Source organism: Kitasatospora sp. NPDC098652, assembly GCF_044760155.1.
Taxonomy (GTDB): domain Bacteria; phylum Actinomycetota; class Actinomycetes; order Streptomycetales; family Streptomycetaceae; genus Kitasatospora.
The window spans coordinates 172,946-229,792 of record NZ_JBIWAQ010000011.1 but is presented as its reverse complement, the minus strand read 5'-3'; the positions used below and the strand labels follow the sequence as shown (position 1 = coordinate 229,792).

Genomic DNA, 56,847 nt, shown 5'->3' with positions numbered 1-56,847 from the left:
ACGGCAGGCCGATCAGGAGGTCGACGTCCGGCGGGGTGGCGGCCAGGGCCAGCTCGGTCTGCCGCGCGACGTAGCCGCCGTACAGCGGCTCGGTCGGCATCGAGGTGTCGTAGGTCATCACCGCGACCTGGTCGACCCGGCGGGCGGTCTCCCGGAAGTACGCCCGGTCCCACCACTTGCCGTGGTCGGTGAGCAGGATGCCGGCCGTGTGCAGGCCGGGGACGGGGTCGATCTGGGGGGCCGCCACCGACAGCTTCGCGCCGCGGGCGGCCGTCACCGGGTGGACCAGGTCGAGCAGGGCGAGCCAGCCGGCCGATCCGGGGCGGATCGGCTCCATGTCGAAGTGCACGCCGTCGAAGCCCTGGTCCAGCACCTGGGCCGCGGCCGCGGCGACCCGGCCCCGGGTGGGCGCGTCGTCGAGGTCCATCGCGTCCCGCTCGGGCTTGACCTCGTCGCCCAACCAGCCCTGCAGCCGCACCCCCGGCAGCGCCCGGTGGGCGGCCTCGGTGAACCAGCGGGCCGCCGGGTGGACGGCGGGCGGCAGCGATCCGTCGTGCTCCAGCGGCCCGGTGTGGACGTACAGGTCGCGCACGCCGGTTCCGGCCAGCTGCCGGGCCAGCGCGGCGACGTCGGCGTCGGTCTTGCGGCCGTCCACCCAGGCGTGGCCGAGCCAGACGGCGTCCCGGCCCCGGGTGCGGGCCTCGGCGGCCGGTTCACCCGAGTAGTGCAGCCGGATCGCGATGAACAGCGAGCCCAGCGCGGCGACCGGTACGGCCGCCGCCAGCCCCAGCGCCACCAGGGCGCGCCCCCACCACGGCAGGCCTCTCCAGCGGCGCAGCGGCGCCCCCAGGGCCCGCCCGATCCGCCGTGCGACGTTCCCGAATCGGATCACGCGACTGTTCCCCCCTCGCGGTCGAGCGCTCAGGATACGGAATGCACCCGCAGGCCGGGCCGTGGGCCGGATACCCTGGCCACGTGCGGGCCCGAGCAAGCGGGCTCGCAAAGCCGACAGCCGTCGCACCAGGGAGACGCCCCATGGCCACTGCAGCCAACCCGTCCATCACTCAGCAGAGCCGCGCGAACGCGCTGCGTGAAGCGCTCGCCACCCGGGTGGTGGTGGCCGACGGTGCGATGGGCACCATGCTCCAGGCGCAGGACCCGACGCTGGAGGACTTCCAGAACCTCGAGGGCTGCAACGAGGTCCTCAACGTCACCCGGCCGGACATCGTCCGCTCCGTCCACGAGGCCTACTTCGCGGTGGGCGTGGACTGCGTGGAGACCAACACCTTCGGTGCCAACTTCTCCGCCCTGGGCGAGTACGACATCGCCGAGCGGATCTTCGAGCTGTCCGAGGCCGGTGCCCGGATCGCCCGCGAGGTGGCCGACGCCCACGCCGCCGACGGCCGCACCCGCTGGGTGCTCGGCTCGATCGGCCCCGGCACCAAGCTGCCGACCCTCGGCCACGCCCCGTACGAGACGCTGCGGGACGGCTTCCAGCGGAACGCGGCCGGTCTGATCGCGGGCGGCGCCGACGCGCTGCTGGTGGAGACCAGCCAGGACCTGCTGCAGACCAAGGCCGCGATCCTCGGCTCCAAGCGCGCGCTGGCCGAGGCCGGGCTGGACCTCCCGGTGCTGGTGCAGGTGACGGTGGAGACCACCGGCACCATGCTGCTCGGCTCCGAGATCGGTGCCGCGCTCACCGCGCTGGAGCCGCTGGGCGTCGACTACATCGGCCTCAACTGCGCCACCGGCCCGGCCGAGATGAGCGAGCACCTGCGCTACCTGGCCAAGAACGCGAGGATCGGCCTGTCCTGCATGCCGAACGCGGGCCTGCCGGTGCTGGGCAAGGACGGCGCCCACTACCCGCTCTCCCCGGCCGAACTGGCCGACGCCCACGACGTGTTCACCCGGGAGTACGGCCTCTCGCTGGTCGGCGGCTGCTGCGGCACCACCCCCGAGCACCTGCGCCAGGTGGTCGAGCGGGTGCAGGGCCGTCCGATCGCGCCGCGCGAGCCGAAGCCGGAGCCGGCGGCCTCCTCGCTCTACCAGGCGGTGCCGTTCCGTCAGGACACCTCGTACCTGGCGATCGGCGAGCGCACCAACGCCAACGGCTCGAAGAAGTTCCGCGAGTCGATGCTGGCCGGCGACTGGCAGGCCTGTGTGGAGATCGCCCGGGATCAGATCCGGGACGGCTCCCACCTGCTGGACCTGTGCGTCGACTACGTCGGCCGCGACGGCGTCGCCGACATGAAGGAGATCGCGGGCCGGCTGGCCACCGCCTCCACCCTGCCGATCGTGCTGGACTCCACCGAGCCGCCGGTGCTGCAGGCCGGTCTGGAGGCGCTCGGCGGCCGCGCGGTGCTCAACTCGGTCAACTACGAGGACGGCAACGCCCCCGACTCGCGCTTCGGGAGGATCGCCTCGCTGGCCCGCGAGCACGGCGCCGGTCTGATCGCGCTGACCATCGACGAGCAGGGCCAGGCCCGCACCGCCGAGACGAAGGTCGAGATCGCCGAGCGGCTGATCGCCGAACTCACCACCGACTACGGCATCGACGAGGGCTCGATCCTGGTCGACTGCCTCACCTTCACCCTGGCCACCGGTCAGGAGGAGTCCCGCCGGGACGGCATCGAGACCATCGAGGCGATCCGCGAGCTCAAGCGCCGCCACCCGAAGGTGCAGACCACCCTCGGCCTGTCGAACATCTCCTTCGGCCTCAACCCGGCCGCCCGGGTGGTGCTCAACTCGGTCTTCCTGCACGAGTGCGTGGAGGCCGGCCTGGACTCGGCGATCGTGCACGCCTCCAAGATCCTGCCGATCTCCCGGATCCCCGAGGACCAGCGCGAGGCCGCCCTGGACCTGGTGTACGACCGCCGCCGGGACGGCTACGACCCGCTGCAGCGCCTGCTGGAGCTGTTCGAGGGCGTCTCCACCGCCTCGGTGAAGGCCTCCAAGGCACAGGAGCTGGCCGCGCTCCCGCTGGAGGAGCGACTGCAGCGCCGGATCATCGACGGCGAGCGCAACGGCCTGGAGGCCGACCTGGACGAGGCACTGGGCGTGCGCCCGGCGCTGGAGATCATCAACGACACCCTGCTGGCCGGCATGAAGGTGGTCGGCGAGCTGTTCGGCTCCGGCCAGATGCAGCTGCCGTTCGTGCTCCAGTCCGCCGAGGTGATGAAGACCGCGGTGGCCCACCTGGAGCCGCACATGGAGAAGTCCGACAGCGAGGGCAAGGGCACCATCGTGCTGGCCACCGTCAAGGGCGACGTCCACGACATCGGCAAGAACCTGGTCGACATCATCCTGTCCAACAACGGCTACAACGTGGTCAACCTGGGCATCAAGCAGCCGGTCTCGGCGATCCTGGACGCCGCGCAGGAGCACAAGGCGGACGTGATCGGGATGTCCGGCCTGCTGGTGAAGTCCACCGTGATCATGAAGGAGAACCTGGAGGAGCTGAACCAGCGCAAGCTGGCCGCGAGCTTCCCGGTGATCCTCGGCGGCGCCGCCCTGACCCGCGCCTACGTGGAGCAGGACCTGCACGAGATCTACGAGGGCGAGGTCCGCTACGCCCGGGACGCCTTCGAGGGCCTGCGGCTGATGGACGCGCTGATCGCGGTCAAGCGCGGCGTGCCCGGCGCGGCCCTGCCGGAGCTCAAGCAGCGCCGGCACGCCAAGGTCGAGGTGGCGGAGCCGGAGCCCGAGGTCAACCTCGGCCAGATCCGCTCCGACGTCGCGCTGGACAACGCGCTGCCCGTCCCGCCGTTCTGGGGCGACCGGATCGTCAAGGGCATCCCCTTCGCCGACTACGCCTCCTGGCTGGACGAGGACGCGCTGTTCAAGGGTCAGTGGGGCCTCAAGGCCGCGCGCAGCGGCGACGGCCCGTCCTACGAGGAGCTGGTGGAGACGGAGGGCCGGCCGCGGCTGCGGGCCTGGCTGGACCGGCTGCAGACCGAGGGCTGGCTGGAGGCGGCCGTGGTCTACGGCTACTACCCGGCCAACTCCAAGGGCGACGACCTGATCGTCTTCCACGAGGACGGCACCGAGCGGACCCGCTTCACCTTCCCCCGCCAGCGGCGCGGCCGCCGGCTCTGCCTGGCGGACTTCTTCCGCCCGGAGGAGTCCGGCGAGCGGGACGTGGTCGGGCTCCAGGTGGTCACCATGGGCAACCGGATCTCGGAGGCGGCCAACGAGCTGTTCGCCGGGAACTCCTACCGCGACTACCTGGAACTGCACGGCCTCTCGGTCCAGCTGGCCGAGGCGCTGGCCGAGTTCTGGCACGCCCGGGTCCGCTTCGAGCTGGGCTTCTCCGGCGAGGACCCGCAGGACGTCAAGGACATGTTCGCCCTCAAGTACCGGGGCGCCCGCTTCTCGCTCGGCTACGGGGCCTGCCCCGAGCTGGAGGACCGCGCCAAGATCGCCGAGCTGCTCAAGCCCGAGCGGATCGGCGTGGTGCTCTCCGAGGAGTTCCAGCTCCACCCGGAGCAGTCCACCGACGCCATCGTGATCCACCACCCCGAGGCGAAGTACTTCAACGCACGGTAACCCGTACGTCCTTCTCCGTTCGCTCTTTCCGGGCGAAGCGGGCGTATCCTGGATGATCCTGAACGGGCCGGTCCGCTGACCAGCGGGCCGGCCCGTGCCATCCCCGGGACCGTCCTGGGCGCAGCCGGAAGGACTTGCCATGACGACCAGCTCCACCGCCGCCCCGGCGCTCGACCTCGGGCCCGAGCCCGGCCTCCAGGCGGTGCTGCTGGACATGGACGGCACGCTGGTGGACACCGAGGACTTCTGGTGGCAGGCCGAGGTGTCGCTCTTCGCCGAGCTGGGCCACCGGCTGGACGAGCAGGACCGGGCGCACGTCGTCGGCGGACCGATGACCAGGGTGATGGAGTACCTGGTCGCCCGCACCGGGGTGGACATCGCCCCGAGCGACCTGGGGGTGCTGGTCAACCAGCGCTTCGTCGACCTGCTGGGGGGCGGGGTGCCGCTGATGCCGGGGGCCGAGCGGCTGCTCAACACCCTTGCCGCGCACGGCGTTCCGGCCGCGCTGGTGTCCGCCTCGCACCGGCACGTGATCGACATCGTGCTGCGCTCGCTGGGCGCCGACCGGTTCGCCTTCACCATCGGCGGGGACGAGCTGCCGCGCACCAAGCCGTTCCCCGACCCGTACCTGGAGGCGGCCCGCCGGCTGGGTGCGGAGCCGGCCCGCTGCGTGGTCGTCGAGGACACTCCGACCGGGGTGCGGGCGGGCGAGGCGGCGGGCTGTCCGGTGATCGCGGTGCCCTCGGTGGCGCCGATCGAGCCGGCCCCCGGGCGGCTGGTGCTGCCGTCGCTGGAGCAGGTCGATCTCGAACTGCTGCGGTCGCTGGTCGCCTCGCGGGTCCAGGGCGCGGCCACCCACTGGATGTGATTGTCATCTCATTGCGCGCCGACCCTACCGGCCGGTAGGCGGCGGGGCGGGGCCGGCGCCGGCGGTTCGGTGGGGAGAAAACGGGCAATGGCTGACAACTCGTCGGGCGCGCCGTGATGCCCCCAACGACCGTGTCCCAAACGTCATCTGCACGGGTATCGGTCGTGCGTGTTCGATATGGCACGCTACTCGGGTTCGCGACACCCCGAAGGACGCTCCCGTGAAGACTTCAGCTGAACGCCTGGCAGCACTCGGCTGCGCCGGTCTGGTCGCCGTGACGGTGGCCGGTTGCGGATCGGTCACCGACGCCGTCAAGGGGGACAGCGGCGGCAAGTCCATCACCATGGGGACCGCCCAGCTCACCGGCGTGCTGGACCCCGCGGTGGTCTACGACTCCGGTTCCTGGCTGGTGCTGCGCAACACCTTCCAGTCGCTGCTGACCTTCCCGGCCGCCGCCAGCACGCCCTCCCCGGACGCCGCGCAGTCCTGCGACTTCTCCGGCGGCGAGGCCACCGAGTACCACTGCACCCTGCGGCCCGGCCTGAAGTTCTCCAACGGCCACCCGCTGACCGCCGAGGACGTGGTGTTCTCGATCCAGCGGACCAAGAAGATCAACGACCCGAACGGCCCGGCCGGCCTGCTCGCCTCGATCAAGAGCGTGGAGGCCAAGGGCGACCGCGAGGTGGTCTTCCACCTGGCGACCCCCGACGCCACCCTGCCGGCCAAGCTGGCCTCCCCGGCCGGCGCCATCGTCGACCACCAGGTCTACCCGGCCGACAAGGCGCTCGCCAACGACAAGGTGGTCGGCTCCGGCCCGTACCGCTTCGACTCGGTCGAGGGCATGGCCGGCGGCAAGCAGCTGGGCAAGGTCGTGCTGGTCCCCAACGACAAGTACAGCGGCGACGCCAAGCTGCGGAACAGCAAGTTCACCGTCCGGTACTTCGACAAGCCCGCCGACCTCAAGGCGGCGCTGGACAAGGGCGACGTCGACGTCACCGACAACAGCCTGGAGCCCAACACCGCGGCCCAGATCCGCTCGGACCAGCAGGGCGGCAAGACCGACCTCCAGGTGGTCGAGGGCGACAGCAACGACACCCGCTCGCTGGCCTTCAACACCAAGGACCCGGTGCTCTCCAACGTCGGCGTCCGCCAGGCCGCCGCCGCGCTGCTCGACCGCAAGGCGCTCGCCCGCGACGTCTTCGCCCGCACCGTCCAGCCGCTGTACGCGATGGTCCCGGCCGGCGTCACCGGCCACACCACCGCCTTCTTCGACCGCTGGGGCGACCAGGACGTGGCCAAGGCCAAGAAGGCCCTGACCGACGCCAAGGTCCAGACCCCGGTCAAGCTCACCCTCACCTGGTCCCGCTCGCGGGCCGGCGGCGGCGAGGCCGAGACGATCAAGAAGCAGCTGGAGACCGGCGGCCTCTTCCAGGTGACGGTCCAGCAGGAGGCGGACTGGGACGCCTACAAGAAGGGCTGGACCGAGGGCAAGTACCAGGCGTACATCATCGGTTGGTTCGCCGACTACCCCGACCCGGACAACTACCTCGCCCCGCTGCTGCTCGACGGCGGCGTCTTCCACACCGGCTGGGACGACCCGAGGATCAGCCAGAAGCTGATCCCGGACGGCCTCAAGCAGGCCGACCGCAGCGCCGCCTCGGCGGGCTACGCGCAGGTCCAGCAGATCGTCGCGGACACCGTCCCGCTGGTCCCGCTGTACCAGAACAAGTCCTTCTACGCGGCCCGCCCGGACATCACCGGCGTCGAGTCCACCGTCGACACCACCGGCTTCTTCCGCTTCTGGGAGATCGGCCGCAGCGGCAAGTAGCGCGCGACGCACGGCGGCCCGCCCGCTCCCCCCGGTGTCCCGGGGCGGAGCGGGCGGGCCGCCGTCGCGTTCCCCGGGCTACAGCGCGCCCGGCCGCACCAGACCGCTCTCGTAGGCGTACACCGCCGCCTGCACCCGGTCGCGCAGCTGGAGCTTGGTCAGCACGTGGCCGACGTGGGTCTTCACCGTCGTCTCGCTGACGAACAGCTCGGCCGCGATCTCCGCGTTCGACAGCCCGCGCGCCACCAGCTTCAACACCTCCAACTCCCGCTCGGTCAGCGCGCTCAGCGCCTGCGGCGGGGCCTCCTCGCCCGAGGGCAGCTTGGTGGCGTACATGTCCAGCAGCCGGCGGGTGATGCTCGGCGCCAGCATCGCCGCGCCGTCCGCGACCACCCGGATCGCCTGCACCAGCTCCTCCGCCGGGACGTCCTTGAGCAGGAAGCCGCTGGCGCCCGCGCGCAGCGCCTCCACCACGTACTCGTCCAGGTCGAAGGTGGTCAGCACCAGCACCTTGGCCGGGCCGTCCCGACCCGGACCGGCGATCCGGCGGGTCGCCTCGACGCCGTCCATCCGCGGCATCCGGATGTCCATCAGCACCACGTCGGGCTGCAGCGCCCGGACCTGGTCCAGCGCCTGCTGACCGTCACCGGCCTCGCCGACCACCACGAGGTCGGACTCGGCCTCCAGGATCATCCGGAAACCGGTGCGCAGCAGCGGCTGGTCGTCGACCAGCAGCACTCGGATCGTCACTAGGACTCCTTGCTCATCGGATCCCCCGTGGGATCGCTCTCATCCGACGTACGGGCCAGCGGCAGCGGGTACGGCGGCGGGGTGCCGCCGAACTCCGGGCAGCTGGCCTGGTGGTCGCACCAGTCGCAGAGCCGGTTGCGGGTCGCCGGGAAGTCCCCGGTGGCCACCGCCTGGGCGATCCGCTCCCACAGCGCCTGCAGCTTGCGCTCCACCGCGAGCAGGTCGGCCTCGTCCGGGTCGTAGCTGACCACGTCCCCGCCGCCGCCGAGGTAGACCAGCTGGAGCCGCTTGGGGATCACGCCCTTCCAGCGCCACACCACCAGTGCGTAGAACTTCATCTGGAACATCGCCTTGCCCTCGAAGTCCCGCGAGGGCGCCCGGCCGGTCTTGTAGTCCACCAGCCGGACCTCGCCGGTGGGGGCGACGTCCACCCGGTCGATGTAGCCGCGCAGCAGCAGCCCCGACTCCAGGGCCGTCTCCACGTACAGCTCGCGCTCCACCGGGTGCAGCCGGGTCGGGTCCTCCAGCCGGAACCACTGGCCGACCAGCTTCTCGGCGTCCGCCAGCCAGCGGGTCAGCGCCGCGCCGTCCGGGTCGTCCGGGAATAGCGAGCCCAGTTCCGGGCGCTCGCCCAGCAGCCGCTCCCACTGCGGACGCAGCAGGCCCAGCGCCCGCTCCGGCGTCCGCTCGGCCGCCGGGCTGTCGAACAGCCGCTCCAGCACCGCGTGCACCAGCGTGCCCCGGGTCGCCGCCGGGCTCGGCGGCTCGGGCAGCCGGTCGATCACCCGCAGCCGGTACAGCAGGGGACAGGTGAGGAAGTCCCCGGCACGGGACGGGGAGAGCCCGGTCGGGGGCGCCGCCGGTCGCGCCGGGGCCCCGGCGGCGCTGCTGGTGTCGGTCTGCTGCATGGCTACGACCCTATTGCCCTTTGCTGTCATCCCGCTGCCACCGGGCTGCCGCGGTGCCCCCTCCCGGCAGTCGGCCGGGCCCCGGCCCGGTCCGGGGCCGGTCCAGTGGGTATGAACCCTGGCAGAGGGGCGCGCGCCGCCGAGTGGCCGCGATCACGTAGCGTGGGCGCACCGGGGCACGACGGCGGACGACCGAAGGGATCACGGTGAGCGACACCAGGGGGCAGCAGACCTCCGACCAGCCACCGCAGGACGGCGGACGCCCGAAGGGGCGCCCGCCGGAGCACGGCGGCGGCCTCCTGATGGGGCGCCCCTTCGGCGTGCCCGTCTACGTCACCCCGTCCTGGTTCGTCATCGCCGCGCTGATCACCTGGGTGTTCGGCGGGCAGCTCGGCGACGTGCTGCCCGAACTCGGCAGCGGTGAGCGCTACCTGCTCGCGTTCTTCTTCGCGGTCGCCTTCTACGCCTCCGTCCTGGTGCACGAGCTCGCCCACACCCTGGTCGCGCTGCGCTACCGGCTCGGGGTGCGGCGGATCCAGCTGCAGTTCTTCGGCGGCGTCTCCGAGATCGAGAACGAGGCCGAGAGCCCCTGGCGCGAGTTCTGGCTGGCCTTCGTCGGCCCGCTGCTGTCGCTGGTGCTGGGCGGGGTCTTCTACCTGGCGCTGCGCGCCGTCGACCTGTCCAGCGTGCCCGGGGTGCTGCTGACCGGCCTGATGGTCTCCAACCTGGTGGTCGCCGCCTTCAACCTGCTGCCCGGCCTGCCGCTGGACGGCGGCCGGATGCTGCGCGCGGTGGTCTGGGCGATCACCGGCCGGGCGATGACCGGCACCGTGGCGGCCGCCTGGATCGGCCGCGGGCTGGCGGTCGCGGTGCTGTTCGGCCTGCCGCTGGTCAGCGCCTCCCGCGGCGCCGAGCGCACCACCACCGACACCCTGGTGGACGCGGTGCTGGCCGCCGTACTGGCCGCGATCATCTGGAACGGCGCCACCGGGAGCCTGCGCAACGCCCGGCTCAAGGAGGCGCTGCCCGCCCTGCGGCTGCGCGACCTCGCCCGCCGCACCGTCGAGGTCACCGCCGACACCCCGCTCGGCGAGGCGATGCGCCGGGCCCGCGAGGCCGAGGCCGGCGCGGTCGTGGTGGTGGACGGCCGGGGCGAGCCGATCGCCATCGTCCGGGAGTCCGCGGTACGGGCCGTACCGGAGCACCGCCGCCCCTGGGTGGTCGTCGGCCCGCTCGCCCGCGACCTCGAACCCGGGCTGCGGCTGGACGCCGACCTCGGCGGCGAGGACCTGCTGCGGGCCGTCCAGGCCACCCCGGCGGGGGAGTACCTGGTGGTCGAGGCGGACGGCCGGATCTACGGCGTGGCCGCGCTCAGCGACATCGAACAGCGCCTCACGGCGGCCGTCTCCGGCCGCTGAGCAGGACCTGGTGAGGCGGGACGCCCCGCTTCCCTTAGGATTGGCCGCATGTCCGAACCGACCGGTGCCGCCCGCCGACGCGGGCCCTTCCAGGTCGGGGACCAGGTCCAGCTGACCGACCCCAAGGGTCGCCACTACACGTTCACGCTCCAGGCCGGGAACCAGTTCCACACCCACAAGGGTGCGTTCCCGCACGACGAGCTGATCGGCGCTCCCGAAGGCACGGTCGTGCGCACCACGGGGAACGTCCCGTACCTCGCGCTGCGCCCCCTGCTCCCCGACTACGTCCTGTCCATGCCCCGCGGCGCCGCCGTGATCTACCCCAAGGACGCGGGGCAGATCCTGGCGATGGCCGACATCTTCGCCGGTGCCCGGGTGATCGAGGCGGGTGTCGGCTCGGGCGCGCTCAGCACGTACCTGCTGCGCGCCGTCGGTGAGCAGGGCATGCTGGCCTCCTACGAGCGCCGGCAGGACTTCGCGGACATCGCCCAGGGCAACGTGGAGCGCTACTTCGGCGGCCCGCACCCGGCGTGGAAGCTGACCGTCGGCGACCTCCAGGACAACCTGGTCGAGACCGACGTCGACCGCGTCATCCTCGACATGCTGGCCCCCTGGGAGTGCCTGGACGTCGCTTCCAAGGCGCTCGTCCCCGGCGGCCTGATCTGCTGCTACGTGGCCACCACGACGCAGATGTCCAAGACCGTCGAGGCGCTGCGCGACCACGGCACCTTCACCGAGCCGCAGGCCTGGGAGACCATGGTCCGCACCTGGCACCTGGAGGGCCTGGCCGTCCGTCCGGACCACCGGATGATCGGCCACACCGGCTTCCTGCTCACCGCCCGCCGCCTGGCGGACGGTGTCGAGCCGCCGCTGCGCCGCCGCCGCCCGGCCAAGGGCGCCTACGGCGAGGACTACGACAACGGGGCGCCCGAGCCGTCCCTCCAGGAGCGCGCCGCGGCCCGCAGGGCGGCCCGCGACACCGACTCCGAGCAGCCCGACCTGGGCTGAGCCCGGCCCGAACACCAGGGGTGGTGCGAGCATCGCGCTCGCACCACCCCTTTCGTCTGCCGCTCACCCCGGTGTGGGACGATGCTCGCTCACACGCTCCTGGAGCTCTGGAGGGGACGCCTGGTGGAGACCGCGGTCGGGACGACGGCGACGGCCGGACAGCAGACACCGCAGGGCCGCACCCGGCCCGGTCACGCACGGACCGCACCCTGGCACTGGGCCCTCGCCCTGGCCGGCTGCGGCGCGGTGGTGGCCGCCGCACTCGCCGCCTCCCCGGCGACCGGCACCCCGCTGCCCGCCCGCGGCGGCACCCCCAAGGCGCTCGCGGCGAGCGCGGCACCCGATCCGGCCAAGGCCCAACTGCCCATGGACTGCGGCCCGTTCCCGGTCAGGACGGTGCTCAGCGTGCCCGCCGACCTGGGCGACGGCAGCCCCGGCACGGTCGTCGCCGCGCAGTGCGGCACCGACACCGGCACCCCGCCGGAATCCGTCTACCTGCTCGGCTTCGGCCCGGACCGGCGCCCGGTGGTGGTCGCCACCCTGCTGACCGAGCGGGAGAACCTGACCCTGAGCCGGCTCGCGGTGCGCTCCGACGGCGCCATCACCGGCCGCGCGCAGGGGTATTCGAGCGACGAGGTGCCGCGCTTCCGCCCGGACCTCTCACTCGACCTCACCTGGACGCACCGGGGCGGCGGCTGGGAACGCTCCCAGACCGCCGCCCCGGTCAGCGCGACCTGAACCCTCCGCGCGGCCCGAATTGCTAGTCGGCGTCGGGCCCGTAGACCTCGACCTGGTCGGCGACCCGGCGCACGTGGATGCAGTCGCCGGGGCACTCCTTCGCCGAGTCCACCACGTCCTGAAGGAGCGTCAGCGGCACCGGGGCGGTCTCCCCGGGTTGCTGGCGCAGTTCGTCGTCCTCGCCCTTCACGTACGCGAGTCCGTCGATGTCCAGCTCGAAGACCTCCGGTGCGTACTGGACGCAGATGCCGTCGCCGGTGCACAGATCCTGGTCGATCCACACCTCCAGCTCCTCGGCCGCTGCCGCGGTCTGCTCGGTCACCGACATGGTCCCCTGCCGTTTCTGTCCCGGGTCGCCCCTATTCCTGGAGCAATCCCGCCATTCGTACAACGATCGGACCCACCACCGCGGTCGCGATCGGATATCGCTTCGCCCGACGATACATCTGGCCCGCTTTGGGTGGTGCGCGGTGGGTATCCCCTTAGCAGAGGGGAAGCACGCTGGGGCGAAGATCGGACACGCCCGTTCCATCTTTCTTGATCTAGGGGTTTACGGACCCCTGGTCCCAGGTAGGGTCTGGAAGCGTCCAGCTCCCCGGAGGAGGTGAGGACCGTGGCAGCCCACGATGACGACTACAACCGCAGCACCGGCAGGCCCGCTCGTGGTTCCGACGAGGCCGCTCAGGTCTCGTACCTTGAGCAGGAAATCGCCGTACTGCGCCGCAAGCTCGCCGACTCGCCGCGCAATTCGAGAATCCTCGAAGAGCGGATCGTCGAGCTCCAGACCAACCTGGCCGGCGTGACCGCCCAGAACGAACGACTCGCCTCCACCCTGCGCGAGGCCCGCGACCAGATCGTGGCCCTCAAGGAGGAAGTGGACCGGCTGGCACAGCCCCCGGCCGGGTTCGGCACCTTCCTCGAGGCGAACGAGGACGGTACCGCCGACATCTTCACCGGCGGTCGCAAGCTCCGCGTCAACGTCAGCCCGAACGTCGCCCTCGACGAACTGCGGCGCGGCCAGGAAGTGATGCTCAACGAGGCCCTCAACATCGTGGACGCGATGGCCTTCGAGCGCATCGGCGAGATCGTCACCCTCAAGGAGATCCTCGAGGACGGCGAGCGCGCCCTGGTCATCGGCCACACCGACGAGGAGCGGGTGGTGCGCCTCGCCGAACCGCTGCGGGACATCACCGTCCGGGCCGGCGACGCACTGCTGCTGGAGCCCCGCTCCGGCTACGTGTACGAGGTGGTGCCGAAGTCCGAGGTCGAGGAGCTGGTCCTCGAGGAGGTCCCGGACATCGACTACCGCCAGATCGGCGGCCTGAGCAACCAGATCGAGCTGATCCGCGACGCGGTCGAGCTGCCGTACCTGCACGCCGACCTCTTCAAGGAGTACGAGCTGCGCCCGCCCAAGGGCGTGCTGCTCTACGGCCCGCCCGGCTGCGGCAAGACGCTGATCGCCAAGGCGGTCGCCAACTCGCTGGCCAAGAAGGTCGCCGAGGTCACCGGCCGCCCCCAGGGGAAGAGCTACTTCCTCAACATCAAGGGCCCGGAGCTGCTCAACAAGTACGTGGGCGAGACCGAGCGGCAGATCCGGCTGGTCTTCCAGCGGGCCCGGGAGAAGGCGAGCGAGGGCACGCCCGTCATCGTCTTCTTCGACGAGATGGAGTCCCTGTTCCGCACCCGCGGTTCCGGTGTCAGCTCGGACGTGGAGAACACCATCGTCCCGCAGCTGCTCGCCGAGATCGACGGCGTGGAGGGCCTGGAGAACGTCATCGTCATCGGCGCCTCGAACCGCGAGGACATGATCGACCCGGCGATCCTGCGGCCCGGCCGCCTGGACGTCAAGATCAAGATCGAGCGCCCGGACGCCGAGGCCGCGAAGGACATCTTCTCCAAGTACCTCAAGGACTCGCTGCCGTTCCACCCGGACGACCTCAAGGAGCACGAGGGCTCCGTGGGCGCCACGGTGGCGGCGATGATCCAGTCGGTCGTGGAGCGGATGTACTCGGAGACCGAGGAGAACCGCTTCCTGGAGGTCACCTACGCCAACGGTGACAAGGAGGTCCTGTACTTCAAGGACTTCAACTCCGGCGCCATGATCCAGAACATCGTCGACCGGGCGAAGAAGATGGCCATCAAGGACTTCCTCGACCACGGTCAGCGCGGTCTGCGCGTCTCCCACCTGCTCGCCGCCTGCGTGGACGAGTTCAAGGAGAACGAGGACCTGCCGAACACCACCAACCCGGACGACTGGGCCCGCATCTCCGGCAAGAAGGGCGAGCGGATCGTCTTCATCCGCACGCTGGTCACCGGCAAGCAGGGCGCCGAGTCCGGCCGCTCCATCGACACTGTCGCCAACACGGGGCAGTACCTGTAAGCACGCGGTTGTCCGGGCCGGCGACGGTCCCCGGAGCTGTACGCACCCCGTCCGGCTGTGGCGCCTCGCGGCCCCGCAGCCGGACGGCGCGTCTCGGGGCCCGCCGCACGGCACGGAAATAGGCTCGACCCACCGTCCGCGGGCAGATGTCCGGCGCCGGTGTTGTTCAGCGGTACGTCAGCGTGTTCCGCCCGCCGGGGGCGGGGCACCGGGCAAGGAGGGCCGCATGACCGTACGGCGCGTTATGGGCATCGAGACCGAGTACGGGATCTCCGTGCCCGGGCACCCCAACGCCAACGCCATGCTCACCTCGTCCCAGATCGTCAACGCGTACGCGGCGGCGATGCACCGGGCACGGCGGGCCCGCTGGGACTTCGAGGAGGAGAACCCGCTGCGCGACGCGCGGGGCTTCGACCTCGCGCGCGAGGTGGCGGACGCCAGCCAGCTGACCGACGAGGACATCGGCCTCGCCAACGTCATCCTGACCAACGGGGCCCGGTTCTACGTGGACCACGCACACCCCGAGTACAGCTCGCCCGAGGTGACCAACCCGCGCGACGCCGTGCTCTGGGACAAGGCCGGCGAGCGGATCATGGCGGCCGCCGCCCAGCGCGCGCTGGAACTGCCCAACGGGCAGAACATCCACCTGTACAAGAACAACACCGACAACAAGGGCGCCTCCTACGGCACCCACGAGAACTACCTGATGAAGCGGGCGACGCCGTTCGCCGACATCGTCCGCCACCTCACCCCGTTCTTCGTCTCCCGCCAGGTGGTCACCGGCGCCGGCCGGGTCGGCATCGGCCAGGACGGCTCGGCGAACGGCTTCCAGATCAGCCAGCGGGCGGACTACTTCGAGGTCGAGGTCGGCCTGGAGACCACCCTCAAGCGCCCGATCATCAACACCCGGGACGAACCGCACGCCGACGCCGAGAAGTACCGCCGGCTGCACGTGATCATCGGCGACGCCAACCTCTCCGAGATCTCCACCTACCTCAAGCTGGGCACCACCTCGCTGGTCCTGTCGATGATCGAGGACGCCTTCATCGCCTCCGACCTCGCGGTCGACCAGCCGGTGCGCACCCTGCACCGGGTCTCCCACGACCCGACGCTCAAGCACCTGATCACCCTGCGCAACGGGCGCAAGCTCACCGCCGTCCAACTCCAGCTGGAGTACTTCGAACTGGCCCGCAAGTACGTCGAGGACCGGTTCGGCACCGACGCCGACGAGCAGACCCTGGACGTGCTGGCCCGCTGGGAGGACGTCCTCGGGCGGCTGGAGCGCGACCCGATGTCGCTCTCCCGGCAGCTGGACTGGATCGCCAAGCGGGAGATCCTGGAGGGCTACCGCAGCCGGGACGCCCTGGAGTGGGACAGCCCCCGGCTGCACCTGGTGGACCTCCAGTACAGCGACGTGCGGCCCGAGAAGGGCCTCTACAACCGCCTGGTGGCCCGCGGCCGGTTCGAGCGGCTGCTGACCGAGGAGGAGGTCGAGCGGGCCGTCTCCAAGCCCCCGGAGGACACCCGGGCGTACTTCCGCGGCCGCTGCCTGGAGCAGTACGCGGAGCACGTCGCGGCGGCCTCCTGGGACTCGGTCATCTTCGACCTGCCGGGCCGGGACTCGTTGCAGCGGGTGCCCACCCTGGAGCCCCTGCGCGGCACCCGCAACCACGTCAAGGAGCTGCTGGACCGCTGCCGCACGGCGGAGGACCTGCTGCGCGTCCTCGCCGGCGGGTAACTTTTCGATCACCACGGGTGAACGTCCGCCGAATGGGAATCATCCGGGGTGGCAGCGGGCGTTGGACAGGGAGCACCATCGGCAAACCGGGAGCGGCAGTCGCACCTTGTGTATAGGGTCGGTGCCAACCGGCAACGACCGACCGACCAAACCGTGCCAGACGATTCGAGCGGGGTGAGGGAAATGGCGAGCAAGGACACCGGCGGCGGCCAGCAGCGGGCAAACCGCTCCTCCGAGGAGGTCGAGGAGCAGGTCGCGGAATCGCAGAATTCCGACGAGCTCAAGGAGCGCCAGGAAAAGTTGAGCGACGACGTCGACGCGGTGCTCGACGAAATCGACGAGGTCCTCGAGTCGAACGCCGAGGATTTCGTCCGGGGATTCGTGCAGAAGGGCGGGCAATAGCCCGTACCCGGGTAATCGGGAATTCACGGTCGCGACCGCCCGGGACGGTCGGGCGGCGCTGCCCGCCCGGCCGTCCCGGTTCCGGCCCCTCCACGCGTTGGACGGTGATCGTCGGCGGGTAGGGTGCGGGCAATGCGCGCTTCAAGCTACCTGGAAGGAATCGTGTGGAAGCCAACACTCGTGGCACCGGGCGTCTACCGGCTGCCTTCCTGACCCCGGGGTCCTCCTCGTTCCTGGACTTCCTCGCAGAGCACAAGCCGGAGCTGCTGCCCGGCCACCGCGGGCTCCCCGAGGGCTCCGTGGTCGAGGCCCCGCACGGGACCACGATCGTGGCCGCGGTCTTCGACGGCGGCGTGGTGATCGCCGGTGACCGCCGCGCGACCATGGGCAACGTCATCGCCCAGCGTGACATCGAGAAGGTCTTCCCGGCGGACGAGTACAGCGCCGTCGGCATCGCCGGCACCGCCGGCCTCGCGGTCGAGATGGTCCGGCTGTTCCAGCTGGAACTGGAGCACTACGAGAAGATCGAGGGCGCGGTGCTCTCCCTGGAGGGCAAGGCCAACCGGCTCACCACCATGATCCGGGGCAACCTCGGCATGGCGATGCAGGGCCTCGCGGTGGTGCCGGTCTTCGCCGGCTACGACCTCGACCTCGGCCGCGGCCGGATCTTCAACTACGACGTCACCGGCGGGCGCTCCGAGGAGCACGGCTTCACCGCCACCGGCTCGGGCTCGGTCTTCGCCCGCGGCTCGCTCAAGAAGCTCTACCGCGACGGCCTGAACGCCGAGCAGGCCGCCACCCTGGTCGTCCAGGCGCTCTACGACGCGGCCGACGACGACTCCGCCACCGGCGGCCCGGACCTCGCCCGCAAGATCTTCCCGATCGTCTCGCTGATCACCGCGGACGGCTTCCGCCGGCTCGACAACGCGGAGGTCGCGGCGATCGCGGTCGCCATCACCGACGAGCGCCTGAACCGGCCCAACGGCCCGCAGGCCCCGCTGATCTAGCCATCACCTCACAGGAAAGGGACGACCGCCGGTGTCGACACCGTTCTACGTCTCGCCCCAGCAGGCCATGGCGGACCGCGCGGAGTACGCCCGCAAGGGCATCGCTCGCGGCCGCAGCGTGGTCGTGCTCACCTACGCCGACGGCATCGTCTTCGTCGCCGAGAACACCTCCCGGGCGCTCCACAAGGTCTCCGAGATCTACGACAAGATCGCCTTCGCGGCGGTCGGCCGCTACAACGAGTTCGAGAACCTGCGCATCGGCGGCGTCCGCTACGCCGACCTGCGCGGCTACTCCTACGACCGGGCCGACGTCACCGCCCGCGGCCTGGCCAACGTGTACGCCCAGACCCTGGGCACTATCTTCTCCTCGGTCGGCGAGAAGCCGTACGAGGTCGAGCTGATCGTCGCCGAGGTCGGCCGCACCGCCGACAACGACCAGATCTACCGGCTCACGCCGGACGGCTCGGTCGTCGACGAGAAGAACTACGTCGTGGTCGGCGGCAACGCCGACTCGATCGGCAACTACCTGGGCCAGCGCCACCGCGTCGGCATGAGCCTCACCGAGGCGGTGAAGGTCGCGGTCGACTCGCTCGCCCGCGACCCCAACGGGGGCAGCCCGCGCGCCCTGACCCCGGAACAACTGGAGGTCGCGGTCCTCGACCGCCAGCGGTTCCAGCAGCGCAAGTTCAAGCGGATCCTGGGCAACCAGCTGGGCCGGCTGCTCGACGGGGACCAGTCCGCGGAGTCGGACGACGACGAGAACCCGGCGGCGAGCGCGCCGGAGTAGCAGTGCCTGCGGAGTCCCGTACGGCGGCCGGACCGCCGGCGTACGGGACTCCGGTGCCCCTGCGGCGGCCCAGTCGTCGTGGAGGCGGTTTCGGACAGCTCCGACAGAGAATGGAGTGCTCATGGACCGCCGGATTTTCGGGCTGGAGAACGAGTACGGCGTGACCTGTACGTTCCGCGGGCAGCGTCGGCTGTCGCCGGACGAGGTCGCGCGGTACCTGTTCCGCCGGGTCGTCTCCTGGGGCCGCAGCAGCAACGTGTTCCTGCGCAACGGCGCCCGGCTCTACCTCGACGTCGGCTCCCACCCCGAGTACGCCACCCCCGAGTGCGACGACGTGACCGAGCTGGTGACGCACGACAAGGCGGGCGAGCGGATCCTCGAAGGACTCCTGGTGGACGCCGAACGGCGGCTGCACGAGGAGGGCATCGCGGGGGACGTCTACCTCTTCAAGAACAACACCGACTCGGCCGGCAACTCCTACGGCTGCCACGAGAACTACCTGGTGGCCCGGCACGGCGAGTTCTCCCGGCTGGCCGACGTGCTCATCCCCTTCCTGGTCACCCGCCAGCTGATCTGCGGCGCGGGCAAGGTGCTTCAGACCCCGCGCGGCGCGGTCTACTGCGTCAGCCAGCGGGCCGAGCACATCTGGGAGGGCGTCAGCTCCGCCACCACCCGCTCCCGCCCGATCATCAACACCAGGGACGAGCCGCACGCGGACGCCGAGCGCTACCGCCGGCTGCACGTGATCGTCGGCGACTCCAACATGTCGGAGACCACCACCCTGCTCAAGGTGGGCTCCACCGACCTGGTGCTGCGGCTGATCGAGGCCGGCGTGGTGATGCGCGACCTCACCCTGGAGAACCCGATCCGGGCGATCCGCGAGGTCAGCCACGACCTCACCGGCACCCACCAGGTGCGCCTCGCCAACGGCCGGGAGGCCAGCGCGCTGGACATCCAGGAGGAGTACTACACCAAGGCCCTGGAGTTCGCCGACCGCAAGGGCATCAACACCGGCACCATCGCCCAGGTGCTCGACCTGTGGGGCCGCACCCTGGAGGCGGTGCGCACCGAGCGCCTCGACACGGTGGCCACCGAGATCGACTGGATCATGAAGTACAAGCTCATCGAGCGCTACCGCGAGAAGCACGAGATGAGCATGTCCAACCCGCGGGTGGCCCAGATCGACCTCGCGTACCACGACATCCACCGCCGGCGCGGCCTGTTCTACCTGCTCCAGGGCAAGGGCCAGGCGAAGCGGGTGACCACCGACCTCAAGACCTTCGAGGCCAAGTCCGTCCCGCCGCAGACCACCCGGGCCCGGCTGCGCGGGGACTTCATCCGCCGGGCGCAGGAGCAGCGCCGGGACTTCACGGTGGACTGGGTGCACCTCAAGCTGAACGACCAGGCGCAGCGCACCGTGCTGTGCAAGGACCCGTTCCGTTCGGTGGACGAGCGGGTGGAGAAGCTGATCGCCGGCATGTGATCGGGCGCGCCCTGGCGTTGACCGGCCCCGGTGGTGTCTACCGGGGCCGGACGCATGCCGGGCATACGCTGTCCGTCGAGTCAGGAGAGCCGACTTCGACCGACAGTTAGGACCACCGTGCGCCGCACCGCCGGTTTGCTTCTCACCCTGCCGTTGCTGCTCGCGGCCGCCTGCGACAGCTCGCCCAAGGCGGCCGGACCGGCGACGCCGTCCACCGCGAGCGCGGCCCCGACGGTGCCGGCGCCGGTGAGCGAGGCCTCCCCGATGCCCACTCTTTCGGGTGGTGGTTTCGGCAGCAAGGCGACCATCACCATCCCCGAGGGGCAGCAGCCCAGCGGCCAGTTCGTGGTGAACACGGTGACGGACGGTGAGCGGTCGACGGTCGGCAAGGGCGACTGGGTGACCGTCAACTACACGGCGAAGGACTGGACCACCGGCAAGGACCTGCCCAGCTCGTACGACGACAACGGCAAGCCCCAGCTCTACCAGGCCGGCAGCGGGCAGCTGGTGCCGGCGCTGGACCAGACCGTGATCGACAAGAAGGTGGGCACCCGGCTGCTGGTGGTGGCCCCGCCGGCGGCCGCCTTCGGCGAGCAGGGCTCCACCCAGCTGGGCGTCAACAAGGGCGACACCGTGGTCTTCGTGCTGGACATCGTGGAGGACCTGCCGCAGGACTCCACGCTGACCGGGAACATGACCCAGCCCGCCGCGACGCTGCCGCAGGTCAAGGACAACGGGAAGGCGCCGGTGGGGATCACCGTCCCGGCCGGGCAGGCCGCGCCCGCCGACCTCCAGCAGGCCGTGCTGATCAAGGGCGAGGGCAAGCAGGTCAAGACCGGGCAGACCCTGATCGTGCAGTACACCGGGGTGCTGTGGAGCAACGGGCAGCAGTTCGACGCCTCCTGGACCCACGGCGGGGCCCAGGCCGTGCAGATCGGCACCGGCAGCGTGATCGAGGGCTGGGACAAGGGGCTGGTGGGGCAGACCGTGGGCAGCCGGGTGCTGCTGGTGGTGCCGCCGGCGCTGGGGTACAAGGACCAGGCCCAGGGCTCGGTGCCGCCGAACTCCACGCTGGTCTTCGTGATCGACATTCTGGAAGCGGTCTAGCGGGCGCTCTAGGAAGTCGCTGGGAGGATTCCGTACGCTTGGGCGGACGCTCGTACAACGAAGCGTCCGTCCTCATCCTGAGCTGTCATACTGCCCTCGCACTGTGGCAGGCGCCGCCCGGCGCCGGGGTCCGGGGGCGGACGGGTACGGCGGCAGGCCGGCGCTCACCACGCCGGGCGCAGACCTGGAAGACCTCGTGGCGAGATGGATGGGGAGTCATGACTGAGAAGACGCCGAGCCCGGGCGGGGCCGGCACCGCGGCGAACGACGGCTCTGCTGGTGACCCGGCCGCCTCCCGCCCGGGAGGGCAGGTCGCGGCGGACCGCGAGTCGATCGTCGTGCCCCCGGCGATCCTCGCGCAGCAGGCGGGCTGGGCGCAGCCCGGCGAGAAGCCGCGCGTGACCGGGCCCAAGTCGAACGACGACGACGCCCCGCAGATCTTCGCCAGCAGCGTGCGCAAGGCGGACGACACCTCGGAGGCGGGGTACGACGAGAACCCGCCCGGCGTCGGCAAGCTGGGCGTGATCCTCGGCACGGTGCTCGCCGTGCTGCTGGTCGGCAGCGGCATCACGCTGTACATGGTGAACAAGGACTCGTCGAAGGACACCGCCTCGGTCGCCCAGCCGGACGCGACGAAGTCCGCGCCGCCCACGCCGACCGCCGAGCCGGTGCCGCCGATCAAGGACAGCGCCAAGGTGCTGCCGACCGTCACCGGTGACTTCGGCAAGAAGGCCGAGATCCAGGTGCCGGGCGAGGCCTCCGACGGCTCCTTCGTGGTGAAGGTGCTGTCCGAGGGCAACGGCCCCAAGGTGGACAAGAACTCCTGGACCTCGGTGGACTACACCGCCAAGGACTGGAACACCGGCAAGGACATCCCGAGCTCGTACGACGACAAGGGCAAGCCGCAGATCTTCCAGGCCGGCACCGACGCGCTGATCCCCGCGCTGGACCAGGCCGTGATGGGGAAGAAGGCCGGCAGCCGACTGCTGGTGGTGGCCCCGCCGGCGGCCGGCTTCGGTTCGCAGGGCAAGCCGGACATGTCGATCGGCCCGAAGGACAACCTGATCTTCGTGATCGACATCCGCAACGCCAACGCGCCCGACGCGGTGGTCAGCGGCACCGTCACCCCGCCGCCCGCGGACTTCCCGCAGGTCAAGGACAACGGCAAGAAGCCGGCCGACATCACCCCGGTGGCCGGGGCCAAGGACCCGACCGAGCTCAAGACCCACGTCCTGATCAAGGGCACCGGGCCGGTGGTGGAGAAGGGCGAGAAGGTCGTCGTCCAGTACACCGGCGCGCTGGCCAAGGACGGCAAGGTCTTCGACTCCTCGCTCAGCAAGGGCCAGGCGTTCTCCTTCGCGGTCGGCGGCGGCCAGGTCATTCAGGGCTGGGACCAGGGGCTGACGGGCCAGACCGTCGGCAGCCGGGTCGAGCTGGTGATCCCGGCCTCGCTGGGCTACGGCGACAAGGGGCAGGGCGACATCCCGCCCGGCGCGACCCTGGTCTTCGTGGTGGACATCCTGGATGCCGGTCAGGGCTGATCGACTTTTCGGGGACAATGGTGCGCGTGTGACCTTCGGGTCCGGCCGCGTGGCCGTGTCCCGGCGGGCGGCGGGCGCCCGTAGCGTGGTCCGGACGGGCCGCGGTACGGGTGTCCGCCGCTTGGTCGTGCAGGGAATCTGGGAACGTGAGAAGAGGGACCATGGCTGTGAACCTGAACGAGAAGCCCGAGATCGACTTCCCGATCGGCGACGCGCCGACCGAGCTGCAGATCCGCGACATCGTCGTCGGTGACGGCGAGGAGGCCAAGTCGGGCCAGAACGTCACCGTCCGCTACGTCGGCGTGACCTTCGAGACCGGCGAGGAGTTCGACGCGAGCTGGAACCGGAGCCCCAACGAGTTCCGCTTCCCGCTGGGCGGCGGCCGGGTCATCAAGGGCTGGGACCAGGGTGTCAAGGGCATGAAGGTCGGCGGCCGTCGCGAGCTGACCATTCCGTCGCACCTGGCGTACGGCGCCCAGTCGCCGTCGCCGCTCATCCCGCCGCACTCGACCCTGATCTTCGTGGTCGACCTGCTGGCCGTCTGAGCCTGCCGTCACCTCGGGCCGGACCCCTTCGGGGGCCCGGCCCGAGGCCGTTCCCGGGCCCGGACGGCGACTCCCGGGGACCGGCCGCGGGACGCGGCTTTTGCAGTGCGTACCGCTACCGGTACGGTCGGTCCCGCCGGGTGGGGATCGCCCGGTTGGCGCACCCCGCGCGCGGCGCGGCACACCGGAAGGGTCAGCGATGGCGATCGCCAAGGCAGAGCGGCTGATGAATCTCGCCCTGTGCCTGATGAACACCAGACGTCCGCTCTCCAAGAAGGAGCTGCGGGAATCCATCGAGGCCTACCGCGAAGCCTGGCAGAACAGCAGCGAGGACGCCTTCAACCGGATGTTCGAGCGGGACAAGGACGACCTGCGCGAGCTCGGCCTGGTGATCGACGTCGACGAGAGCGCGCTGGACGGCGAGCTGGGCTACCTCGCCCGCGCCGACCGCAACCGGCTGCCGGAGATCGCGCTGGACGCCGAGGAGGCCGCCGCGCTGACCCTGGCCGCCCGGGTCTGGCAGCAGGCCAAGATGTCCGGCGCGGCCAGCGGCGCGCTGCAGAAGCTGCGCGCGGCCGGGGTGCCGTTCACCGAGGCCGAGGGCCGGACCGCCCTGGAGCCGCGCATCCCCGCCCGGGAGGCCGCGTTCGAGCCGCTGCTCACCGCCGCCCGGGACCGCCGTCCGGTCACCTTCGAGTACCGCAAGGCCGGTGCCGCGGCCGTCGAGCAGCGCAGCGTCGAGCCGTGGGCGCTGGAGTGCTGGCGCGGGCACTGGTACCTGGCCGGGTACGACCGGGACCGCGGCGACGCCCGGGTGTTCCGGCTCAGCCGGATCACGGGCAGGGTGAAGGCGAAGAGCGGGGCCTTCCTGGGCACCGTGCCCGAGCACGTGGACGTCCGGGCCACCGTGGCCAAGTTCGCCGGCGAGGGGGCCACCGCCACCGCGACCGTCCGGGTCCGCCGGGGCGCGGGCTTCCCGCTGCGCACCAAGGCGCTCGGCAGCGCCCGGGTCGACGAGGTCTGGGACGAGCTGGAGATCCCGTACGGCAACGGGCTGGGCGCCGACCTCGCGGAGTTCGGGCCCGACGTGCTGGTGCTCGGCCCGGAGGAGCTGCGGGCGGATGTCATCGACCGGCTGCGGGCGGTCGCGGGGCTGGACACGGAGGACGTTCGGGCATGAGCAATGCGATCGACCAGACGCGACGGATGCTGTCGCTGGTCACCTATCTGCGCGAGCGCCCCGGGGCCGAGGTCGCCGAGGTGGCGCGCGCGTTCGGGATCAGCGAGCGCGAGCTGATCGCGGACCTCAACGTGCTGCCGATGTGCGGCACCAGCTTCCGCGGCGGCGACCTGCTCGACATCGACACCGACGGTGAGCGGATCTGGTGGCACAACGTCGACGACGTGGCCCAGCCGCTGCGGCTGGCCGCCGACGAGGCGACCGCGCTGCTGGTGGCCGCCCGGGCGGTGGCCGGGCTGCCCGGTCTGCGGGCCGGGGACCGGGAGGCCCTCACCCGGGCCGTCGCCAAGATCGAGAACGCCGCGGGGGAGAGCGCCGAGGGCAGTGCCCGGGTCGGCGTGACCTTCGAGGCCGAGAGCCACGTCTTCGCCGACATCGACCGCGCGCTCAGCGAGGGCCGCCGGCTCTGGCTGCGCTACTACTCGCACGGGCGCGGCGGGATGACCGAGCGCGAGGTCGACCCGATCCGGCTGCTCACCGAGGGCCACACCTATCTGGAAGCCTGGTGCCGCACCTCGGAGGACCACCGGATGTTCCGGCTGGACCGGGTCGCCGAGATCCGCGTCCTGGACGTCCCGGCCGACCCGCCCCGGCGCGAGCCGCGCGACCTCAGCGGCGGGCTGGTCAACCCGGCCGCCGACGACCCGGAGGTGGTGGTCGAGGTCTCCTCCGGCGGCCGCTGGGTCGCCGAGTACTACACCCACGACCGGGCCGAGGAACTGCCCGACGGCGGGCTGCGGATCACCCTGCGCAGCGCCGACCCCTCCCAGCTGCGCCCGCTGGCGCTGCGGCTGGGCCGGGACGGCCGGATCGTCTCGCCGCCCGAACTGGCCGAGCAGGCGCGCTCGGCCGCGCGGGAGGCGCTGGCCGCCTACGGGGAGGGGCGGAACTGAGCGGTGGAGCCCGGGACGAGATTCAAGGTGTACTGCTCGCAGTGCCGGGAGAAGGTCGAGCTCCCGGCCGAGGAGTTCCGGCTGACCCTCGGCCGGACTCCCGCGCAGGCGCACTACAGTTTCGGCTGCCCGCTCTGCGGGGCGGCGGTGCGCAAGCCGGCCGGGGAGAAGATCGTCGAGGCGCTCACCGCGGCGGGGGTGCGCACCATGCGGCTCGTCCCGGTGGAGGGGTGACCCCCGTATAGGGTGGGGCGCATGTCCTGGATGCTCGTCGCCGCCGTCCTGCTCGCCACCGCGGGCCTGCTGGTCCTCGGGGTCCTCGCGATCCGGCTCTGGCTGGACGTGCGGGCGCTGGCCAAGGGTGTGGACGCGGCGTCCCGGGCGCTGGCCGAGGCGGCGGGGGAGCTGGCCGAGGCCGTTCCCGCCCGCTAGCGCGGTCGGGGGCATCGGCGGTACGGGGGCTGCTGTCCGGAGGTGAGGGCGGGTTACGCTCTCCAGTGGCTCCAGTCCTGCCGGTCGGGGCCGCTGTCCTGTTCGGGCGGCCGTCGTCGGGGCGTCATCCGCAGCGGTTACCATCCGCGGCGGGCGGTCTGTCGGGCCGCGGATGCTGAAGGTGGTCGGCGCATGCGCTTCTCGATGACCGCGATCGTGCTGGTCGTGGTGGTTGCCGTCGTGCTGTTCGGGGCCAAGCGGCTGCCCGACCTGGCGCGCTCGCTGGGGCAGTCGCTGCGGATCCTCAAGAGCGAGGCCAGGGCGATGCGCTCGGAGGACGAGCCGGCGGGGAGCGCACCGGCCGTCCGGCCGTCCGCCCCGCCACAGGTCTCGGCGCGGCCGGAGGCCCGGAGCGTCGAGCCGGCGCCCGGCGACGGGCCGGGTGCGCCCGGCGGCGAGCGCCCGCACTGAGCGCGGCGCGCGTGACGTACGCGAGGGACGCGGCACGGGTGCCGCGAGCGACCACGGAGGCCCGTCGACCGGCGGGCCTCGACGCACGAGTTGAGGACCGGGGTTGAGCAAGCTCTCCAAGGCGCCGCAGAAGGCGCCCAAGGATCCTGAGGGGCGGATGGCCCTCGCCGATCACCTGCGGGAACTGCGCAACCGCGTGGTCAAGTCGGTCCTGGCGATCGTGCTGATCACGATCGTCGCCCTGATCTACCACAAGCAGATCGAGACGTTCCTGCTCAAGCCGCTGCCGCAGTGCAACACGCCCGAGGAGCAACTGCACTACCACGGCAAGTGCGCGCAGGTCTCGAACATCGGTCTGACCTCCGGTTTCACCTGGATGCTCCAGGTGGCGCTGACGGCCGGCGTGGTGGGTGCGGTGCCGGTGTGGCTGTGGCAGGTGTGGGCGTTCGTGGCGCCCGGTCTGCACAAGCACGAGAAGAAGTACACCGTCATCTTCATGGCCTTCGGGGCGCCGCTGTTCCTGGCGGGTGTGGCCGTGGCCTTCCTGGTGCTGCCGACGACCATCGAGGTCCTGGTCAGCTTCACCCCGGACAAGACCACACCGATCCTGCCGCCGAACGACTACTTCGACATCGCGACGCGGATGGTGCTGGTCTTCGGCCTGGCCTTCGAGTTCCCGCTGCTGCTCGTGATGATGAACATGATCGGCATGGTCACCGGCAAGCGGTTGCTGGGCTGGTGGCGCGGGATGATCATGGCGATCACCGTGTTCGCGGCCTTCGCGACGCCGAGTGCCGACCCGCTGAGCATGCTGGCGCTGGCCGCGCCGATCTGGGCGCTGTACTTCTTCGCGGTGGGCATCGCGCTGATGAACGACCGGCGCAGGCGCCGGAACAACCCGGACGCCGAGCTGGACGACGAGGAGGCCTCGCAGGTGGACCTCTCGGTGCAGCCGGTGGCGGGCGCGGAGACCGTCGAGGCCTCGGCGACGCCGGCGGCGGGTGTCGCTCCGGTGCCGAGTGCGCGGCGGGAGCAGATGGACGACATCACCTGAGCCGGTGAGTGACCGGGCCGGTGGCCCCGGTTCCCGCTTCGTGCGGGGCCGGGGCCGTCTGCTGTTCCGGGGGACTCCCTCGGGAAGGTAGCTGTTCCGGGGCACTCCCTCGGGAAGGTAAAGGGACTCTTGGCAGAGCAGATGGCATGTGACATATTACTGGCGTGTTGAAGACCTGGACACCTCCACTGGACGTCGTCGTGGTCGGCGCCGGAGTCGTCGGCGCCGCCTGTGCCTACTACGCCGCCCGGGTCGGGCTCGCCGTCGCCGTCGTCGACCGCGGGCCGGTCGCCGGCGGCACCACCGGGGCGGGTGAGGGCAACCTGCTGGTCTCCGACAAGGAACCCGGGCCCGAACTCGACCTCGCCCTGCTCAGCACCCGGCTCTGGCGCGAACTCGCCGAACAGCTCGGCCCGGCCGTGGAGTACGAGCCCAAGGGTGGCGTCGTGGTCGCCTCGACCGAGGCCGGACAGCAGGCGCTGCGGGCCTTCGCCGCCGGGCAGGCCGCGGCCGGGGTGATCGCCGAGGAGGTCCCGGCCGAGCGGCTGCACGAGCTGGAGCCGCACCTCGCCCCCGGGCTCGCGGGCGGCTACCACTATCCCCAGGACGCCCAGGTCCAGCCCGCGCTCGCCGCCGCCCACCTGCTGCGCGAGGCCCGCCGGGCGGGCGCCGAACTGATCACCGGAGAGGACGTGACGGCCGTGGAGCGCGGCCCGGACGGCGCGGTGCGCGGCGTACGGACCGCCCGGCGCCGACTGGCCGCCCCCGCGGTGGTCAACGCGGCCGGCACCTGGGGCGGCGAACTGGCCGCGCTGGCGGGGGTGCACCTGCCGGTACTGCCCCGGCGCGGGTTCGTCCTGGTCACCGAGCCGCTGCCGAGGATCGTCCGGCACAAGGTCTACGCCGCCGACTACGTCGCGGACGTGGCCAGCGGCTCGGCCGGGCTGCAGACCTCCGCCGTGGTCGAGGGGACCCCGGGCGGACCGGTGCTGATCGGCGCCAGCCGGGAGCGGGTCGGCTTCGACCGGACCCTCTCCCAGGAGGTGCTGCGCCGGCTCGCCGTCCAGGCCGCGGAGCTGTTCCCGGTGCTCGCGGACGTCAGCGTGATGCGCACCTACCGGGGCTTCCGCCCGTACCTGCCGGACCACCTGCCCGCGATCGGCGAGGACCCCCGGGTGCCGGGGCTCTACCACGCCTGCGGGCACGAGGGGGCCGGGATCGGGCTGGCGCCCGCCACCGGGCTGCTGATCGCCGAGCAGCTGACCGGCAAGCGGCCGGAACTGGACCTCGCGCCGTTCCGGGCCGACCGGTTCCCGGCGGGGTGACGGGCGTGGGTGCGGGCGGCGCGGTGCCGGGCGTGGGTGCGGGCGGGGCGGTGGCGGTGGCGGGCGTGGGTGCGGGCGGGGCGGTGGCGGGAACGGATCGGATGAGCTGGACGACGGAATGGAGAAGCCGGTGACGCGTCGCCGAACCCCTGCCGGGCTGGTCGGGGCCGACCCCGGGCCCGGGTACCAGATCGAGTTCGACGGGCGGGCCGTCCGCGCCCTGCCCGGGCAGTCGATCGCCGCCGCGCTCTGGGCCGACGGCGTGCTCGCCTGGCGCACCACCCGGAACGGTGGGCGTCCGCGCGGGGCGTTCTGCGGGATCGGCGCCTGCTTCGACTGCCTGGCCACCGTGGACGGCCGGGCCAACCAGCGGCTCTGCCTGCTGCCCGCCGAGCCCGGCACCGTCGTCACCAGCCAGGAGGGCCACGGCCGTGCCGATCTCGCCGTCTGAGTCGACCCGGCCCCCGGAGGCCGTCGGATCCTTCGACCTCGCCGTGGTGGGGGCCGGGCCGGCCGGGCTGGCCGCCGCCGTCACCGCCGCCGACCTCGGGCTGCGCTGCGTCCTGCTGGACGGCGCGGACCGGCCCGGCGGGCAGTACTACCGGCACCCGGCGCCCGGGCTGGGCGCGCGCCGCCCGGACCGCCTGCACCACCACTGGCCGGTGTACGCCGGGCTGGCCGCGCGGCTCGAAGCCCACCCGCGGGCCGAGTTCCGCGGCGGGCACCAGGTGTGGGCGCCGGAGCGGACCGCCGACGGCTTCGCCCTGCACATCACCCGCGGCCCGCAGGCCGCCGACCGGGCCACCCTCCGGGCCGGGGCGGTGCTGCTCGCCACCGGCGCGTACGAGCGCCAACTGCCCTTCCCCGGCTGGACGCTGCCCGGGGTGGTCACCGCGGGCGGCGCCCAGGCCATGCTCAAGGCCGGGCTGGTGCTGCCCGGCCGGCGGATCGTGGTGGCCGGCAGCGGACCGCTGCTGCTCGCCGCGGCGTCCTCGCTGGTCGCCGCCGGGGCGGAGGTCCCGGCGGTGGTCGAGGCGAGCGACTACCTCGGGTACGCCCGGCGCCCCGGCGTGCTGGCGGCCGTCCCCGCCAAGCTCGTCGAGGGCGCCGGGCACGGCGGCGCGCTGCTGCGGCACCGGGTACGGCTGCGGCCGCGCAGTGCGGTGGTGGAGGCGCACGGGACGGACCGGGTCACCGCCGTCACCGTGGCCCGGCTGGACGCCGACTGGCGGCCGCTGCCCGGCACCGAGCGGCGGATCGCCTGCGACGCGCTCGCCGTCGGCCACGGGCTGCTGCCGCAGATCGACCTGGCCACCGAACTCGGCGCGGACACCGCCACCGGGCCGGACGGCGCGGTCGCGCTGCGGGTCGACGCCCGGCTGCGCACCTCCGTCCCGGGACTCTGGTCCGCGGGGGAGACCAACGGCGTCGGCGGCGCGGACCTCGCGCTCGCCGAGGGGGAGCTGGCCGCGCACGCGGTCGCCGGGGTGCGGCCCGGGCGGGCGCTGCTCGGCCGCCGGGCCCGGTTGCGCGAGTTCGCCGCGCTGATGGCGGCGGCCCACCGGCCCGGGCCCGGCTGGACCGGATGGCTGCGGCCGGACACCGACGTGTGCCGGTGCGAGGAGGTGCCGGTCGCGCGGATCGAGGAAGCGGTGGAGGAGCTGGGCGCGGGCGATCCCCGGACCGTCAAGCTGCTCACCCGGGCGGGGATGGGCTGGTGCCAGGGGCGGATGTGCGGTCCGGCCGTGGCCTGCCTGTCCGGTGCGGCGGAGCCGGGGGCGGACCGGCGGCCGATGGCCTGCCCGGTGCCGCTCTCGCAGCTGGCGGCCGGCCCGGGGGATCAGGGCGCCTCCTAACCGGCCCGGTCCGTCGGAACGTCTCGGGCGGGGACCCTTGTCTCCGGCCTGTCGCTGTTTATAAAATGTCACACCTCACCAAGGAGCCCAACGTGTCCATCGCCCCGCACGACACCACCCGCCCCTGGCGCGGCATCATGGTCGCCACCACGATCCCGCTGCGCCCGGACCTCTCCGTCGACTACGACGCCTACGCCGAGCACGTCCGCTGGCTGATCGAATCCGGCTGCGACGGCGTCGTCCCCAACGGCTCGCTGGGCGAGTACCAGACGCTCACCGCCGAGGAGCGCACCCGGATCGTCGAGGTCGCGGTCGAGGCGGCCGGCGACGGCGCCCGGGTCATGCCCGGGGTCGCCGCCTACGGCAGTGCCGAGTCCCGCCGCTGGGCCGAGCAGGCCGCCGAGGCCGGCGCCGGGTCCGTACTGCTGCTGCCGCCCAACGCCTACCGGGCCGACCACGCCTCGGTGCGGGCGCACTACGCGGAGGTCGCCCGGGCCGGGCTGCCCGTCGTCGCGTACAACAACCCGATCGACACCAAGGTCGACCTGGTGCCCGCGCTGCTCGCCCAACTGCACGGCGAGGGCTCGATCGTGGCGGTCAAGGAGTTCAGCGGGGACGTCCGCCGGGCCTACGAGATCGCCGAGCTGGCGCCCGGGCTGGACCTGCTGATCGGTGCCGACGACGTGCTGCTGGAACTGGCGCTGGCCGGGGCCGTCGGCTGGATCGCCGGCTACCCGAACGCGCTGCCCGAGGCGTCCGTGGCGCTGTACCGCGCGGCCGTCGGGCACGACCTGGAGACCGCGCTGCCGCTCTACAAGTCGCTGCACTCGCTGCTGCGTTGGGACTCCAAGACCGAGTTCGTCCAGGCCATCAAGCTGTCCATGGACATCGCCGGACGCCCCGGCGGGCCGGTCCGGGCGCCGCGCCGGCCGCTGGAGCCGGAGATCGAGACGGCCGTGCGCGCGGCCACCGAGAAGGCCCTCGCGGAGGGCCTCGGGTAGGGCCCGTCCTCAAACCCCCGGCAGCACCCGTCGTTCGGCCGGCTGCGCGGGCAGCCGGCCTCAACCAACCGCTTCGTCAGAGGAGTTGTGCGGAATGCGCAGCCGTCACGTGTTCCACGCCGTCGACTCGCACACCGAGGGCATGCCGACCCGGGTGATCACCGGGGGCTTCGGCATCATCCCCGGCGCCACCATGGCCGAACGCCGGGTGCACTTCCAGCAGCACCTGGACCACTTCCGCACCCTGCTGATGTACGAGCCGCGCGGGCACGCCGCGATGAGCGGCGCGATCCTCCAGCCGCCGACCCGGCCGGACGCCGACTTCGGGGTGCTCTACATCGAGGTCTCCGGGCTGCTGCCGATGTGCGGGCACGGCACCATCGGGGTCGCCACCGTGCTGGTCGAGACCGGGATGGTGCCGGTGGTCGAGCCGGTCACCACGGTACGGCTGGACACCCCCGCCGGACTGGTGGTCGCCGAGGTGCGGGTGGAGGGCGGCGCCGCCAAGGCCGTCACCATCCGCAACGTCGCCTCGTACTCCGTCGCGCTGGACCGCAAGATCGAGGTGCCCGGCCACGGCACCATCGGCTACGACCTCGCCTACGGGGGCAACTTCTACGCCATCCTGCCGCTCGCCGAGTTCGGGCTGCCGTTCGAGCGCGAGCGCAAGCAGGACATCCTGGACGCCGGCCTGGCCCTGATGGCCGCGATCAACGCGAGCCCCGACCGGCCGGTGCACCCGGAGGACCCCTCCATCCACAGCTGCCACCACGTCCAGCTGCTCGCCCCCGGCTCCACCGCCGAGCACTCCCGGCACGCGATGGCCATCCACCCCGGCTGGTTCGACCGTTCGCCCTGCGGCACCGGCACCTCGGCCCGGATGGCGCAGCTGCACGCGCGCGGCGAACTCCCGCTGGGGCGGGACTTCCGCAACGACTCCTTCATCGGGACCACCTTCACCGGGCGGCTGGTCGAGGAGACCGAGGTGGCCGGGCGGCCGGCCGTGGTGCCCACCGTGACCGGGCGGGCCTGGATCACCGGCACCGCCCAGTACTTCCTCGACCCGGACGACCCGTTCCCGGCGGGCTTCCTGCTCTGACGCTCTCTCCCGAACGCGCTCCGAAGGGCTGCTAGTTGTGACCATCACCTCGTACAACCCCGCCGACCCGACCGACCTGGTGGTCGCCGTCGAGGCACCCGGCGCCGAGGCCGTACGGGCCGCCGTGGGGCGGGCCCGGGCCGCACAGGCCGGCTGGCTGGCGGCCGGCGCCGGCGCCCGTTCGGCCGCGCTGGGCCGGATCGCCGAGGCGGTCGAGGCGCACGCCGAGGAGCTCGCCGCGCTGATCGTGCGCGAGGTCGGCAAGCCGCTCGCCGAGGCGCGGGGGGAGGTCGCCCGGACGGCGGCGATCTGGCGCTACTACGCCCAGGCGCCGTACGAGCCGTCCGGTGCGGTGCACGAGACCGCCGCCGGGCCGGGGCTGCTGCTCACCCGGCGCCGGCCGCACGGGGTGGCCGGGCTGATCACGCCGTGGAACTTCCCGCTGGCGATCCCGAGTTGGAAGGCCGCACCGGCGCTGGCGGTGGGCAACACCGCGGTGCTCAAGCCCGCGCCGGAGGCGACGGCGTGCGCGCTGCGGCTGGCCGAGCTGGCCGCGGCCGTGCTGCCCCCGGACGTGCTCGCGGTGCTGCCCGGCGGCGCGGAGGAGGGGGCGGCGCTGGTCGGGGCGGCGGACGTGGTCTCCTTCACCGGCTCCACCGGGGTCGGCCGGGCCGTGGTCCAGGCCGCCACCGGGCGCGGGGTGCCGGTGCAGGCCGAACTCGGCGGCCTGAACGCGGCGTTGGTGCTGCCGGACGCGGACGTGGAGCTGGCCGCCGGGCACATCGCGGCCGCGATCGCCGGGTACGCCGGGCAGAAGTGCACGGCCACCAGCCGGGTGATCGCGGTCGGGGCGGCGTACGAGCCGCTGCGCGAGGCCCTGGTCAAGGCGCTGGCGGCGGTGGACGACGCGGTCTGCGGGCCGGTGATCGGCGCCGACGCGCGGGAGCGGCTGGTGGCGGCGGTCGAGTCGGCCGTGGCGGCCGGGGCGAGCGTGCTGGTCGGCGGGCGTGCGTCCGACCGGGCGGGCTGGTACGTCGAGCCGACCCTGCTCGCCGACGTCCCCCCGCAACACCCGCTGGCGCGTGAGGAGTTCTTCGGACCGGTCGCGGTGCTGCACGCGGCCGCCGACCTGGACGCGGCCGTCGCGCTCGCCAACGACACCCCGCACAGCCTGGCCACCTCGGTGCACACTCGGGGCCTGGACGCGGCGCTGGCCGTGGCCGACCGGCTGGACGCGGGCATGATCCGGGTCAACGCCCCGTCCAGCGGTGTCGACTTCCACCTGCCGTTCGGGGGGACCAAGGGCGCGGCCCACGGGGAGCGCGAACAGGGCCGGGCGGCGCTGGAGTTCTACACCGTCGGCCGGACGATCAGTGTGCTGCCGGGCGGGGGGCTGTGATGCCGGGGGTGGCGCGGGGCTCGGGGCCGGGCTCGGGGCCGGGCTCGGGGGCTGCTGCGGGGCCGGGCGCTGGGTCCGGGGCGGGGCCGGTGCAGTGCGTCCGTACGGTCGACTACCACACGGCCGGTGAGCCGTTCCGGATCGTGTTGGACGGGGTGCCCCCGATCCCCGGCGACAGCGTCGCCGAGCGGCGGGCCATCGCGATCGGCGCGGGCGGCAGTGCGACCGCGCCCCGGCCGAGCGCCCTGGAGGAGGTCCGGCAGCTGCTGGTCCGCGAGCCGCGCGGGCACGCCGGGATGTACGGCGGGTTCCTGGTGCCGCCGGACGACGACGAGGCCCACCTGGGCGTGCTGTTCTGGCACAAGGACGGCTACTCGACCGCCTGCGGGCACGGCACCATCGCGCTCGGCGCCTGGGCCGTGGACTCCGGGCTGGTCCCGGCCCCCGCGGACGGCGTGGCCCAGGTGCGGATCGACGTCCCCTCCGGGCGGGTCACCGCCCTGGTGCGGCGCAGCGGCGGGCACACCACCGGGGTCACCTTCCGCAACGTGCCGAGCCGGGTCAGCGCCCTGAAACTGCCGGTCGAGACCTCGTGGGGGACGGTCGAGGTCGCGGTGGCGCACTCCGGGGCGTGCTACGCCTCGGTGCCGGCGGCCGCGCTCGGGCTCGCCGTCGAGCCCGGGCTGCTGCCCGAACTCGTCGCCGTGGGGCGGGAGATCAGGGCACTGCTGGCCGGTTCGGAAGCGGTCGCGCACCCGAGTGACCCGCGGCTGTCCGGGGTGTACGGGGTCGTGCTGTACGACGAACTTCCCTCGGACGACGGGGTGTTGAGCCAGCGGAACGTGGTGGTGTTCGCGGACGGGCAGATCGACCGCTCGCCCTGCGGCTCCGGCACCTCCGCGCGCCTCGCGGTGCTCGCCGCCGAAGGGCGGATCGCGCCGGGCGAGGAGCTGCGGCACGAGTCCGTCATCGGCACGGTGTTCACCGGGCGGGTGCTGGACGGCGGGGACCCGTTGGGGGCGGGCGTGGTCACCGAGGTCGGCGGCACGGCGTACCGCACCGGGGAGCACCTGTTCGTGCTGGAGCCCGGGGACACGCTCGGAACGGGGTTCACGCTGTGACCCCAGAGGTACTGCCCGGCGCGGGGGCTGAGCCGCTCCAGTACGCCGTGCCGGGCACCGGCGGAGTCGGGCCCGCCGGGGCGGTGCGGGCGATCGAGCGGGCGCTGCTGGACGGGGTGGACCCGGAGGCGGCGCCCGCCCGGTCGGCCGTACCGGTGCCCGCCGGCGAGCTGCTGCTGATGCCCGCCGCCGCCGGGCCGTACGCCGGGGTGAAGATCGCCGGGGTGGCGCCGGCCAACCCCGCGCGCGGACTGCCCCGGATCACCGGCAGCTACCTGCTGCTGGACGGGCCGACGCTCCAGCCGCTGGCGCTGCTGGACGGCGCGGCCCTCACCGCCCTGCGCACGCCCGCCGTGACGGCGGCGGCGCTGGCGCGGCTCGCGGTCCCGGAGGCCGAACACGTGGTGGTGTTCGGCTCCGGGCCGCAGGCCTACGGGCACCTGGACGCGCTGCTGACCGTGCGGCCGTTGCGGCGGCTCACCGTGGTGGCGCGGCACGCCGGGCGGGCGGCCGCGCTGGCCGAGTACGGGCGGGCGCTCGGCCTGACCGCCGCGGTGGGCGGGCCGGAGGCGGTCGGGCGGGCGGACGTGGTGGTCTGCTGCACGACCGCGCGCACACCGCTGTTCGACGGTGCGCTGGTGCCCGCCCACGCGGCCGTCGCGGCGGTCGGCTCGCACGAGCCGGACGCCCGGGAGGTGGACGAGGTGCTGGTCGGGCGGGCCGAACTGTACGTGGAGGCGCGGGCCGTCGCGGCCCGGGAGGCCGGGGACCTGCTGCTGGCGGGCGCGCTCGGGCGGCGGCAGGTGTGGAACCTGGCCGAGCTGGTGCGCGGCGACGCGCTGCTGCCGGAGGGGCGGCCGCGGTTCTTCAAGAGCGTCGGGATGGCCTGGGAGGACCTGGCGGTGGCGGCGGAGGTGTACCGGGCCGGGGCGTCGTCGCCTCAGTCCCCGTAGCGGCTGCGGCCTCCTTGCCGGTGTGTCGTCGACCGTTGTGCCGACCGGTGGTCGCTGCCACCATGAACATCGGCGGCGGCGACCGTGACAGGCTGTTCGGATTCCCGGTTTGTTGCACGCTCAACGTAACGTGACATTGTACGCTGGTGTTCTGCACCCACCGGAGGAACACCATGGCCGAGCTCAAGTCCCGCACCCTGATCTCCGTGCAGGAGCGGCTCCGCGACCAGGTCGCCCACGCGCTCCGGGCGGCCCTGATCTCCGGTGAACTGCGCCCCGGCGTCGTCTACTCCGCCCCCGCCCTCGCCGCCGACTTCGGCGTCTCCGCGACCCCCGTCCGCGAGGCCATGCTCGACCTCGCCCGGGAGGGCCTGGTCGAGGCCGTCCGCAACAAGGGCTTCCGGGTCACCGAACTCACCGAGCGCGACCTCGACGACTACACCGGCATCCGCGCCCTGATCGAGGTCCCCACCGTCGGCCTGGTCACCCGCACCGCCACCAAGGAGCAGCTGGAGCGGCTGCGCCCCGAGGCCGAGGCGATCGTCGCGGCGGCGCGCAAGCACGACCTGATCGGCTACCTGGAGGCGGACCGGCAGTTCCACCTCGACCTGCTCGGACTGGCCGGCAACGCCCGGCTGGTCGAGGTGGTCGGCGACCTGCGCAAGCGCTCCCGGCTGTACGGGCTGACGCGGCTGGACGAGCAGGGGCAGCTGGTCTCCTCGGCGGAGGAGCACGTCGAGCTGCTGGACCTGATGCTGAGCGGCGACGCCGAGGCGGCCGAGGCCTGCATGACGCGCCACCTCAGCCACGTCCGCTCGCTCTGGGCGGGCCAGGGCGAGGAGGCCGAGACGGAGCGCCCGGGCCTGCGACTCCGGGCTCGGTAGGGGTCAAACCACCCGTTCGGGTGAAAGATGGGAAGCGGGTGCCGGGAGGCGCTCGCGTCCTACGATGATGCTCTCGACATCGGCAGTCAGGAGGAACTCCATGTCCGCCGCAGCAGTGGAAGAGCCCTTCGAGCAGATGACGCTGCTCGAAGCCGCCGAGCTGATCTCTGATCGACTCGTGGGGCATCGGGTCGAGATTCTTGGAGGTCAGATCACGGTGACGCCGCCTCCGGATGGGCCACATGGAGAGACGCTCACGGACCTGATGATCCCGTTGTGGGCGGCGGGGCTCCATGGTGATACATCCCGAGTCGTTCAAGGGATGGGCCTGTGGTTGCCGGGCGGACCGTCCGACTACGCGATTCCGGATCTGTGCGTCGTTGATGCCGACTACCAAGAACACCTGATCGAACGCAATTGCTATGACCCAGCAGTCTTCCGTCTCGTCCTGGAAGTGACGTCGTCGAACTTCACGACTGATCTGAAGGTCAAGCCGCCGCTGTACGCCGAGGCCGGGGTGCCGGTCTACGTCATCGTGGACCGGACGAACCAGCGGGTGATGGTGCTGACCGACCCCAAGGACGGCGAGTACCGGGTGCACGCCGTCCACCACCCCGGGCAGTCGTTCACCCTGCCGGAGTCGATCGGGGCGTCGGTGACGCTCTCGGTGGACGACGTACTCGGCGCCAAGAAGTAACTCAGCCGACGACCGGGACGGTCAGGCGGCCGTCGTGGACCTCGGCGATCTGGTCGACGGCGGTCAGGTGGGTGCGGTCGTGGGTGACCAGGACGGTGGCGGTCGCCCGGCGGTGGGTGAGTTCGGTGATCAACTCCAGGACGGCGGCGCCGCGTTCGTGGTCGAGGGCGCTGGTGGGCTCGTCGACCAGCAGCACGGTGGGGTCGTTCATCAGGGCGCGGGCGATGTTGACCCGCTGGCGCTGGCCGCCGGAGAGCTGGTGCGGGCGGCGGGCGGCCTGGTCGCGCAGGCCGACGGCGTCCAGGAGTTCCAGCGCGCGGGGGAGGGCGCTGCGCGGGGAGCGGCCGTCCAGGTGCGCCATCACCTGGAGCTGTTCGGCGGCCGTCAACGAGGGCAGCAGGTTGGCCTGTTGGAAGACGATGCCGATCCGGGTGCGGCGCAGGGCGGTGAGTTCGGCCCGGCCGAGGCCCGCCGTGTCCGTGCCGTCCACCACGACCCGGCCGGAGTCCGGGGCGATCAGGGTGGCGGCCACGGCCAGCAGGCTGGACTTGCCGGAGCCGGAGGGGCCGACGACGGCCGTGAGGGTGCCCTTGGGGACGGTCAGCGAGACGTCGTCCAGGGCGGTGAGCCGGCCGTCGCCGTCCGGGTAGGTCAAGGTGATGCGGTCGAGGTCCAGACTCATCGGGCGCTCCCCAGGGCGGTCAGCGGGTCGACGGAGGTGATCCGCCGGATGGACAGGGCCGCGCCGACCGCACCGAGGGCGATCATGACGGCGGCGGGCAGCAGCAGGGTCGGGGCGTCCAGGACGAAGGGCACGGCGGAGCCGATCAGCGAGCCGGCGCCGAGGGCGATCGCGGTGCCGACGGCCGTACCGAGCACCAGCAGCAGCACCGCCTGGCCGAGGGCGTCGCGCAGCAGGTAGCGGGTGGAGGCGCCGAGGGCCTTGAGCACGGCGATGTCGCCGCTGCGCTGGATCGTCCAGACGGTGAAGAAGGCGCCGATGACCAGCGCGGAGATGGCGAACAGGAAGCCGCGCATCAGCTGGAGGGAGCCGTTCTCGGAGGTGTACGAGCCGATCGCGGCGAGGGCGTCGTCCCGGGTGCGGGTCACGGTGTCGTGGCGGGCGTCGGCGGCGGCCGGGTCGGCGCCCGCGGCGGTGTGGAGGGCGATGACGGTGGCGTGGCCGGCGCCGCCGGGGGCGAACTGCTGCCAGTCGGTGAGGCTGGTCCAGATCACCGGGGTGTGGCTGTAGGCGGCGTCGCCGTCGACGGCGGCCACCTGGAGGGGGTGCCCGGCGAGGGTGAAGCCGGCGCCGGGGGTGAGGTCGCCCAACTTCTCGGCGGCCGTCCGGGAGAGCACCGCCCTGCCCGGGGCGATCAGGCCGCCCTGCGGGGCCAGGTCGGAGCCGTCGGGGACACCGAAGGCGGAGAGCGCGGCGGTGCGCTGCCCGGCGGCGGCCTTGGTGGTGGTGATGCCGAGCGGCTGGGCGGAGGTCACGCCGGGCTCGCGCGCCCAGGCCTGCCACTGGTCGGGGGTGACCTGGGAGTCGGTGAAGTTGAGCTCCTGCCCGTCGGCGGGCTTGCCGAAGGCCAGGTGGTCGGCGGGCAGGCCGCTGATCGCGGAGATGTTCTGCCGGCCGAGTCCGGCGGTCAGCCCGGACAGCATGCCGACCAGTACGGTGATCAGCACGATGACGGTTCCCATCAGGGCGAAGCGCCCCTTGGCGAACCCCAGATCCCTCCAGGCGACGAACACGGTGGGCCTTTCTGCGGACGGAACGAGCGATGCCCCCACGGTCGCCGAGCAGGGGGCCCGCGGGCATCGCGCCGGGGATTGCATCCTGGGCATCGAAGGGCAGAAGCGGAGTTCAACCTTTTGATTGATGCCGGGCGCCGGGCCGGAACCTAGGCTGGAGGGATGGCGACCGAACGATCCAGAACCACTCCCGTCGCCCTGGTCCTCCGGCTCTGCCTGCACCTGCTCGTGGCGGGCCTGCTGGCGCTCGCCGTCGCCCGGGCCGCCTTCGCCGACCGCGGCGGGGACCCGGCCGCCGTCGGCGCCGCGGCCTCCGCGATGGCCGCCGTGTACGCGGTCGGGCCGAGGCTGGCCGCCGTGCACCGCTCCCGCCGGGGCGCGGCGCTCTGGCTGGCCCTGCTCGGCGTCACCTGGGCGGGCGTGCTGGTCGCCACCCAGGACGGGGTGTGGCTGGCGTTCCCGCTGTACTTCCTGGAACTGCACCTGCTCGGCCGGCGCAGCGGGCCGGCCGCGGTCGGGCTGACGGCCGCGGCGGCGATCGCCGGCTGGTCCTTCCACCAGCACGGCTTCAACCCGGCCGCCGCCATCGGGCCGCTGCTCGGCGCGGCCGTCGCCACCGCCACCGTGCTCGGCTACCAGGCGCTGTACCGGGAGAGCGAGGAACGGCGCCGGCTGATCGACGAACTGACCGCCGCCCGCGCCGACCTCGCCGCCGCCCACCACGCGGCCGGCGTGCTCGCCGAGCGCGAGCGGCTCGCCCGGGAGATCCACGACACCCTCGCGCAGAGCCTCAGCTCCATCCAACTGCTGCTGCGCGCGGCCCAGCGGGCGCTGCCCGAGCGCACCGAGGCCGCCGCCGGGTACGTCGAGCAGGCGCGGCAGGCCGCCCAGGACAACCTGGACGAGGCCCGGCGCTTCGTCCGCGCGCTCACCCCGCCCGCGCTGGACGGCGACCCACTGTCCGTCGCGCTGGAGCGGCTGTGCGCGACCACCACGGCGCACAGCGGTCTGCCCGTCCACCTGCACGTCTCCGGGGAGCAGGTGCGGCTGCCCGCCGCGCAGGAGGTGGCGCTGCTGCGGATCGCGCAGTCGGCGCTCGGCAACACCGTGCGGCACGCGAAGGCCTCGCGGGCCGAGGTGACACTCAGCTACATGGAGGGCGAGGTGGCGTTGGACGTGTTCGACGACGGGGCCGGGTTCGACCCGGCGGCGGTGGCCGGCCGCACCGGCGGGGACGGCGGCTTCGGCCTGCCCTCCATGCGGGCCCGGGCCCGGGCGCTCGGCGGCAGCTTCACCGTGGAGTCGGCGCCCGGGGAGGGGACGGCGCTGGCCGTGCAACTGCCCGTCGCCCCGGCGCCGGAGGCCGGCCCGTGATCCGGCTGCTGATCGCCGACGACCACCCGGTGGTGCGGGCCGGGCTGCGGGCGGTGCTGGAGAGCGAACCGGACTTCGCCATCGTCGCCGAGGCCGCCACCGCCGAGCGGGCCGTCGAGCTGGCGGCCGGACCGGGCGTGGACGTGGTGCTGATGGACCTCCAGTTCGGGCCCGGCTCGGCGATGAACGGGGCCCAGGCCACCGCCGCGATCACCGCCCGGGCGGGCGCGCCGAAGGTCCTGGTGGTCACCACCTACGACAGCGACGCCGACACCCTGCCGGCCCTGGAGGCCGGCGCCACCGGCTACCTGTTGAAGGACGCGCCGCCGGAGGAACTCGCCCAGGCGGTCCGGGCCGCGGCGGCGGGCCGCAGCGCGCTGGCGCCCAGCGTGGCGGACCGGCTGCTGGAACGGATGCGCACGCCCGCGGCGGCGCTCAGCGCGCGGGAGACCGAGGTGCTCGGGCTGGTCGCGGACGGGCTGACGAACCAGCAGGTCAGCCAGCGGCTGCACCTGAGCCAGGCCACCGTGAAGTCCCATCTGGTGCACATCTACACGAAGTTGGGCGTGGACTCGCGCACCGCGGCGGTGCGGGAGGCGCGCGGGCGGGGGCTGATCCGCTGAGCCGGCCGGGCGTAGGGTGGGGGCGATCCGTGCCCGCAGCCGCGTGAGGAGCCGCCCCGATGACCGTCCGCCTCGATGACCTCGCCGTGCCGGTGATCGGCGCCCCGATGGCGGGCGGGGCCTCCACCCCCGAGCTGGTGGCCGCGGTGAACCGGGCCGGCGGGCTGGGGTTCCTCGCGGCGGGGTACAAGTCGGCCGCCGCGATGGTCGAGCAGATCGCCGAGGTGCGGAAGGCGAGCGACCGGCCGTACGGGGTGAACCTGTTCGTGCCGGCCCCGCCCGGGGATCCGGCGGCCGTCGCCGCCTACCGGGAGCGGCTGCGGCCCGAGGCCGAGCGCTGGGGGGTCGCGCTGCCGGAGGAGATCGGGCCGGACCGGGACGACTGGGAGGCCAAGCTGGCCGCGCTGGTGGCCGACCCGGTGCCGGTCGTCTCGTACACCTTCGGGCTGCCCACGGCCGAGGAGGCGGCGGCGCTGCGCGCGGCGGAGACGCTGCAGGTCGGCACCGTCACCACCCCGGAGGAGGCGCGGGCGGCGCAGGCGGTCGGCATGGACGTCCTGTGCGTGCAGGGCCCGGAGGCCGGCGGACACCGCGCCACCCACCGGGTGACGGACCGGCCCGGGGAGCTGCCGCTGCTGGAACTGCTGCCCGCCGTACGGGCGGTGACGCCGCTGCCGCTGATCGCCGCGGGCGGGCTGGGCGACGGCCCGGCGGTCGCGGCGGCGCTGCGGGCGGGGGCGGCGGCGGTGCAGCTGGGGACGGCGCTGCTGCGCTCCGACGAGTCCGGCGCCTCGGCGGCCCACCGGGCCGCGCTCACCGAACTGCCGGAGACCGTGGTCACCCGGGCCTTCACCGGGCGCCCCGCCCGCGGCCTGCGCAACGCCTTCATCGACCGCCACGGCCTGTACGCCCCGCCCGCCTACCCCGAGGTGCACCACCTCACCGCCCCGCTGCGCGCCGCCGCCACCCGCCGCGCCGACACCGCCGCCATGCACCTCTGGGCCGGCACCGCCCACCACCTGGCCGCCACCGGCCCGGCGGACCAGCTCGTGGCGCGGTTGTGGCGGAGCGCGCGGGGGTAGTGCGCCGGGCACGCGCCGGGCACGGCGTGTTGTCGCCCGCAGGGGTGGATTGAGCGGGAAAGCGCGCGGCCCTGTAGCAGAGGGCGCTTTAGTCGTGCCCGCGCGAGAGATCACACTGCTGACGTAGGTCAAGGAGTGGCACGCGAATGACGTCGAGTAGTGGCGGACGGGAGTGCGCATGAAGGGTCACAGCTGGACCGAGGTGAAGGCGGAGGCGTTCCGCATCAATCCCGAGCTGGCATCGCCTGAGGCAGAAGCGAGGCGGGCGCGGATGCGCCAGGAGACGCTGGCGCAGATCCGGGGGCACGAGCTGGCCGAGCTGCGACGCAAGGCCGGGCTGACGCAGAAGGAGGTTGCGGGGATGATGGGGGTCAGCCAGGCCAGGGTGTCGCAGATCGAGCACGGGCAGGTGGACAGCCTGGACAACCTGCGGGCATACGCCGCTGCGATTGGTGGCGAGGTTGAGGTGGCGGTACGGCAGGGGGAGCGGACGGTCAAGGTGGCCTGATCGTCCGACTCGACCGGGCCTCAGCTGAGCAGGGTGGCCATCCAGGATTCGATGGCCGGGACGGTGCGAGGGAGGGCGCCGGACATCAGGTGGGCGCCGTCCTCGGTGATGACGAGGTCGTCCTCGATGCGGATGCCGAGGCCGCGGAGTTCGAGGGGGAGGGTCTCGTCGTCGGGCTGGAGGTAGAGCCCGGGTTCGACGGTGAGGACCATACCCGCCTCCAGGGTGCCGTCGACGTAGCGGTCGGCGCGGGCCTTGGCGCAGTCGTGGTAGTCGAGGCCGAGCATGTGGCCGCTGCCGCAGAGGGTGTACCGGCGGTAGAGGCCGTTGTCCTCGGCGAGGGCCTGGTCGGCGGGGATGCGCAGGACGCCCCAGTCGGCGAGGCCTTCGGCGATGACCCGCATGGCGGCGTGGTGGAAGTCGCGGAAGCGGGCGCCGGGGCGCAGGGCGGCGATGCCGGCGCTCTGGGCGGCGAGGACGAGTTCGTAGGCCTGGCGCTGGACCGCAGTGAAGGTGCCGCTCAGCGGGAGGGTGCGGGTGATGTCGGCGGCGTAGAGGGTGTCGGTCTCGACGCCGGCGTCGAGCAGCAGCAGGGCGTCCGGGTCGAGGGCGCCGTCGTTGCGGATCCAGTGCAGGACGCAGGCGTGGGCGCCGGAGGCGGCGATGGTGGTGTAGCTGGGGCCGTTGCCCTCGGCGCGGGCGCGCAGGTCGAAGACGCCCTCGATCCAGCGTTCGCCGCGGTGGTGGCGCAGGGCGGCGGGGAGGGCGCGGACGACGTCCTCGAAGCCGCTGACGGTGTGGTCGACGGCGAGTTGCAGCTGCTGGACCTCCCAGGTGTCCTTGACCAGGCGCAACTCGGAGAGCACGGCGGCGAGTTCGTCGTCGCCCCGGGCGCCCCGGTCGTCGCGGGGCCGCCCGGTGGCCTGGTCGACGAGGGCGTCGGTGCCGGCCAGCACCCGGGTGGGGGGCTGCGGTCCGCCGAGCAGCTTGCCGAGGTCGTCGAGGTGTTCGGTGCGCAGCCCGGTGAGCCGGGCGGTCTCGTCGAGGTCGGGGCGGCGGCCGACCCAGAACTCGCCGTAGCGCCGGTCGCGGTAGAACTCGCCGCCGCTGCGCGGGGATCGGGGCCGTACGTGGAGGACGGGTTCGTGGCCCTCGGGGCCGGCCGGTTCGAGGACGAGGACGTGGTCGGCCTGCTCCTCGCCGGTGAGGCCGGTGAGCCAGGCGTAGGCGCTGTGCGGGCGGAAGCGGTGGTCGAGGTCGTTGCAGCGGACCTTGAGGCGTCCGGCGGGGACGATCAGCCGTTCGCCGGGGAAGGCGGCGGAGAGCCGGGCGCGGCGGCGGGCGAACTCGGGGTAGCCGGGGACGCGTTGGTCGGCGGGGAGCGGGGTGGCGGCCCAGGCGGTGCCCATGAAGGCGTCGAGGGCGGGGGAGACCGGGAGGTCGTGGCTGCCGGTGGCGAGCCGGGGCTGGGGTGGGGTCACCGGTGAACTCCTAGGCGGGGGTGGGGAGCTGGGGTTGGTGGGACACAGCTGGGTAACGGCGGGCGTCACCCCTTGTGCAGTGCAATTTCACATTACTATGTTACGGGTCACACAGCGGCGCGGCCAGAGCCGGCCCCGCTGACCGATGCAGGCCCCCCACAGCGGAGTTGCCACATGACCAGGCGCAGCCATGCCCTCCTCGCCGCCGCCCTCGCGGCGACCCTCACCCTCGGCCTCGGGGCCTGCAAGAACGACAAGAGCGACAGCGGCGGCGACGCGGCCCCCGGCAGCACCAAGGGACCGGGCGCGGAGAGCGGTTCGGTCATCGGCGGCGCCCCGGCCAAGGGCGGCACCCTCACCGTCCTGACCAACCAGGACTTCGCCCACCTCGACCCGGCCCGCAACTGGACCGTCCCGCACATGGACTTCGGCACCCGGCTGCTCTACCGCACCCTGACCACCTTCAAGGCCGAGCCGGGGGCCGCCGGCAGCGAGATCGTCCCGGACCTCGCCACCGACCTGGGCAAGTCCTCGGACGGCGGCAAGACCTGGACCTTCACCCTCAAGGACGGCCTCAAGTACGAGGACGGCAGCCCGATCAGGTCCGCCGACATCAAGTACAACGTCGAGCGCTCCTTCTCCCCGGACCTCACCGGCGGACCGGACTACGCGATCCAGTACCTGGCCGGCGGCGAGAACTACAAGGGCCCGCTCACCGGCCAGCACCTGGCGAGCATCGAGACCCCGGACGAGAAGACCGTCGTCTTCCACCTCAAGCGCCCGGTCGCCGAGTTCTCGGACACCGTCACCCTGCCGACCTTCGCCCCGGTGCCGCAGTCCCAGGAGAAGGGCACCCAGTACGACTCCCGGCCGTTCTCCTCCGGCCCGTACAAGATCGAGAGCTACGACCGGGGCAAGCAGCTGGTGCTGGTCCGCAACACCAACTGGGACCAGGGCACCGACACCGTCCGCAAGGCCTACCCGGACCGGATCGTGGTTACCGAGGGCATCAAGGGCGGCCAGGCGGACGACCGGATCATCGCCAGCGAGGGCGCCGACGGCAACGCCATCAACATGCCCTGGATGCAGCACGAGTCGGTCGCCAAGGTGCTGCCCAAGGCGGACGTCAAGTCCCGGATGGCCGCCGAGCGGACCGGCTGTACGGACATGCTGTACCTGAACACCGCCAAGGCGCCCTTCGACGACCCGAAGGCGCGCGAGGCGATGATGTGGGCCGTCGACCGCGAGGCCCAGGTGACCGCGTTCGGCGGCCCGGCGATGGCCGACGTGGCGACCTCCTTCCTCCCGCCGTCGCTGACCGGCGGGCTCAAGGCCGACCCGCTGAAGATCCCGGCCACCGGGGACCAGGAGAAGGCCAAGGCCCTGCTCAAGGAGGCCGGCAAGACCGACCTCAAGGTCGGGCTCACCGTCTCGCTCGGCGACAAGACCCGCGCCGAGGCGATCCAGCAGTCGCTGGCCAAGGCCGGCGTCCAGGTGACCGTCAACACCGTGGACCCGTCCGCCTTCACCGACACCCTCGGCGACACCAGGAACGCTCCCGAACTGGCCATCAGCGGCTGGTGCCCGGACTACCCGTCCGCCGCGACCTTCCTCCCGTTCCAGTTCGACGGACGCACCATCAAGGAGAAGGGCAACCAGGGCAACCTCAGCCAGTTCCGGGACCAGGCCACGATGGACCGGATGGACGCGATCGCGGCCATGCCGGACGTCAACGAGGCCAACAAGGCCTGGCAGCAGCTGGACGAGGACCTGATGCGCAAGGCCCCGGCCGTCCCGCTGATGTGGCAGCGCCGTCCGCTCATGGTCGGCACCAACGTGGCCGGGGCGTTCGGCAGTTCGGGCTACGCCGGGATGATCGACCTGGCCGTGGTGGGCCTCAAGGACCCGGCGAAGGGCAAGTGAGCGGCCCGATGAGCACCACCACGGAACCCCCTGCGACAGCGGAAGGCGCGCCGACGGGCCCCGCGAAGGCGGCCGGGCGCGGGCCGTGGCGGCTGGTCCTGGACCAGCTGTGGGCCCGCGGCTCGGCCCGGTTCGGGCTGGTCACGGTCGGCGTGCTGGTCCTGGCGGCCGCCCTGGCCGGCCCGCTGAGCGCGCTCGGCGGCTGGTCCCCCGAGGAGTTCGACAAGCGCGCCGTGGACGCCTACCTGGGCGGCATGCCCAGGGGCGACTTCGGCGGCATCAGCACCCGGCACTGGCTGGGCGTGGAGCCGATCACCGGGCGCGACCTGTTCGCCCGGGTGCTGCACGGCGGCCAGGTGTCGCTGCTGATCGCGTTCACCGCGACCGCGGTGGTCGTGGTCGCCGGCACCCTGGCCGGCGTCACGGCGGGCTACTTCGGCGGCCGGACCGACGCCGTGCTGTCCCGGCTGATGGACCTCACGATGTCCTTCCCCTCGCTGATCTTCATGATCGCGATGATGTCGGTGGCCAAGGACGTCAACCGGATCCTGCTGATCACCCTGGTGATCGGCCTGTTCACCTGGCCCGGCATCGCCCGGGTGGTGCGCGGCCAGACCCTCTCGCTCAAGCACCGCGAGTACGTCGAGGCCGCCCGGGTCGGCGGCGCCCGCTCCTGGCGGATCCTCACCCGGGAGATCCTGCCGAACGTCTCCGGCCCGGTCATCGCGTACACCACGCTGCTGATCCCCGGCATGATCGCCACCGAGGCCGCGCTCAGCTACCTCGGCGTGGGCGTCCGCCCGCCCACCCCCTCCTGGGGGCAGATGATCGCCGAGAGCATCTCCCAGTACGAGACCGACCCCACCTACTTCCTCATCCCGACCGCCTTCCTGTTCCTCGCCGTGCTCGCCTTCACCCTGCTCGGGGACGCGCTGCGCGACATCCTCGACCCCCGGGGAGCCCGCTCGTGATCCGCTACCCCGACCCCCGCGGAGGCCGGTCGTGATCCTCTACCTCGGCCGCCGCCTGCTCGGCGTGGCCGGCATCCTGCTCGCCATCTGCGCCATCACCTTCACCATCTTCTACCTGCTGCCCAACGACCCGGCCGCGGCCGCCTGCGGCAAGACCTGCAGCCCCGAGCGGCTCGCCGACGTCAAGGCGGCGATGGGCCTGGACAAGCCGGTCTGGGAGCAGTTCGGCACCTACCTGACCGGCATCTTCGCGGGCCGCGACTACGGCACCGGCCCGAGCGCGGTGCACTGCGGCTTCCCCTGCCTCGGCTACTCCTACGAGTACGGGCTGCCGGTCCGGGACCTGCTCGCCGACCGCCTGCCGGTCTCGGTCTCGCTGGCCCTCGGTGCCGCCGTGCTCTGGCTGCTCCTCGGCCTCGGCGCGGGCGTCACCTCGGCGCTGCGCAAGGGCGGCCTCACCGACCGGGCCCTGATGGTGCTCTCGGTCGGGGCGGCCTCCCTGCCGGTCTACTTCACCTCGATCATGCTGATCTGGGGCGTGGTCCGCACGGCCGGGCTGCTGCCCTACCCCTCGTACCACGCGTTCACCGACGGCCCGCTCGGCTGGGCCACCAACCTGCTGCTGCCCTGGACCGCCCTCGCCCTGCTGTACGCGGCCATGTACGCCCGGCAGAGCCGCACCTCGATGATCGAGGCGATGGCCGAGCCGTACATCCGCACCGCCCGGGCGAAGGGGCTGCCGCCGCGCACGGTGACCGTCAAGCACGGGCTGCGCTCCGCGACGACACCGATCCTGACCATCTTCGGGATGGACCTCGGCGGGCTGCTGGCCGGAGCCGTCATCACCGAGTCGATCTTCGGCCTGCCCGGCGTCGGCCGGCTGTTCTACGACGGTCTGGCCCGCTCCGACCAGCCCGTGATCCTCGGCGTCACCCTGCTCGCGGCCTTCTTCATCGTCGTGGCGAACCTGCTGGTCGACCTGCTCTACGCGTACGTCGACCCGAGAGTGAGGTACTGATGGCCAGCCTGTTGGAGGTCGAGGACCTCAAGGTCGCCTTCGACACCCCGCGCGGCACCGTTCGGGCCGTGGACGGCATCTCCTTCGCCGTCGAGGCCGGGCGCACCCTCGGCCTGGTCGGCGAGTCCGGCAGCGGCAAGTCCGTCACCTCGCTGGCCCTGATGGGCCTGCACCGCGGCGCCGCCGTCTCCGGCTCGATCCGGCTCGACGGCCGGGAGCTGACCGGCCTGGGCGAGCGGGAGCTGGGCGCCGTCCGGGGCCGGCGGATCGCCATGGTCTTCCAGGACCCGCTGTCCAGCCTGCACCCCTTCTACACGGTCGGCGAACAGATCGCCGAGCACTACCGGGTGCACTTCCGGGCGGGCCGCAAGGCCGGCCGGGCCCGGGCCGTGGAGATGCTCGCCGAGGTCGGCATCCCGGAACCGGCCCGCCGGGTCGACGAGTACCCGCACCAGTTCTCCGGCGGGATGCGCCAGCGGGTCATGATCGCCATGGCGCTGGCCTGCGAACCGGACCTGCTGATCGCGGACGAGCCCACCACCGCGCTGGACGTCACCGTCCAGGCGCAGATCCTCGACCTGATCGCCCGGATCCAGCAGGACCGCGGGCTCGGCGTCGTGATGATCACCCACGACCTGGGGGTGGTCGCCCGGGTCGCCCACGAGGTGCTGGTCATGTACGGCGGCCGGGCGGCCGAACAGGCCCCGGCGGAACGGCTGTTCGCCGCACCCGCGCACCCGTACACCCGCGGCCTGCTGGACTCGCTGCCGCGCCTGGACGACTCCGACGACGCCCCGCTGCGGGCCATCCCCGGCAGCCCGCCCTCGCTGCTCACCCCCGCCCCCGGCTGCTCCTTCGCCCCGCGCTGCGCCCGCACCACCGCGGCGACCGCCGAGGAGCATGCCCGCTGCCTGGCCGAGCGCCCGCCGCTCGACCCGTTCGGCCCGCCCGGGGCCGGCCACCGGGCCGCCTGCCATCTGCCACTGGTGCCGGAAGGGGCCCTCTGATGGCCGAACGACGACTGTCCGAGCCGCGACTGTCCCAGCCGCCACGGTCCGAACCGCTGCTGTCCGTACGGGACTTGGTGAAGACCTTCGCCGGACGGCGCAGCCGCACCGGCCGGGCCGGTGCGCCGGTCCGGGCCGTGGACGGGGTGAGCTTCGACCTCGCCGCGGGCGAGACCCTGGGCCTGGTCGGCGAGTCCGGCTGCGGCAAGTCCACCACCGGCCGGATGATCGTCCGGCTGCTCGACCCCACCTCGGGCACCGTCACCTTCGACGGCACCGAGATCGGCGGGCTGTCCCAGGCCCGGCTGCGGCCGCACCGGCGGCACCTGCAGATGGTCTTCCAGGACCCGTACTCCTCGCTCAACCCCCGGCAGACGGTGGCCCGGATCATCTCCGAGCCGCTGCTGGTCCAGGGCGCGAGTGCCGTGGAGGCGCGCGGCCGGGCGGCCGAACTGATGGAGCTGGTCGGGCTGATCCCCGAGCACCTCGACCGCTACCCGCACGAGTTCTCCGGCGGCCAGGCGCAGCGCATCGGCATCGCCCGCTCGCTGGCCACCTCGCCGAAGCTGGTGATCGCGGACGAGCCGGTCTCCGCGCTGGACGTCTCCGTCCAGGCCCAAGTGGTCAACCTGATGGAGCAGTTGCAGCGGGAGCTGGGCCTGGCGTACGTGTTCATCGCGCACGACCTCTCGGTGGTCAAGCGGGTCTGCGACCGGGTCGCGGTGATGTACCTGGGCCGGATCGTGGAGATCGGCGACAAGGCCGAGGTGTACGGCAGCCCGGCGCACCCGTACACCCGGGCGCTGCTGTCCGCCGTCCCGCTGCCGGATCCGGCAGCGGAGCGGGCCCGGGAACGGATCGTGCTGCTCGGCGACCCGCCGAGCCCGGCGGACCCGCCCACCGGGTGCGGCTTCCACCCGCGCTGCCCCAAGGCGCAGGCGCGCTGCCGGACGGAGCGGCCGCTGCTGGAGGTGGTCGGGACCGGCGGGCGCCAGGCGGCCTGCCACTTCCCGGAGCAGCCGTAACGCAGAAGAGCCCCCGGTCGGGCGTGGCGGGGAACCTCACGAGGGCCGCGTCCGACCGGGTACCAACCCGCCCTGCTGCCCCTCCTACTGCTCCTCGGAGGGCAGGAGCAGCCGGGGCCCGGGCCCCTCGGTGGCGAGTTCGTCACCGGGGTTGAGCACTCGGCAGCGGCGCAGCGACACGCAGCCGCAGCCGATGCAGCCGGTCAGCTCGTCCTCCAGTCGCTCCAACTCGGTGCGGCGGGCGCGCAGTTGCTCGGCCCAGCGGCGGGAGATCCGCTCCCAGTCGTGCTTGCCCGGCATCCGGTCCTCGGGCAGCCCGGTGAACACCTCGGCGACCTCGGCGAGCGGGATGCCGAGCCGCTTGGCGACCAGGATCAGCGAGATCCGGCGCAGTACGTGCCGCCGGTAGCGGCGCTGGTTGCCGGCCGAGCGCTCGGAGGAGATCAGCCCCTGCTCCTCGTAGAAGCGCACGGCGGAGGTGGCGATCCCGGCCCGGCGGGCCACCTCACCCACGCTGAGCAGGTCGACGGGTGCCGTTCCGGTCATGGCCACCGCTCCTCGACTTCAAGTTCTCTTGAAGTCCCAGCCTATCGGACGTGACCGGGCACCCGCTTCCCGGACCGCCACGACCGTTGCCGGGCTGCCGAGTTGCCCGGCGACGGTCGCCGCCGGGCGGCCGAGTTGCCCGGCAACGGTCGCCGCCGGTCGCCGCGTCCGGGGTCAGTGCACGGTGTACTCCACGGTCACGCTGACGACCACCAGCACCGCGTAGACCACCGCCGGCGTGGTCCGCCCGGCGGCGTGCAGCGCGAGCGCCCCGGTGAGCAGGGCCAGCAGCTTGAGCACGATCTCCACGCCCAGCGGCTGGCGGAACCTCGGCCCGCCCGCGGCCAGGAACAGCCCCCAGAAGACGGCCGCCAGGGCCGGTGCGCCGAGGCCCAGCAACAGCCGGGGGGCCAGGCCGGAGCCGGTCCGGAACCCCCAGTAGCAGAGCGAGGCCAGCAGGGCGAGCTCCAGCCCGAAGGCGAGTCCCGCGTTGGCCATGGTCAGCGGGGTCCACTGCCGCTGCCCGACCGGTCCCGGTCTTTCGATCCTCATCCCGTGCCCTCCCCGTTCGTTTCGCTCTGCCCGTTCGCCGGGCGGCCCGGCCGGGCGGTGGTCAGGCGGAGTTTCCCAGCCCGTCCGGCGGGAACTCAATGGCGGGAACCCAATGGATCGCCCCGAAGACGTGTACGGAACAGGGACCGGGCCGTAGCCTGGCGCATGCAATGTCACACATCACCAGAGGGAGTACCCGTCGTGGTCGACGACCTGAGCACCGCCGAGCCCCCGGCCCCGCTGCCCGCCGCCGAGGGCCTGTTCAGCGTCTCGCCGCAGGCCGCGCACCTCAACCACGGCTCCTTCGGCGCCGTGCCGGTCCCGGTGCAGCGGGTGCAGCAGGAGCTGCGCACCGAGCACGAGCTGGACCCGGACGGCTTCTTCGCCGACCTGCCGGCCCGGATCGCCGGTGCCCGGGTGCGGATCGCCGCCGAACTGGCCACCGACCCGGACCGGCTGGCCCTGGTCGCCAATGTCACCGAGGCGGCCGCGATCGCCCTGGACAGCATCCCGTTCGCCCCCGGGGACCGGATCCTGGTCACCGACCACGGCTACGGCGCCGTCACCCAGGCCGCCGCCCGCAGGGCCGCCGAGACCGGCGCCGAGCTGGTGGTCGCCCGGGTGCCGCTGGACGCCCCGGACGAGGCCGCCGTCCGGGCCACGGTGCTCGCCTCCGTGGACGACCGCACCACCGTCGCCGTCCTGGACCGGATCACCTCGCTCACCGCCCGTACGGTGGCCTCCCCGGCCCTGGTCGCCGAGCTGCGCGGACGCGGGGTGACCACGGTGGTGGACGGAGCCCACGCCCCCGGGATGCTGCCCGAGCCGGTCGACCCGAACGCCGACTTCTGGTTCGGCAACCTGCACAAGTGGGCCTTCGCCCCGCGCGCCACCGGGGTGCTGTCCGTCCGCCCCGAGTGGACCGCCCGGGTGCGCCCGCTCGCACTCTCCTGGGAGCACCACCGGGGTTTCCCGGCCAACGTCGAGTGGCGCGGCACCTGCGACTACACCCCGTGGCTGGCCGCCCCGGCCGGCTTCGGGCTGCTGCGGGAGCTGGGCGTCGAGGCGGTCGCCGCCCACAACGCCGCGCTCGCCGCGTACGGCCAGCGGGTGCTGGTCGAGCGGGCGGGCCTGCGGGCGCTGCCCGCGACGCCCGGGGTGTGGATGCGCACCGTACGGCTGCCGGCGGGGTACGGCGACACCGAGCCGCAGTACCTGGCGCTGCTGGCCGAGCTGTGGCGGCGGCACCGGATCCGGGTCGCCGTCCGGCCCGGGCCCGAGGGCGCGGTGCTGCGGGTGAGCGCCCAGCTGTACAACCGGCCGGCGGACTACGAACGGCTCGCGGACGCGCTGGTGGAACTGTTCAAGGAGTAGGCGCGGGGTTGCTCAAGCGGTTGTTCAAGGGGTTGTTCAAGGCGTGGGCGCGGGGCCGGCCGGCCCCTGGTCGCCCGCCGCCCGCAGTTCCGCGAGCAGCGGGTCGCGGTCGACGAGCAGCCCGGTGAGGATCCGCCGGGCCGCTCGCAGCAGGTCGGCGACATCGCCGCCGGCCAGCGCGTAGACCACGGTGCTGCCGTCCCGGGTGGCGGTGACGATGCCGGACCGGCGCAGCACCGCGAGCTGCTGGGACAGGCTGGAGGGCTCCACCTGCAGTTCGGCGAGCAGGCCGCGGACGGGTGTCGGGCCGGCCTGCAGCAGCTCCAGCACCCGGATCCGGACGGGATGGCCGAGCATCCGGAAGAACTCGGCCTTGGCCTGGTACAGCTCCCCCAGCCTTCGGCCGGGAGGTGCCCCCATCGTCACGAGGCCCCCCTCTCCTGGTCTCGGCGGGTTCAGATCTCCAGCGAGAGCTCGATCTGCTTGAGCCGGTGGCGGGCCATCGCGAGGTTGGAACGGTTGCGGTGGAGCACCAGGAAGAGGAACAGCCCGCGCCCGGTGGGCGTCGTGATCGGCCGGACCATGTGGTACTGGTGCGTCAGCGTGATCAGGATGTCCTCGATCTCGTTGTCGAGCAGGTTGAGCGCCTCCATCGCCCGCATCTTGGCGCGGACCACGTCGGTGTTGCCGGCCGCTGCGACGTTGAGGTCCAGTTCGCCGCCGTCCCCGAGGGTGCCGAGGGCCATGCCGCTGCCGTAGTCGACCAGGGCGACGCCGATCGCGCCGTCGATCGACATGGCTTCCTTGAGGGACGTCTCCAGGTTCGCCATCGTGGCGGTCCTCCCGTGAGTCGGTGGCCGTGGCTCACGGCCCTGGCTCACGAAGGTAGGGAGCGGATCCCGGACTCCACCGGGAATGACCGGAGTCGCTCGGATCTGGCCCGACCCTGATCACTTGAAGACATTTGCAACTATGGATCTGAGAGAGGAGTGACCTCCTGGCTCGGAAAACGGTGCTATCGATGTCACTCCTCCCGGGTAACCTCTCGCTGAGATGCGAGATCACACCAACCACACCCGGACGGCGATGAACACCCCCGATCCAGAGCCCCAGGAAGTCCAGGAGCTCAGCCCCGCCGAGGCGTACGCGGCCAGCCGTCGACGGGCCAAGGAGCAGGCCACCGCCCTGTACGGCTTCCAGCAGCTGTACGACTTCCCGCTGGACGACTTCCAGGTGGAGGCCTGCGAGACGCTGGAGGCCGGCTCCGGCGTCCTGGTGGCCGCCCCCACCGGCTCCGGGAAGACCATCGTCGGCGAGTTCGCCGTGCACCTGGCCCTCCAGGCCGGCCGCAAGTGCTTCTACACCACGCCGATCAAGGCGCTCTCCAACCAGAAGTACGGGGACCTGGTCAAGCGCTACGGCGCCGCCAAGGTCGGCCTGCTCACCGGTGACAACACCGTCAACGGCGACGCCCCCGTGGTGGTGATGACCACCGAGGTGCTCCGCAACATGCTCTACGCGGGCTCCAGCACCCTCGACGGCCTCGGCTACGTCGTGATGGACGAGGTGCACTACCTCGCCGACCGCTTCCGCGGCGCCGTCTGGGAGGAGGTCATCATCCACCTCCCCGAGTCGGTCACCCTCGTCTCGCTCTCCGCGACCGTCTCCAACGCCGAGGAGTTCGGCGACTGGCTGGACACCGTGCGCGGCGGCACCAAGGTGATCGTCTCCGAGACCCGCCCCGTCCCGCTGTGGCAGCACGTGATGGCCGGCAACCGGATGTACGACCTGTTCGCCGACCCCGACCGGGACGGCCGCCCCAAGCACAGCCTCAAGAACCCCGGCAAGGCCGTCAACCCTGAGCTGGTCCGGCTCGCCCGCTCCGAGCTCGACCGCAACCCGCGCGACCGCTTCGGCCGCGGCCGGGGCCGCTCCATGCCCAACGGCCGTCCCGGCAAGGTCTGGACGCCGGGCCGGGTCGACGTCATCGACCGGCTCGACGCCGAGGGCCTGCTGCCCGCGATCACCTTCATCTTCAGCCGGGCCGGCTGCGAGGCCGCCGTCCAGCAATGCCTCAGCTCCGGCCTGCGGCTCAACAAGGACTCCGACCGCGCCCTGGTCCGGTCGATCGTCGAGGAGCGCTGCGCCGACATCCCCGACGAGGACCTGCACGTCCTCGGCTACTTCGAGTGGCTGGACGGGCTGGAGCGCGGCATCGCCGCCCACCACGCCGGGATGCTGCCCCGGTTCAAGGAGGTCGTCGAGGAGCTCTTCGTGAAGGGCCTGGTCAAGGCCGTCTTCGCGACCGAGACCCTGGCGCTCGGCATCAACATGCCCGCCCGCTCGGTGGTCATGGAGAAGCTGGTCAAGTGGAACGGCGAGACCCACGCCGACATCACCCCCGGCGAGTACACCCAGCTCACCGGCCGGGCCGGGCGGCGCGGCATCGACGTCGAGGGCCACGCCGTGGTGCTCTGGCAGCGCGGCCTCGACCCGGAGGCGCTGGCCGGCCTGGCCGGCACCCGCACCTACCCGCTCAAGTCCTCGTTCCGGCCCTCCTACAACATGGCCGTCAACCTGGTCTCCCAGTTCGGCCGGCACCGCTCCCGCGAACTGCTGGAGACCTCCTTCGCCCAGTTCCAGGCGGACCGCTCGGTCGTCGGCATCGCCCGTCAGGTGCAGCGCAACGAGGAGGGGCTGGACGGCTACCGCGAGTCGATGACCTGCCACCTCGGCGACTTCGACGAGTACATGGAGCTGCGCCGCCGGCTCAAGGACCGCGAGAACGAGCTGGCCCGCGAGGGCAGCAGCCAGCGCCGCGCCGCCGCCATCGAATCGATCGAGCAGCTCAAGCCGGGCGACGTCATCCACGTCCCCACCGGCAAGTTCGCCGGCCTCGCCCTGGTCCTCGACCCGGGCCTGCCGCCGGTCAGCCGCTCCGGCCGCGGCGGCCCGCGCCACCCCGACTACCAGGACGGCCCGCGCCCGGTGGTGCTCACCGCCGAGCGGCAGGTCAAGCGGCTCGCGATGATCGACTTCCCGCACCCGGTGGTCGCCCTCGAACGGGTCCGCATCCCCAAGTCCTTCAACCCGCGCAGCCCGCAGTCCCGGCGCGACCTCGCCTCCGCGCTGCGCACCAAGGCCGGCCACCTGGAGCCCGAGCGGTTCCAGCGCGGCCGCGCGGCCGCCGCCGACGACCCGGAGATCACCCGGCTGCGCACCGAACTGCGCCAGCACCCCTGCCACGGCTGCACCGACCGCGAGGACCACGCCCGCTGGGCCGAGCGCTACCACCGGCTGCACCGCGACACCGAACTGCTGGAACGCCGGATGCGCTCCCGCACCCACACCATCGCCCGCACCTTCGACCGGGTCTGCGGCCTGCTCACCGACCTCGGCTACCTCAGCGGCGACACCGTCACCGACGACGGCAAGCGGCTCGGCCGGCTCTACGGCGAGCTCGACCTGCTCGCCTCCGAGTGCATCCGCGAGGGCGTCTGGAGCGGCCTCGCCGCCGCCGAACTCGCCGCCTGCGCCTCGGCGCTGGTCTTCGAGGCGCGCCAGGCCGACGACGCCGGCGCCCCCCGGGTGCCGGAGGGCGCGGCCAAGGAGGCCCTCGGCCAGATGGTCCGGATCTGGGGCCACCTGGACGCCCTGGAGGAGCAGCACCGGATCAACACCGCCGAAGGCGTCGGCCAGCGCGAACCCGACCTCGGCTTCGCCTGGGCCGCCTACCGCTGGGCGCTCGGCCACAGCCTGGACCAGGTCCTGCGCGACGCCGACATGCCGGCCGGCGACTTCGTCCGCTGGACCAAGCAGCTGATCGACGTCCTCGGCCAGATCCAGGACGCGGCCGGCGAGGACGCCGAACTCCGCAGGACCGCCCGCAAGGCCGTCGACGGCCTGCGCCGCGGCATCATCGCCTACTCCTCCGTGGGCTGAGCCCCCGGCAACGCGAAGGGGCCCGCACGTTCGCCACCGAACGCGCGGGCCCCTTCGCGTACGCACCGACCTCCTGGCGATGAAGGGGGTGAAGCCGCCAGGCCTGCGGCCTTGGCGGGATCACGCGGCGGGGCGGGGGCGGTCTGGCGGACCCCGGCCGGCGGGCGGGGCCGGGGGGCCGGGGGGCG

At 72.8% G+C, this 56,847-nt stretch carries 53 protein-coding genes (1 of these 53 running past the window's edge); 42 read left to right on the top strand and 11 right to left on the bottom strand.

The window, feature by feature from the left end:
* Positions 1-892, bottom strand: partial view of a hypothetical protein gene (locus ACIQWA_RS24280; RefSeq protein WP_402485636.1) — the 5' portion only. Its footprint begins 191 nt before the window's first position; only the first 892 of its 1,083 coding nucleotides appear in the window; it begins with the start codon at positions 890-892; its stop codon lies off the left edge, out of view.
* Between the two features lie 143 nt (positions 893-1,035).
* Here ACIQWA_RS24280 and metH point away from each other — a divergent pair, with 143 nt between their 5' ends.
* From metH to ACIQWA_RS24265, 3 genes are all read left to right on the top strand, one after another.
* Positions 1,036-4,545, top strand: coding sequence for a methionine synthase (gene metH, locus ACIQWA_RS24275; RefSeq protein ID WP_360230338.1), 3,510 nt, complete (start codon positions 1,036-1,038; stop codon positions 4,543-4,545).
* A gap of 139 nt (positions 4,546-4,684) precedes the next feature.
* Positions 4,685-5,413, top strand: coding sequence for an HAD family hydrolase (locus ACIQWA_RS24270; protein ID WP_402485633.1), 729 nt, complete (start codon positions 4,685-4,687; stop codon positions 5,411-5,413).
* A gap of 220 nt (positions 5,414-5,633) precedes the next feature.
* Positions 5,634-7,241 carry an ABC transporter substrate-binding protein gene (locus tag ACIQWA_RS24265; RefSeq protein ID WP_402485630.1) on the top strand — a complete coding sequence of 536 codons (1,608 nt, stop codon included), beginning with the start codon at positions 5,634-5,636 and terminating at the stop codon, positions 7,239-7,241.
* A 78-nt stretch (positions 7,242-7,319) separates the two neighbouring features.
* On the opposite strand, the gene ACIQWA_RS24260 is transcribed toward ACIQWA_RS24265, so the two are convergent.
* A complete protein-coding gene (locus ACIQWA_RS24260) occupies positions 7,320-7,991 on the bottom strand; it encodes a response regulator transcription factor (protein ID WP_063346919.1) in 672 nt (223 codons plus the stop codon).
* On the bottom strand, positions 7,991-8,899 hold the full coding sequence (locus ACIQWA_RS24255) for a RecB family exonuclease (RefSeq protein ID WP_360230332.1): 909 nt from the start codon (positions 8,897-8,899) through the stop codon (positions 7,991-7,993). The genes ACIQWA_RS24260 and ACIQWA_RS24255 overlap by 1 nt, the downstream gene beginning before the upstream one ends.
* A gap of 206 nt (positions 8,900-9,105) precedes the next feature.
* On the opposite strand from ACIQWA_RS24255, the gene ACIQWA_RS24250 reads away from it, so the two are divergent.
* The 3 genes from ACIQWA_RS24250 to ACIQWA_RS24240 all read left to right on the top strand — a co-directional run bounded on the left by ACIQWA_RS24250 (position 9,106) and on the right by ACIQWA_RS24240 (position 12,063).
* Positions 9,106-10,317: a site-2 protease family protein gene (locus ACIQWA_RS24250; RefSeq protein WP_360230330.1), complete on the top strand. Its 1,212-nt coding sequence runs from the start codon at positions 9,106-9,108 to the stop codon at positions 10,315-10,317.
* A 48-nt stretch (positions 10,318-10,365) separates the two neighbouring features.
* On the top strand, positions 10,366-11,325 hold the full coding sequence (locus ACIQWA_RS24245; RefSeq protein ID WP_402485626.1) for a tRNA (adenine-N1)-methyltransferase: 960 nt from the start codon (positions 10,366-10,368) through the stop codon (positions 11,323-11,325).
* An 81-nt stretch (positions 11,326-11,406) separates the two neighbouring features.
* The gene (locus tag ACIQWA_RS24240; RefSeq protein WP_360230326.1) at positions 11,407-12,063 is read left to right on the top strand and encodes a hypothetical protein; all 657 of its coding nucleotides are present in this window, start codon (positions 11,407-11,409) and stop codon (positions 12,061-12,063) included.
* Positions 12,064-12,085: 22 nt separating this feature from the next.
* Here ACIQWA_RS24240 and ACIQWA_RS24235 read toward each other — a convergent pair whose 3' ends face one another.
* On the bottom strand, positions 12,086-12,391 hold the full coding sequence (locus ACIQWA_RS24235; RefSeq protein ID WP_402485623.1) for a ferredoxin: 306 nt from the start codon (positions 12,389-12,391) through the stop codon (positions 12,086-12,088).
* A gap of 285 nt (positions 12,392-12,676) precedes the next feature.
* Between ACIQWA_RS24235 and arc the strand changes: the two genes are divergently transcribed.
* The 25 genes from arc to ACIQWA_RS24110 all read left to right on the top strand — a co-directional run bounded on the left by arc (position 12,677) and on the right by ACIQWA_RS24110 (position 37,478).
* The gene (gene arc / locus ACIQWA_RS24230; protein ID WP_360230322.1) at positions 12,677-14,443 is read left to right on the top strand and encodes a proteasome ATPase; all 1,767 of its coding nucleotides are present in this window, start codon (positions 12,677-12,679) and stop codon (positions 14,441-14,443) included.
* 226 nt (positions 14,444-14,669) lie between these two features.
* Complete coding sequence (gene dop, locus ACIQWA_RS24225; RefSeq protein WP_360230320.1) at positions 14,670-16,181, top strand: depupylase/deamidase Dop; 1,512 nt, start codon at positions 14,670-14,672, stop codon at positions 16,179-16,181.
* Between the two features lie 183 nt (positions 16,182-16,364).
* A complete protein-coding gene (locus ACIQWA_RS24220) occupies positions 16,365-16,583 on the top strand; it encodes a ubiquitin-like protein Pup (protein ID WP_360230318.1) in 219 nt (72 codons plus the stop codon).
* A 164-nt stretch (positions 16,584-16,747) separates the two neighbouring features.
* On the top strand, positions 16,748-17,590 hold the full coding sequence (gene prcB / locus ACIQWA_RS24215; protein ID WP_360230316.1) for a proteasome subunit beta: 843 nt from the start codon (positions 16,748-16,750) through the stop codon (positions 17,588-17,590).
* A 31-nt stretch (positions 17,591-17,621) separates the two neighbouring features.
* Entirely contained in the window at positions 17,622-18,377 is a 756-nt protein-coding gene (prcA, locus tag ACIQWA_RS24210) for a proteasome subunit alpha (protein ID WP_360230314.1), read from the top strand.
* Between the two features lie 121 nt (positions 18,378-18,498).
* Positions 18,499-19,860 (top strand): Pup--protein ligase, encoded by a 1,362-nt coding sequence (gene pafA, locus ACIQWA_RS24205; RefSeq protein WP_360230312.1) that lies wholly within the window; start codon positions 18,499-18,501, stop codon positions 19,858-19,860.
* Between the two features lie 117 nt (positions 19,861-19,977).
* A complete protein-coding gene (locus ACIQWA_RS24200; RefSeq protein ID WP_360230310.1) occupies positions 19,978-20,967 on the top strand; it encodes an FKBP-type peptidyl-prolyl cis-trans isomerase in 990 nt (329 codons plus the stop codon).
* A 218-nt stretch (positions 20,968-21,185) separates the two neighbouring features.
* The gene (locus ACIQWA_RS24195; RefSeq protein WP_402485616.1) at positions 21,186-22,508 is read left to right on the top strand and encodes an FKBP-type peptidyl-prolyl cis-trans isomerase; all 1,323 of its coding nucleotides are present in this window, start codon (positions 21,186-21,188) and stop codon (positions 22,506-22,508) included.
* 161 nt (positions 22,509-22,669) lie between these two features.
* Positions 22,670-23,053, top strand: a complete 384-nt coding sequence (locus ACIQWA_RS24190; RefSeq protein ID WP_360230306.1) for an FKBP-type peptidyl-prolyl cis-trans isomerase — start codon at positions 22,670-22,672, stop codon at positions 23,051-23,053.
* Positions 23,054-23,252: 199 nt separating this feature from the next.
* Positions 23,253-24,233, top strand: a complete 981-nt coding sequence (locus tag ACIQWA_RS24185) for a helix-turn-helix transcriptional regulator (RefSeq protein WP_402485613.1) — start codon at positions 23,253-23,255, stop codon at positions 24,231-24,233.
* Positions 24,230-25,186, top strand: a complete 957-nt coding sequence (locus tag ACIQWA_RS24180; protein WP_360230302.1) for a WYL domain-containing protein — start codon at positions 24,230-24,232, stop codon at positions 25,184-25,186. Before ACIQWA_RS24185 ends, ACIQWA_RS24180 begins: the two co-directional genes overlap by 4 nt.
* A 3-nt stretch (positions 25,187-25,189) precedes the next feature.
* Complete coding sequence (locus ACIQWA_RS24175; protein ID WP_360230300.1) at positions 25,190-25,420, top strand: hypothetical protein; 231 nt, start codon at positions 25,190-25,192, stop codon at positions 25,418-25,420.
* Between the two features lie 21 nt (positions 25,421-25,441).
* Positions 25,442-25,618, top strand: a complete 177-nt coding sequence (locus ACIQWA_RS24170; RefSeq protein WP_360230298.1) for a hypothetical protein — start codon at positions 25,442-25,444, stop codon at positions 25,616-25,618.
* 192 nt (positions 25,619-25,810) lie between these two features.
* Positions 25,811-26,089, top strand: a complete 279-nt coding sequence (gene tatA / locus ACIQWA_RS24165) for a Sec-independent protein translocase subunit TatA (RefSeq protein ID WP_402485608.1) — start codon at positions 25,811-25,813, stop codon at positions 26,087-26,089.
* A 157-nt stretch (positions 26,090-26,246) separates the two neighbouring features.
* Positions 26,247-27,143, top strand: a complete 897-nt coding sequence (gene tatC / locus ACIQWA_RS24160; protein ID WP_402485709.1) for a twin-arginine translocase subunit TatC — start codon at positions 26,247-26,249, stop codon at positions 27,141-27,143.
* 164 nt (positions 27,144-27,307) lie between these two features.
* Positions 27,308-28,468 carry an NAD(P)/FAD-dependent oxidoreductase gene (locus ACIQWA_RS24155; RefSeq protein ID WP_402485605.1) on the top strand — a complete coding sequence of 387 codons (1,161 nt, stop codon included), beginning with the start codon at positions 27,308-27,310 and terminating at the stop codon, positions 28,466-28,468.
* Between the two features lie 130 nt (positions 28,469-28,598).
* Positions 28,599-28,919 (top strand): (2Fe-2S)-binding protein, encoded by a 321-nt coding sequence (locus tag ACIQWA_RS24150; protein ID WP_360230290.1) that lies wholly within the window; start codon positions 28,599-28,601, stop codon positions 28,917-28,919.
* Positions 28,900-30,324 (top strand): FAD-dependent oxidoreductase, encoded by a 1,425-nt coding sequence (locus tag ACIQWA_RS24145; protein WP_402485602.1) that lies wholly within the window; start codon positions 28,900-28,902, stop codon positions 30,322-30,324. Before ACIQWA_RS24150 ends, ACIQWA_RS24145 begins: the two co-directional genes overlap by 20 nt.
* Before the next feature lie 137 nt (positions 30,325-30,461).
* Positions 30,462-31,325, top strand: a complete 864-nt coding sequence (locus ACIQWA_RS24140) for a dihydrodipicolinate synthase family protein (RefSeq protein WP_402485706.1) — start codon at positions 30,462-30,464, stop codon at positions 31,323-31,325.
* A gap of 94 nt (positions 31,326-31,419) precedes the next feature.
* Complete coding sequence (locus ACIQWA_RS24135) at positions 31,420-32,424, top strand: proline racemase family protein (RefSeq protein ID WP_402485599.1); 1,005 nt, start codon at positions 31,420-31,422, stop codon at positions 32,422-32,424.
* 37 nt (positions 32,425-32,461) lie between these two features.
* Entirely contained in the window at positions 32,462-33,823 is a 1,362-nt protein-coding gene (locus ACIQWA_RS24130) for an aldehyde dehydrogenase family protein (protein WP_360230283.1), read from the top strand.
* An 89-nt stretch (positions 33,824-33,912) separates the two neighbouring features.
* On the top strand, positions 33,913-34,944 hold the full coding sequence (locus tag ACIQWA_RS24125) for a proline racemase family protein (protein ID WP_402485596.1): 1,032 nt from the start codon (positions 33,913-33,915) through the stop codon (positions 34,942-34,944).
* A complete protein-coding gene (locus ACIQWA_RS24120; protein ID WP_402485593.1) occupies positions 34,941-35,897 on the top strand; it encodes an ornithine cyclodeaminase family protein in 957 nt (318 codons plus the stop codon). The genes ACIQWA_RS24125 and ACIQWA_RS24120 overlap by 4 nt, the downstream gene beginning before the upstream one ends.
* Before the next feature lie 173 nt (positions 35,898-36,070).
* Positions 36,071-36,781, top strand: coding sequence for a GntR family transcriptional regulator (locus ACIQWA_RS24115; protein WP_402485590.1), 711 nt, complete (start codon positions 36,071-36,073; stop codon positions 36,779-36,781).
* Positions 36,782-36,881: 100 nt separating this feature from the next.
* On the top strand, positions 36,882-37,478 hold the full coding sequence (locus tag ACIQWA_RS24110) for a Uma2 family endonuclease (RefSeq protein ID WP_402485587.1): 597 nt from the start codon (positions 36,882-36,884) through the stop codon (positions 37,476-37,478).
* Position 37,479: 1 nt separating this feature from the next.
* On the opposite strand, the gene ACIQWA_RS24105 is transcribed toward ACIQWA_RS24110, so the two are convergent.
* Complete coding sequence (locus ACIQWA_RS24105; RefSeq protein WP_402485584.1) at positions 37,480-38,160, bottom strand: ABC transporter ATP-binding protein; 681 nt, start codon at positions 38,158-38,160, stop codon at positions 37,480-37,482.
* The gene (locus ACIQWA_RS24100; protein ID WP_402485581.1) at positions 38,157-39,233 is read right to left on the bottom strand and encodes an ABC transporter permease; all 1,077 of its coding nucleotides are present in this window, start codon (positions 39,231-39,233) and stop codon (positions 38,157-38,159) included. The genes ACIQWA_RS24105 and ACIQWA_RS24100 overlap by 4 nt, the downstream gene beginning before the upstream one ends.
* Before the next feature lie 162 nt (positions 39,234-39,395).
* Between ACIQWA_RS24100 and ACIQWA_RS24095 the strand changes: the two genes are divergently transcribed.
* From ACIQWA_RS24095 to ACIQWA_RS24080, 4 genes are all read left to right on the top strand, one after another.
* Positions 39,396-40,607, top strand: coding sequence for a sensor histidine kinase (locus ACIQWA_RS24095; protein ID WP_360230273.1), 1,212 nt, complete (start codon positions 39,396-39,398; stop codon positions 40,605-40,607).
* A complete protein-coding gene (locus ACIQWA_RS24090; protein WP_375890835.1) occupies positions 40,604-41,230 on the top strand; it encodes a response regulator in 627 nt (208 codons plus the stop codon). The genes ACIQWA_RS24095 and ACIQWA_RS24090 overlap by 4 nt, the downstream gene beginning before the upstream one ends.
* A gap of 59 nt (positions 41,231-41,289) precedes the next feature.
* Entirely contained in the window at positions 41,290-42,312 is a 1,023-nt protein-coding gene (locus ACIQWA_RS24085) for a nitronate monooxygenase (RefSeq protein ID WP_402485576.1), read from the top strand.
* A gap of 178 nt (positions 42,313-42,490) precedes the next feature.
* Entirely contained in the window at positions 42,491-42,820 is a 330-nt protein-coding gene (locus ACIQWA_RS24080; RefSeq protein WP_402485573.1) for a helix-turn-helix domain-containing protein, read from the top strand.
* A gap of 20 nt (positions 42,821-42,840) precedes the next feature.
* Here ACIQWA_RS24080 and ACIQWA_RS24075 read toward each other — a convergent pair whose 3' ends face one another.
* Complete coding sequence (locus ACIQWA_RS24075) at positions 42,841-44,301, bottom strand: aminopeptidase P family protein (protein ID WP_402485570.1); 1,461 nt, start codon at positions 44,299-44,301, stop codon at positions 42,841-42,843.
* Positions 44,302-44,475: 174 nt separating this feature from the next.
* Between ACIQWA_RS24075 and ACIQWA_RS24070 the strand changes: the two genes are divergently transcribed.
* From ACIQWA_RS24070 to ACIQWA_RS24050, 5 genes are read left to right on the top strand one after another with little or no spacing between them, the layout of a single operon-like run.
* Positions 44,476-46,224 (top strand): ABC transporter substrate-binding protein, encoded by a 1,749-nt coding sequence (locus tag ACIQWA_RS24070; RefSeq protein ID WP_402485567.1) that lies wholly within the window; start codon positions 44,476-44,478, stop codon positions 46,222-46,224.
* An 8-nt stretch (positions 46,225-46,232) separates the two neighbouring features.
* Positions 46,233-47,195 (top strand): ABC transporter permease, encoded by a 963-nt coding sequence (locus ACIQWA_RS24065; RefSeq protein ID WP_402485564.1) that lies wholly within the window; start codon positions 46,233-46,235, stop codon positions 47,193-47,195.
* A gap of 31 nt (positions 47,196-47,226) precedes the next feature.
* Positions 47,227-48,213 carry an ABC transporter permease gene (locus ACIQWA_RS24060; RefSeq protein ID WP_402485561.1) on the top strand — a complete coding sequence of 329 codons (987 nt, stop codon included), beginning with the start codon at positions 47,227-47,229 and terminating at the stop codon, positions 48,211-48,213.
* Positions 48,213-49,220, top strand: coding sequence for an ABC transporter ATP-binding protein (locus ACIQWA_RS24055; RefSeq protein WP_402485558.1), 1,008 nt, complete (start codon positions 48,213-48,215; stop codon positions 49,218-49,220). Before ACIQWA_RS24060 ends, ACIQWA_RS24055 begins: the two co-directional genes overlap by 1 nt.
* Positions 49,220-50,245: an ABC transporter ATP-binding protein gene (locus ACIQWA_RS24050; protein WP_402485555.1), complete on the top strand. Its 1,026-nt coding sequence runs from the start codon at positions 49,220-49,222 to the stop codon at positions 50,243-50,245. The genes ACIQWA_RS24055 and ACIQWA_RS24050 overlap by 1 nt, the downstream gene beginning before the upstream one ends.
* Before the next feature lie 84 nt (positions 50,246-50,329).
* Here ACIQWA_RS24050 and soxR read toward each other — a convergent pair whose 3' ends face one another.
* The gene (gene soxR / locus ACIQWA_RS24045; protein ID WP_360230251.1) at positions 50,330-50,791 is read right to left on the bottom strand and encodes a redox-sensitive transcriptional activator SoxR; all 462 of its coding nucleotides are present in this window, start codon (positions 50,789-50,791) and stop codon (positions 50,330-50,332) included.
* Positions 50,792-50,965: 174 nt separating this feature from the next.
* The gene (locus ACIQWA_RS24040; RefSeq protein WP_402485551.1) at positions 50,966-51,343 is read right to left on the bottom strand and encodes a YrdB family protein; all 378 of its coding nucleotides are present in this window, start codon (positions 51,341-51,343) and stop codon (positions 50,966-50,968) included.
* A gap of 201 nt (positions 51,344-51,544) precedes the next feature.
* Between ACIQWA_RS24040 and ACIQWA_RS24035 the strand changes: the two genes are divergently transcribed.
* On the top strand, positions 51,545-52,717 hold the full coding sequence (locus tag ACIQWA_RS24035; RefSeq protein ID WP_402485548.1) for an aminotransferase class V-fold PLP-dependent enzyme: 1,173 nt from the start codon (positions 51,545-51,547) through the stop codon (positions 52,715-52,717).
* Between the two features lie 36 nt (positions 52,718-52,753).
* Here the strand turns inward: ACIQWA_RS24035 and ACIQWA_RS24030 are convergent, their stop codons facing one another.
* A complete protein-coding gene (locus tag ACIQWA_RS24030; RefSeq protein ID WP_402485542.1) occupies positions 52,754-53,137 on the bottom strand; it encodes an ArsR/SmtB family transcription factor in 384 nt (127 codons plus the stop codon).
* 35 nt (positions 53,138-53,172) lie between these two features.
* Positions 53,173-53,547 carry a hypothetical protein gene (locus ACIQWA_RS24025; RefSeq protein ID WP_360230245.1) on the bottom strand — a complete coding sequence of 125 codons (375 nt, stop codon included), beginning with the start codon at positions 53,545-53,547 and terminating at the stop codon, positions 53,173-53,175.
* A 256-nt stretch (positions 53,548-53,803) separates the two neighbouring features.
* Here ACIQWA_RS24025 and ACIQWA_RS24020 point away from each other — a divergent pair, with 256 nt between their 5' ends.
* Entirely contained in the window at positions 53,804-56,659 is a 2,856-nt protein-coding gene (locus ACIQWA_RS24020; RefSeq protein WP_402485704.1) for a DEAD/DEAH box helicase, read from the top strand.
* Positions 56,660-56,847: the final 188 nt, after the last annotated feature.

Excerpts from the sequence above, each read along its gene's own strand:
- metH (WP_360230338.1), top strand. The coding sequence starts at position 1,036 with ATGGCCACTGCAGCCAACCCGTCCATCACTCAGCAGAGCCGCGCGAAC.
- ACIQWA_RS24270 (WP_402485633.1), top strand. The coding sequence starts at position 4,685 with ATGACGACCAGCTCCACCGCCGCCCCGGCGCTCGACCTCGGGCCCGAG.
- ACIQWA_RS24255 (WP_360230332.1), bottom strand. The coding sequence starts at position 8,899 with ATGCAGCAGACCGACACCAGCAGCGCCGCCGGGGCCCCGGCGCGACCG.
- ACIQWA_RS24245 (WP_402485626.1), top strand. The coding sequence starts at position 10,366 with ATGTCCGAACCGACCGGTGCCGCCCGCCGACGCGGGCCCTTCCAGGTC.
- ACIQWA_RS24240 (WP_360230326.1), top strand. The coding sequence starts at position 11,407 with ATGCTCGCTCACACGCTCCTGGAGCTCTGGAGGGGACGCCTGGTGGAG.
- ACIQWA_RS24235 (WP_402485623.1), bottom strand. The coding sequence starts at position 12,391 with ATGTCGGTGACCGAGCAGACCGCGGCAGCGGCCGAGGAGCTGGAGGTG.
- dop (WP_360230320.1), top strand. The coding sequence starts at position 14,670 with ATGACCGTACGGCGCGTTATGGGCATCGAGACCGAGTACGGGATCTCC.
- ACIQWA_RS24220 (WP_360230318.1), top strand. The coding sequence starts at position 16,365 with ATGGCGAGCAAGGACACCGGCGGCGGCCAGCAGCGGGCAAACCGCTCC.
- pafA (WP_360230312.1), top strand. The coding sequence starts at position 18,499 with ATGGACCGCCGGATTTTCGGGCTGGAGAACGAGTACGGCGTGACCTGT.
- ACIQWA_RS24195 (WP_402485616.1), top strand. The coding sequence starts at position 21,186 with ATGACTGAGAAGACGCCGAGCCCGGGCGGGGCCGGCACCGCGGCGAAC.
- ACIQWA_RS24190 (WP_360230306.1), top strand. The coding sequence starts at position 22,670 with ATGGCTGTGAACCTGAACGAGAAGCCCGAGATCGACTTCCCGATCGGC.
- ACIQWA_RS24185 (WP_402485613.1), top strand. The coding sequence starts at position 23,253 with ATGGCGATCGCCAAGGCAGAGCGGCTGATGAATCTCGCCCTGTGCCTG.
- ACIQWA_RS24180 (WP_360230302.1), top strand. The coding sequence starts at position 24,230 with ATGAGCAATGCGATCGACCAGACGCGACGGATGCTGTCGCTGGTCACC.
- ACIQWA_RS24170 (WP_360230298.1), top strand. The coding sequence starts at position 25,442 with ATGTCCTGGATGCTCGTCGCCGCCGTCCTGCTCGCCACCGCGGGCCTG.
- tatA (WP_402485608.1), top strand. The coding sequence starts at position 25,811 with ATGCGCTTCTCGATGACCGCGATCGTGCTGGTCGTGGTGGTTGCCGTC.
- tatC (WP_402485709.1), top strand. The coding sequence starts at position 26,247 with ATGGCCCTCGCCGATCACCTGCGGGAACTGCGCAACCGCGTGGTCAAG.
- ACIQWA_RS24140 (WP_402485706.1), top strand. The coding sequence starts at position 30,462 with ATGGTCGCCACCACGATCCCGCTGCGCCCGGACCTCTCCGTCGACTAC.
- ACIQWA_RS24135 (WP_402485599.1), top strand. The coding sequence starts at position 31,420 with ATGCGCAGCCGTCACGTGTTCCACGCCGTCGACTCGCACACCGAGGGC.
- ACIQWA_RS24115 (WP_402485590.1), top strand. The coding sequence starts at position 36,071 with ATGGCCGAGCTCAAGTCCCGCACCCTGATCTCCGTGCAGGAGCGGCTC.
- ACIQWA_RS24110 (WP_402485587.1), top strand. The coding sequence starts at position 36,882 with ATGTCCGCCGCAGCAGTGGAAGAGCCCTTCGAGCAGATGACGCTGCTC.
- ACIQWA_RS24105 (WP_402485584.1), bottom strand. The coding sequence starts at position 38,160 with ATGAGTCTGGACCTCGACCGCATCACCTTGACCTACCCGGACGGCGAC.
- ACIQWA_RS24095 (WP_360230273.1), top strand. The coding sequence starts at position 39,396 with ATGGCGACCGAACGATCCAGAACCACTCCCGTCGCCCTGGTCCTCCGG.
- ACIQWA_RS24085 (WP_402485576.1), top strand. The coding sequence starts at position 41,290 with ATGACCGTCCGCCTCGATGACCTCGCCGTGCCGGTGATCGGCGCCCCG.
- ACIQWA_RS24080 (WP_402485573.1), top strand. The coding sequence starts at position 42,491 with ATGAAGGGTCACAGCTGGACCGAGGTGAAGGCGGAGGCGTTCCGCATC.
- ACIQWA_RS24070 (WP_402485567.1), top strand. The coding sequence starts at position 44,476 with ATGACCAGGCGCAGCCATGCCCTCCTCGCCGCCGCCCTCGCGGCGACC.
- ACIQWA_RS24065 (WP_402485564.1), top strand. The coding sequence starts at position 46,233 with ATGAGCACCACCACGGAACCCCCTGCGACAGCGGAAGGCGCGCCGACG.
- ACIQWA_RS24055 (WP_402485558.1), top strand. The coding sequence starts at position 48,213 with ATGGCCAGCCTGTTGGAGGTCGAGGACCTCAAGGTCGCCTTCGACACC.
- ACIQWA_RS24050 (WP_402485555.1), top strand. The coding sequence starts at position 49,220 with ATGGCCGAACGACGACTGTCCGAGCCGCGACTGTCCCAGCCGCCACGG.
- soxR (WP_360230251.1), bottom strand. The coding sequence starts at position 50,791 with ATGACCGGAACGGCACCCGTCGACCTGCTCAGCGTGGGTGAGGTGGCC.
- ACIQWA_RS24040 (WP_402485551.1), bottom strand. The coding sequence starts at position 51,343 with ATGAGGATCGAAAGACCGGGACCGGTCGGGCAGCGGCAGTGGACCCCG.
- ACIQWA_RS24030 (WP_402485542.1), bottom strand. The coding sequence starts at position 53,137 with ATGGGGGCACCTCCCGGCCGAAGGCTGGGGGAGCTGTACCAGGCCAAG.
- ACIQWA_RS24025 (WP_360230245.1), bottom strand. The coding sequence starts at position 53,547 with ATGGCGAACCTGGAGACGTCCCTCAAGGAAGCCATGTCGATCGACGGC.
- ACIQWA_RS24020 (WP_402485704.1), top strand. The coding sequence starts at position 53,804 with ATGAACACCCCCGATCCAGAGCCCCAGGAAGTCCAGGAGCTCAGCCCC.